The sequence below is a fragment of the Micromonospora sp. NPDC007208 genome (assembly GCF_042869175.1).
Taxonomy (GTDB): Bacteria; Actinomycetota; Actinomycetes; order Mycobacteriales; family Micromonosporaceae; genus Micromonospora; species Micromonospora foliorum.
This window is the reverse complement of sequence record NZ_JBIAFG010000003.1, coordinates 549,740-598,357: the sequence shown is the minus strand read 5'-3', so window position 1 is coordinate 598,357 and position 48,618 is coordinate 549,740. Positions and strand designations below refer to the sequence as shown.

The window sequence follows — 48,618 nt, the reverse complement described above, 5'->3', positions numbered from 1 at the left end:
GGTGTGGTGGGGGACTCCTCCGGGCCCGGCGGCGGGGGGGGGGGGGGTTTTGTGTTTGGGGGGGGGGGGGGGGGGGGGGGCCCCCCCCCCCCCGACCCCACCCGAGAATTAGCAGTACAGACGACGACATAGGGGACATAGTGCTCGACGTCAACTTCTTCGACGAGCTGCGCATTGGTCTCGCCACCGCCGACGACATCCGTCAGTGGTCGCACGGCGAGGTCAAGAAGCCTGAGACGATCAACTACCGCACCCTGAAGCCGGAAAAGGACGGGCTCTTCTGCGAGAAGATCTTCGGTCCGCAGCGGGACTGGGAGTGCTACTGCGGTAAGTACAAGCGCGTTCGGTTCAAGGGCATCATCTGTGAGCGCTGCGGCGTCGAGGTGACTCGCTCCAAGGTCCGTCGTGAGCGGATGGGGCACATCGAGCTCGCCGCTCCGGTGACCCACATCTGGTACTTCAAGGGCGTTCCGAGCCGGCTGGGCTACCTGCTGGACCTCGCCCCCAAGGACCTCGAAAAGATCATTTACTTCGCCTCGTACGTCGTGACGAGCGTGGACGCGGAGTCGCGTCACCGTGACCTCTCGACGATCGAGAACGAGATCCTGGCCGAGAAGCGGCAGTCCGAGAACAGCCGCGACTCGGAGATCGAGAAGCGGGCCGCCAAGCTCGAGGCCGACCTGGCCGAGCTGGAGGCCGAGGGTGCCAAGGCGGACGTCCGGCGCAAGGTCAAGGAGGGCGGAGAGCGCGAGATGCGCCAGATCCGCGACCGGGCCCAGCGCGAGATCGACCGCCTGGACGAGGTGCTGGACACCTTCCGCAAGCTGGAGCCGAAGCAGCTGGTCACCGACGAGCTGCTCTACCGCGAGCTGCGCGACCGGTTCGGTGAGTACTTCACCGGGTCCATGGGCGCCGAGGCGATCAAGGCGCTGGTCCAGAACATGGACCTCGACGCCGAGGCCGAGAGCCTGCGGGAGACCATCCGGTCCGGCAAGGGCCAGCGGAAGATCCGGGCGCTCAAGCGACTCAAGGTCGTCGCGGCGTTCCTGAACACCCGCAACTCGCCGCTCGGCATGGTGCTGGACTGCGTCCCGGTCATCCCGCCGGACCTGCGCCCGATGGTGCAGCTCGACGGTGGCCGCTTCGCGACCTCGGACCTGAACGACCTGTACCGCCGCGTGATCAACCGGAACAACCGCCTCAAGCGGCTGATCGACCTCGGCGCGCCCGAGATCATCGTCAACAACGAGAAGCGGATGCTCCAGGAGGCCGTCGACGCGCTGTTCGACAACGGCCGTCGCGGCCGGCCGGTCACCGGCCCGGGTAACCGCCCGCTCAAGTCGCTGTCCGACATGCTCAAGGGCAAGCAGGGCCGGTTCCGCCAGAACCTGCTGGGCAAGCGCGTCGACTACTCCGGCCGTTCGGTCATCGTGGTCGGCCCGAAGCTCAAGCTGCACCAGTGCGGTCTGCCCAAGCAGATGGCGCTGGAGCTGTTCAAGCCGTTCGTGATGAAGCGGCTTGTCGACCTCAACCACGCACAGAACATCAAGTCCGCCAAGCGGATGGTCGAGCGTCAGCGCCCGGTCGTGTGGGACGTGCTGGAAGAGGTCATCGGCGAGCACCCGGTGCTGCTCAACCGCGCACCGACCCTGCACCGCCTGGGCATCCAGGCCTTCGAGCCGCAGCTGGTCGAGGGCAAGGCGATCCAGATCCACCCGCTGGTCTGCACCGCGTTCAACGCCGACTTCGACGGTGACCAGATGGCGGTGCACGTGCCGCTGTCCGCCGAGGCTCAGGCCGAGGCGCGGATCCTCATGCTGTCGTCGAACAACATCCTCAAGCCGGCCGACGGTAAGCCGGTCACCATGCCCACCCAGGACATGGTCATCGGTCTGTACCACCTCACCCACCTCACCGCCGGTGAGAAGGGCGAGGGCCGGGCGTTCAGCTCGGACGCCGAGGCGCGGATGGCCTTCGACAACGGCGAGCTGCACCTGCAGGCGCCCGTGAAGATCCGCCTGCGTGGCGTGGTCGGTGTCGACAACGGCGCTGGCTCCGAGACGTGGACCGCCCCGGAGGGCTGGGTCGAGGGTGACCCGCTGACCGTGGAGACCACCCTCGGTCGGGTGCTGTTCAACGAGACGCTGCCGCAGGGCTACCGCTTCGTGAACTACGAGATCCGCAAGGGTCAGCTCTCCGCGATCGTCAACGACCTCGCCGAGCGCTTCCCCAAGGTGGCGCTCGCCGCCACCCTGGACGGGCTCAAGGAGGCCGGTTTCCACTGGGCCACCTGGTCCGGCGTGACGATCGGCATGGAGGACGTCATCGCGCCGCCGCGCAAGGCGGAGATCCTGGCGCGGTACGAGAAGGACGCCGACCAGATCGACAAGCAGTACCAGCGTGGTCTGATGACCGCCGAGGAGCGTCGCGGCGAGCTCATCGAGATCTGGACCAAGGCGACCAACGAGGTCGCCAAGGAGATGGACACCGCGCTGCCGCAGGAGAACCCGCTGTGGAAGATGATCCACTCGGGCGCTCGCGGTAACCTGCTCCAGCTCCGGCAGATCGCGGCGATCCGTGGTCTGGTGGCCAACCCCAAGGGCGAGATCATCCCGCGGCCGATCAAGGCCAGCTACCGGGAGGGTCTGTCCGTGCTGGAGTACTTCATCTCCACGCACGGTGCCCGTAAGGGTCTCGCCGACACCGCGCTGCGGACCGCCGACTCGGGTTACCTGACCCGTCGTCTGGTGGACGTCTCGCAGGACGTCATCATCCGCGAAGAGGACTGCGGCACCGACCGGGCGATCCCGATGCAGATCGGCGAGAAGCTGGACGGCAAGCTGGTCGTCCACACCCACGCCGAGACGAGCGTGCACGCCCGTACCCTCGCCGACGACATCAAGGGGCCGGACGGCACCGTGGTCGCCGAGCGCGGCCAGGACATCAACTCCATCGGGGTCGACAAGATCGTCGCCGCTGGTGTGGAGACGGTCCGGGTGCGCAGCGTGCTCACCTGCGAGTCGAAGCTGGGCGTCTGCGCGGCCTGCTACGGCCGCTCGCTGCCGACCGGCAAGTCGGTCGACATCGGCGAGGCGGTCGGCATCATCGCCGCCCAGTCCATCGGTGAGCCCGGTACGCAGCTGACGATGCGTACCTTCCACACCGGTGGTGTCGCGGGTGAGGACATCACCCAGGGTCTGCCGCGTGTTCAGGAAATCTTCGAGGCCCGGGTCCCGAAGGGTAAGGCGCCCATCGCCGACACCCCCGGTCGGATCCGGATCGAGGACGGCGAGCGCTCGCGCAAGATCATCGTGGTGCCGGATGACGGCAGCGAAGAGATCGTCTACGACAAGATCTCGAAGCGGGTCAAGCTCCGTACCCACGACGGCGGTCACGTCGCGGTCGGCGAGAAGCTGACCGAGGGCACCATCGACCCGCACGAGTTGCTGCGGATCATGGGTCCGCGGGCGGTCCAGGTCCACCTGACCAGTGAGGTCCAGGAGGTCTACCGCTCGCAGGGTGTGCTCATCCACGACAAGCACATCGAGATCATCATCCGCCAGATGCTCAAGCGGGTGACGGTCATCGACTCCGGCTCGACCGAGTTCCTGCCGGGTGTGCTCGTCGACCGGGCGCTGTTCGAGTCGGAGAACCGCCGGCTCGTCTCGGAGGGCGGCGAGCCCGCCGCTGGTCGTCCGGTGCTGATGGGTATCACCAAGGCCTCGCTGGCCACCGACTCCTGGCTCTCGGCGGCCTCCTTCCAGGAGACCACCCGGGTGCTGACCGACGCTGCGATCAACTCGCGCAGCGACTCGCTGGTCGGCCTCAAGGAGAACGTGATCATCGGAAAGCTCATCCCGGCCGGTACCGGCATCAGCAAGTACCGCAACGTCCGGGTCGAGCCGACCGAGGAGGCCAAGGCCAAGGTCTACTCGATGACCGGTTACCCGGAGACCGACTACGGCTTCGGGCCGGCCAGCGGGCAGGCCGTGCCGTTGGACGACTTCGACTTCGGGTCGTACCGCTAAGCACCAGTCACACGACGAGGCCCCCGGTGAAAGCCGGGGGCCTCATCGTGTCCGTGCCCACCCACCCCCGGGTCGGGTTCGGCATGATGGGGGGATGACGACCGCACCCGGGCAGGTGTCCGTCGCCCCGCAAGGGCTGCGCCACCCGCTGGACCCGGACCCGGCCCGCGCCACGAAGGCACGGGCGGTCTTCGCGCTGGGCCTGCTCGGCATGCTGACCGGGTTGTTCATCGGTGGCGTGGTGCCGGCGACGGTGGCCCTGCAACTGGCCCGGCAGGCGCGTCGCGAGGCGTACGCCTCGGGGGGTTTCCTGACCGGCAGCGTCTGGCTGCGGCGGGGGGAGTGGATGGCCTGGACCGGCCTGGTGCTGGCCGCGGTCAGCGTGGTGGCCGCGGTGGTCATCGGGGTGGTGCGGTTGGCCGGCGCCCCGTTCGGCCACGACTACCCGGCGAACATGGACTGAGCCGCCGCTGGCCGCCCGGCGCGGGCGGCGGCGCTCGCGGCGGTAGCCTGGCCGGTGTCCGCCGTGTGGCGGTGGCGGCCTTTCGACAGGAGGACCTCGTGACGGAACCGGCGCGGCCCCCCGCGGACGAACCGGCCGGCCCTCCCGACCCGTCGGCTCCTCCATCCGAACCGGCCGGCCCTCCGGACCCGCCGGCGCCTCCGGCCAGCCCTCCGGACCCGTCGGCTCCTCCGGCCGAGCCGAGCGACTGGGCGCGACCGGGCCCGGACGGTGAGCCACAGCCACCGGTGTCCACCCCGGGTGCACCGCCACCCCCGGCTCCGCACTCCGGCTGGACTCCGACCGGCTGGGGCACGACCACGGCACCCGGCTCCGCGCAGCCGTACCCGGTCTCCAGCGCGCCGGCCCCGACGCCGCAGGGTTGGGGCCCGCCCTCGTCCGGTCCCGGTGTGCCGCCCGGCTGGGGCCCGCCGGCACCTGGTCCGGGTGCGCCGTACGGCTGGAGCCCACCCTCGTCGGGGCCCGGTGCGCCGCCCGGTTGGGGTCCGCCGTCGTCCGGGCCGGGTGCGCCGTACGGCTGGGGTCCGCCGGCGCATCCCGGGGCGCCGCCCGGCTGGGGTCCGCCGTCGTCCGGGTCCGGAGCGCCGCCCGGGTGGGGTCCTCCGCCCGGGCACGGCCCCGGGTGGGGTGGCGCGCAGGGGCGTTCGGTGCCGCCGCCCACCGACGACCAGCGCCGGCCGCCGAAGCGGGTGGAGACGGTCTCGGGTACGCCGTTCGGCGTCGTCCACCTGGACGTGGCGCCGGTCACCTCCGGGCTGGCCATCGGGGCGCTGGTGGCGGGGGTCGCCTCGGTCCTGGTCTCGCTGCTGGTGATCTGCTTCGGAGTGGCCTTCAAGAACGACGGCGGGGCGTGGGCCTCCGGAGCGTTCGCCGCGCTGGGTGTGCTGGCCGGCGGCGCGGCGGTCGTCGTCGGGCTGCTCGGCCGGCGGCAGATCCGCCGGCCGGCCGCGCCGTCCGCCGTCCAGTTCACCGGCAGCGGGCTGGCGATGGCCGGGATCAGCTGCGGCGCGGCGGGGGCACTGCTCAGCCTGCTGGGCCTGGCGCTGGCCCTGCTCCTCACCCTGACGTGAGGGTGATCACCGGTGGTTCCGGCACCTGACGGGGCTTTCCCGCGGAAGGCTTCCGGTCCCTCCGGGGGCGATGGGTGCTTCTGCGGGGGAGCCGGTACACTTGTATTCGTAGGTGCCCATCGCGGGCGACGGGGCAAGACGAGATCTGGCCGGCGGGCGTGAGACAGTCGCCGGGCCGTTCCGTTTTGACCTGGGCGGTTGTGGTAGGTACTCTTTCCCCTTGTGCCCGGGCATGCCCGGGCAACTCGTGCGTGCGCTGTTTCCGGCTTACGGACGGCGGCACGACAAGCCAAGGATCCGGGGCGGGGCGACCCGCGCGCCGGTGACAAAACCCGGTACGCACGCGAGAGCGTCGCAACGGGCCGTGACGAGGGCGACACGCCCGACCGCGGGTGCCGGGGTCTCCGCAAGGCGACCCTGGTCGGAATGTAGGAGAGCCGGTCATCAGGCCGGCTAACGAGCAGACGGCGCGGCCGCGAATGCGGCCGAAGGGAGCGGAGAAACCCGGTGCCCACGATCCAGCAGCTGGTCCGAAAGGGCCGCCAGGCGAAGACGACCAAGACCAAGACCCCGGCGCTGAAGGGTTCCCCTCAGCGGCGCGGCGTGTGCACCCGCGTGTACACCACCACCCCTAAGAAGCCGAACTCGGCGCTGCGCAAGGTCGCTCGCGTGAAGCTCAGCAGCCAGATCGAGGTGACCGCCTACATCCCCGGCGTCGGTCACAACCTGCAGGAGCACTCGATCGTGCTCGTCCGCGGCGGCCGGGTGAAGGACCTCCCCGGCGTGCGTTACAAGATCGTTCGCGGCTCGCTGGACACCCAGGGTGTCCGCAACCGCAAGCAGGCGCGCAGCCGTTACGGCGCGAAGAAGGAGAAGAGCTGACATGCCGCGTAAGGGACCCGCTCCGCGGCGGCCACTGGTCGCTGACCCGGTGTACAACTCGCCGCTGGTCACCCAGCTGGTGAACAAGATCCTGCTCCGCGGCAAGCGTCAGCTCGCCGAGTCCATCGTGTACGCGGCCCTCGAGGGCTGCCGCGAGAAGTCCGGCACCGACCCGGTCGTCACCCTCAAGCGGGCGATGGACAACGTCAAGCCGACCCTCGAGGTGCGCAGCCGTCGTGTCGGTGGCGCCACCTACCAGGTTCCGGTCGAGGTCCGCCCGACCCGGGCGACCACCCTGGGCCTGCGCTGGCTGGTCACGTACTCCCGCGCCCGGCGCGAGAAGACCATGGTCGAGCGGCTGATGAACGAGCTGCTGGACGCGAGCAACGGCCTCGGTGCCGCCGTCAAGCGGCGCGAGGACACGCACAAGATGGCCGAGTCCAACAAGGCCTTCGCGCACTACCGCTGGTAACACCCTGGTTCCGGCGCCTTCGGGCGCCGGAACCGCCACCAGTTGAGTCGAGACGACGATAAGTAGGGATTGAAGTGGCCGCCGCAGACGCGCTCGCCAAGGTACGCAACATCGGCATCATGGCGCACATCGATGCCGGTAAGACCACGACCACCGAGCGAATCCTGTTCTACACCGGCATCACGTACAAGATCGGTGAGGTCCACGAGGGCGCTGCCGTCATGGACTGGATGGAGCAGGAGCAGGAGCGTGGTATCACCATCACCTCCGCTGCTACCAAGTGTGAGTGGAAAGACCACACGATCCAGATCATCGACACGCCTGGCCACGTCGACTTCACGGTCGAGGTCGAGCGGTCGCTGCGGGTCCTGGATGGTGCGGTCGCGGTTTACGACGGTGTCGCCGGCGTGGAACCGCAGACGGAGAACGTCTGGCGGCAGGCCGACAAGTACAACGTCCCGCGTATGTGCTTCGTCAACAAGCTCGACCGGACCGGCGCCGACTTCTTCCGCTGCGTGCAGATGATGATCGACCGGTTGAACGCCACCCCGCTGGTGCTCCAGATCCCGATCGGGCTCGAGGGCGACCACATCGGTGTCGTCGACCTGATCGGCATGCGCGCGCTCACCTGGCGCGGGGAGACCCAGAAGGGTGAGGACTACGCGGTTGAGGAGATCCCGGCCGACCTGGCCGACTCCGCGGCCGAGTGGCGCGAGAAGCTGATGGAGACCCTCGCCGACGTCGACGACGCGGTGATGGAGAAGTACCTGGAGGGCGAGGAGATCTCCGTCGAGGAGATCAAGGCCGCCATCCGGCGTGCCACCATCGCCGGCAAGGCCAACCCGGTGCTGTGCGGCTCGGCGTTCAAGAACAAGGGCGTCCAGCCCATGCTCGACGCCGTGGTCGACTTCCTGCCGTCGCCGCTGGACGTTCCGGCGATCGAGGGTACGGCCACCGACGGCGAGACGCCGCTGCTGCGTAAGCCGTCCAACTCGGAGCCCTTCTCCGGCCTGGCCTTCAAGATCCAGACGGACAAGCACCTGGGCAAGCTCACCTACGTGCGGGTCTACTCCGGCACGCTCGATTCCGGTTCCCAGGTGGTCAACTCCACCAAGGACCGCAAGGAGCGCATCGGCAAGATCTACCAGATGCACGCCAACAAGCGGGAAGAGCGTCCGTCGGCGCAGGCCGGCGACATCATCGCCGTGCAGGGTCTCAAGCAGACCACCACCGGCGACACTCTCTCCGACCCGGCGAACCCGGTAATCCTGGAGTCGATGACCTTCCCGGAGCCGGTCATCTCGGTGGCGATCGAGCCGAAGACCAAGTCCGACCAGGAGAAGCTGGGCACGGCCATCCAGCGCCTGGCCGAGGAGGACCCGACCTTCCGCGTCCAACTGGACGAGGAGACCGGTCAGACGGTCATCTCCGGCATGGGTGAGCTGCACCTGGACATCCTGGTCGACCGGATGCGCCGCGAGTTCAACGTCGAGGCCAACGTCGGCAAGCCGCAGGTGGCGTACCGCGAGACCATCCGCCGCAAGGTGGACAAGGTCGAGTACACCCACAAGAAGCAGACCGGTGGTTCCGGCCAGTACGCCCGCGTGATCGTGAGCGTCGAGCCGCTTCCGCTGGACAACGACTCGCCGACCTACGAGTTCGCCAACGCCGTCAGCGGCGGCCGCATCCCCCGGGAGTTCATCCCCTCGGTGGACGCCGGTGCGCAGGACGCGCTGCAGTACGGCATCCTGGCGGGCTTCCCGCTGGTCGGCGTGAAGCTGACCCTGCTGGACGGCCAGTACCACGAGGTCGACTCGTCGGAAATGGCATTCAAGATCGCCGGCTCGATGGTGATGAAGGACGCGGCCCGCAAGGCCGACCCGGCGTTGCTCGAGCCGATGATGGCCGTTGAAGTCACCACTCCTGAGGAGAACATGGGTGACGTCATCGGTGACCTCAACTCCCGCCGCGGCATCATCCAGGCGATGGAGGAGCGCAGTGGCGCCCGCATCGTCCGGGCCCTGGTGCCGTTGTCGGAGATGTTCGGCTACGTCGGCGACCTGCGGTCGAAGACCCAGGGCCGGGCTAGCTACAGCATGCAGTTCGACTCCTACGCCGAGGTTCCGCAGAGCGTCGCGAAGGAGATCATCGCCAAGGCAACGGGCGAGTAACGCTCTGAGCAGGTGATTCGTGGTTGGTCGCGGGAGGGTTCACCCGCCCGCGGCCACCACGATCGGATCGCGTGAGACCGGGCCTGTAGGCTTCATCGCCGCAGAACCCACAAAGGCTCTCCGGCCGTCAGGCCGGAAAGGCTGTCGACAGAGTCCTAAGCGCCGACCGGCGCGCCGGGCGTACGAACCAAGAAGTCCACAGGAGGACACCAGTGGCGAAGGCTAAGTTCGAGCGGACTAAGCCGCACGTCAACATCGGCACCATTGGTCACATCGACCACGGTAAGACGACGCTGACGGCGGCCATCACCAAGGTCCTGCACGACCAGTACCCGGACCTGAACCCCTACACGCCGTTCGACGAGATCGACAAGGCGCCGGAGGAGAAGGCCCGCGGCATCACGATCTCGATCGCGCACGTCGAGTACCAGACCGAGTCGCGGCACTACGCGCACGTCGACTGCCCTGGGCACGCCGACTACATCAAGAACATGATCACCGGTGCCGCGCAGATGGACGGCGCGATCCTGGTGGTCGCGGCGACCGACGGCCCGATGCCGCAGACCCGCGAGCACGTGCTGCTGGCCCGTCAGGTCGGTGTGCCGTACATCGTCGTGGCGCTCAACAAGAGCGACATGGTCGATGACGAGGAGCTCCTGGAGCTCGTCGAGCTCGAGGTCCGTGAGCTGCTCTCCTCGCAGGAGTACCCGGGTGACGACCTGCCGGTCGTTCGGGTTTCGGCGCTGAAGGCCCTCGAGGGTGACCCCGAGTGGACCGGCAAGCTGCTGGACCTGATGACGGCGGTCGACACCTCGATCCCGCAGCCGGAGCGCGAGGTTGACAAGCCGTTCCTGATGCCGGTTGAGGACGTCTTCACGATCACCGGTCGTGGCACCGTCGTCACCGGTCGCGTGGAGCGCGGCGTTCTCCTGCCGAACGAGGATGTTGAGCTCGTCGGTATCAAGGAGAAGAGCTTCAAGACCAAGGTCACCGCGATCGAGATGTTCCGGAAGACCCTGGACGACGCCCGCGCAGGTGAGAACGTCGGCCTGCTGCTGCGTGGTACCAAGCGCGACGAGGTCGAGCGCGGCATGGTCGTCGTGAAGCCGGGCTCGAACACCCCGCACACGGAGTTCGAGGCGACGGTCTACATCCTCTCCAAGGAGGAGGGCGGCCGGCACACCCCGTTCTTCCAGAACTACCGCCCGCAGTTCTACTTCCGGACCACTGACGTCACCGGTGTCGTCACCCTCCCCGAGGGCACCGAGATGGTCATGCCGGGTGACAACACGTCCATGTCGGTGAAGCTGATCCAGCCCATCGCCATGGAGGAGAACCTCAAGTTCGCGATCCGCGAGGGTGGCCGCACCGTCGGCGCCGGGTTCGTCACCAAGATCAACAAGTGAGCTAGGTAACCCCGATTAGACCCGCCGCCGGTCGTGCGGCATACTAGTCAGGTTGCGTAACGACAGTTCGTCGCCTGTGTTCGGCGTTCGCTGAACCTCCGGGTGGCGAGGCAGTCGAGCGTAGGGTGGTTGGCGGCCCAGTCGCCAACCACCCTCGCACGGCGTTCTGGTCGCGGTAATGCGATCGGCGCCTTGACCCACCGCGCGGTCAGCACCACTCCGGAACCAAGGGGCGGAGCTCGGCCCGAGGGCGCGACACGCCCGACCGCGGGGGTCGGCGAAGTGGGCCTGTGCCAGCCGGTACAGGCGCCCGCAACACAGCGGCATCGAGAGAAGGAACAGAAGCCACCATGGCGGGACAGAAGATCCGCATCCGGCTCAAGGCCTATGACCACGAGGTCGTCGACTCCTCGGCTCGGAAGATCGTCGAGACGGTGACGCGCACCGGGGCGCAGGTCGCGGGCCCGGTGCCGCTGCCCACGGAGATCAACCGTTTCTGCGTTATCCGCTCGCCGCACAAGTACAAGGACTCGCGCGAGCACTTCGAGATGCGCACGCACAAGCGGCTGATCGACATCATCGACCCGACCCCGAAGACGGTCGACTCGCTCATGCGCCTCGACCTGCCGGCTGGCGTCGACATCGAGATCAAGCTGTAGGGACCGGACAAATGGACAGGCAAGTCAAGGGGATCCTGGGCGCCAAGCTCGGCATGACCCAGGTCTGGGACAACAACCGTGTTGTTCCCGTGACCGTGGTCGAGGCCGGCCCGTGCGTCATCAGCCAGGTTCGTAGCGCCGAGAAGGACGGTTACTCAGCGGTCCAGCTGGCGTACGGCACCATCGACCCGCGCAAGGTCAAGAAGCCGATCAGCGGGCACTACGCCAAGGCGGACGTGGCGCCGCGCCGGCACATCGTCGAGCTGCGCACCACGGACGCCGGGGAATACTCGCTCGGCCAGGAAGTCACGGTCGAGGAGTTCCCGGCCGGCGTCACCATCGACGTCACCGGCAAGACCAAGGGCAAGGGCTACGCCGGCCCGATGAAGCGGCACGGCTTCCACGGCCTGGGCGCCGGCCACGGTGTCGAGCGTAAGCACCGCTCGCCCGGTTCCATCGGCGCCTGCGCCACTCCGGGTCGTGTCTTCAAGGGCACCCGGATGGCCGGCCGTATGGGTGGCGTGCGGTACACCGTGCAGAACCTCACCGTCCAGGCGGTCGACACCGAGAACAACCTGCTGCTCGTCCGGGGTGCCATTCCTGGCCCCAAGGGCGCGCTGGTTCTGGTCCGGACCGCGGCCAAGAGCAAGGTGAAGAAGGGCGGTGCGGCCAAGTGACCACCGTTGACGTGCGCACCGTCGAAGGCACCACCAGCGGCTCGGTCGAGCTGCCGGAGGACATCTTCGACGTGCAGGCCAACGTCGCGCTGATGCACCAGGTCGTGGTGGCCCAGCTCGCGGCGGCCCGACAGGGCACGCACAAGGCCAAGACCCGCGGCGAGGTCGCCGGTGGCGGCAAGAAGCCGTACAAGCAGAAGGGCACCGGTCGCGCCCGGCAGGGCTCGATCCGCGCGCCGCAGTTCGCCGGCGGTGGCGTCGTGCACGGTCCCGTGCCGCGCGACTACAGCCAGCGGACCCCGAAGAAGATGAAGGCCGCCGCGCTGCGCGGTGCCCTCTCCGACCGGGCTCGCGCCGGGCAGGTGCACGTCGTCGAGGCGTTCGTCTCGGGCGAGAAGCCGTCGACCAAGGCGGCCCTGGCCACGCTGACCAAGCTCACCGAGGCCCGTCGGGTCCTGGTCGTGCTGAGCAGCACCGACGAGCTGAACTGGGTGTCGCTGCGCAACGAGCCGCGCGTGCACCTGATCGAGTCCGGCCAGCTGAACACGTACGACGTGCTGGTGGCCGACGACGTGGTCTTCACCAAGGACGCCCTGGACGAGTTCCTGGGCGTGCCCGCCGAGACCACCGAGGAGGGTGGCAAGTGAGCACGATCGCCGACCCGCGCGACATCATCGTGGCGCCGGTCGTCTCGGAGAAGAGCTACAGCGAGCTGAACCGGAACTGGTACACCTTCCTGGTGCACCCGGACGCGAACAAGACCGAGATCAAGATCGCTATCCAGCAGATCTTCAACGTCCGCGTCCTGACGGTCAACACGCTCAACCGCCAGGGTAAGCGCAAGCGCACCAAGACCGGCTTCGGTCAGCGCAAGGCGACCAAGCGGGCGATCGTGAAGCTGGCTGACGGTGACCGTATCGAGGCCTTCGGCGGCCCGGTCAGCTGAGGGGTGTAGACAATGGCTATCCGTAAGTACAAGCCGACGACGCCGGGCCGACGTGGCTCCAGCGTCGCTGACTTCGCCGAGATCACCCGGTCCACGCCGGAAAAGTCGCTGCTGGCTCCGTTGCCGAAGAAGGGCGGGCGTAACGCCCACGGCCGGATCACCACGCGGCACCACGGTGGCGGTCACAAGCGCCAGTACCGTCTGATCGACTTCAAGCGGGTCGACAAGGACGGCGTGCCGGCGAAGGTCGCTCACATCGAGTACGACCCGAACCGCACGGCGCGCATCGCGCTGCTGCACTACGCCGACGGCGAGAAGCGGTACATCCTCGCGCCGAAGGACATGAAGCAGGGCGACCGCGTCGAGTCCGGCCCGGGCGCCGACATCAAGCCGGGTAACAACCTGCCGCTGCGCAACATCCCGGTCGGTACCACGATCCACAACGTGGAGCTGCGTCCGGGTGGCGGGGCCAAGCTGGCCCGTTCCGCCGGCGTCGGCATCCAGCTGCTCGGCCGCGAGGGCGCGTACGCGACCCTTCGTATGCCGTCCGGTGAGATCCGGCGGGTGGACGTGCGCTGCCGCGCCAGCGTCGGCGAGATCGGCAACGCCGACCAGTCGAACATCAACTGGGGTAAGGCCGGCCGGATGCGGTGGAAGGGCAAGCGCCCGACCGTCCGTGGTGTCGCCATGAACCCGGTCGACCACCCGCACGGTGGTGGTGAGGGTAAGACCTCCGGTGGTCGCCACCCGGTCAACCCGCAGGGTAAGCCCGAGGGCCGCACCCGCCGTAAGGGCCAGCCGAGTGACCGGCTGATCGTCCGCCGTCGCTACGCCACGCGTAAGCGCGGCTGAGGGAGATAAGACATGCCTCGCAGCCTGAAGAAGGGCCCGTTCGTAGACGACCACCTGCTCAAGAAGGTGGAAGTTCAGAACGACAAGGGCTCCAAGAACGTGATCAAGACCTGGTCGCGGCGCTCGACGATCATCCCCGAGATGCTGGGGCACACGATCGCCGTGCATGACGGACGCAAGCACGTCCCGGTGTTCGTGACCGAGGCGATGGTCGGGCACAAGCTCGGCGAGTTCGCGCTGACCCGTACGTTCAAGGGTCACGAGAAGGACGACCGGAAGAGCCGTCGGCGCTGACGCCGCGGGCATACGGATAGAGGGAACAAGGGGTTACAGCGATGCCAGGAAAGGGCGACGCTCCGGTGCTTCCGGGCGCGCGGGCGGTTGCGCGGCACGTGCGCATCTCGCCGATGAAGGCGCGCCGGGTGGTCAACCTCGTCCGCGGCCTGCCCGCGAAGGAGGCGCTCACGGTGCTGCAGTTCGCGCCGCAGGCTGCGAGCGAGCAGGTGTACAAGGTGCTCGCTAGCGCGATCGCCAACGCGGAGAACAACGAGCGGCTGGACCCCGACGCGCTGCTCGTCAGCGAGGCCTTCGTGGACGAGGGCCCGACGATGAAGCGGTTCCAGCCGCGGGCGCAGGGTCGGGCGTACCGAATCCGCAAGCGCACCTGCCACATCACCGTGGCGGTCGAAGCGGTCGCGCCGGCAGCGCCGAGGAAGGCCGCGGCGAAGAAGGCCGCCCCGGCCACGGAGGCCGCACCGGCCGAAGCGCAGAGCAAGACGGAGGACGCCGAGTAATGGGTCAGAAGGTTCACCCCACTGGGTTCCGGCTCGGCATCTCGACCGACTGGAAGTCCCGCTGGTTCGCGGACAAGCTCTACAAGGACTACATCGGCGAGGATGTCAAGATCCGCCGCATGATGTCCAAGGGCCTCGAGCGTGCCGGGATCTCCAAGGTCGACATCGAGCGCACCCGCGACCGGGTCCGCGTCGACATCCACACCGCCCGGCCGGGCATCGTCATCGGCCGTAAGGGTGCGGAGGCCGACCGGATCCGCGGCGAGCTTGAGAAGCTCACCGGCAAGCAGGTTCAGCTGAACATCATCGAGGTGAAGAACCCCGAGTCGGACGCTCAGCTGGTTGCGCAGGGCGTGGCCGAGCAGCTGTCCAGCCGGGTCAGCTTCCGTCGGGCGATGCGCAAGGCCATGCAGTCGGCGATGAAGAACCCGGTCTGCAAGGGCATCCGGGTTCAGGTCTCGGGTCGCCTCGGCGGCGCCGAGATGAGCCGGACCGAGTTCTACCGTGAGGGCCGGGTTCCGCTGCACACGCTGCGGGCCAACATCGAGTACGGCTTCTTCGAGGCCCGTACCACGTTCGGTCGGATCGGTGTGAAGGTCTGGATCTACAAGGGCGACGCCGTCCCGGGCCGGGAGGCTCCGGCCGAGGCCGGTCCGTCCCGCCCGCGTCGTGGTGAGCGCGGCGACCGTCCCGAGCGTCCGCGCCGTGGCCGGTCGGGTTCGTCCGGCACCACGGCTGGTGGCACCGAGGCCGGTCGGGCTGCTGCGACCACCATCGCGCAGCAGGCCGAGACGCCGAGCGGCGAGCCGGTCGACAGCGCAGCTGTCGCCGCCACTGCTGCTCCGGCAGAAACGCAGCAGGAGGGCTGACAGATGCTGATGCCGCGCAAGCCCCCGAAGGGCTTCCGCAAGCCGCACCACCCGGACCGCAGTGGCGCGTCCAAGGGTGGTAACCGGGTGGTGTTCGGCGAGTTCGGGATCCAGGCTCTCGAGCCGGCGTACGTGACGAACCGGCAGATCGAGTCGGCACGTATCGCGATGACTCGCCACATCAAGCGTGGTGGCAAGGTCTGGATCACGATCTTCCCGGACCAGGCCCTCACCAAGAAGCCTGCCGAGACCCGGATGGGTTCCGGTAAGGGTTCGCCCGAGTGGTGGGTCGCCAACGTCAAGCCGGGGCGGGTTCTCTTCGAGATGTCCTTCCCCAACGAGCAGACCGCGCGAGAGGCCATGCGTCGCGCGATCCACAAGCTCCCGATGAAGTGCCGCATTGTTACGCGCGAAGTGGGTGAATCCTGATGGCAGCGGGCGTTAAGGCGACCGAGCTGCGTGAGCTCTCCGAAGAGGAGCTGGTCACGAAGCTGCGGGAGGCCAAGGCGGAGCTGTTCAACCTCCGCGTGCAGGCCGCAACCGGGCAGCTGGACAACAACCGGCGGTTGCAGGTCATCCGTCGGGAGATCGCCCGGATCTACACGATCATGCGTGAGCGCGAGCTGGGGCTCTCGGCCGCGCCGACTGAGGTGACTGCATCATGACCGAAGAGACCGCCACCGCCGCCGCGCGGCCGCGCCGCAAGGTCCGCGAGGGCCTGGTGATCAGCGACAAGATGGACAAGACCGTCGTGGTCGAGGTCGAGGACCGGGTTCGGCACGCGCTGTACGGCAAGATCATGCGCCGTACGGCCAAGCTGAAGGTGCACGACGAGCAGAACGCCGCTGGCACCGGTGACCGGGTTCTCATCATGGAGACCCGGCCGCTGAGCGCCACCAAGCGTTGGCGGATCGTGGAGATCCTGGAAAAGGCCAAGTAGCGAAGGCTCGAGCCCGGCGTTGCGTCGGGCGTAGGTTCCGCCAGGCTCCGGCCGCTACGGCGGCCGGAGAACCGGCAGACATAGGAGATAGACGTGATTCAGCAGGAGTCGCGACTGCGTGTCGCCGACAACACGGGTGCTCGGGAGATCCTGTGCATTCGGGTTCTCGGTGGCTCGGGTCGGCGCTACGCGAGCATCGGCGACGTCATCGTGGCCACGGTCAAGGACGCGATCCCGGGTGCCGGTGTGAAGAAGGGCGACGTCGTCAAGGCGGTCATCGTTCGCACCGCCAAGGAGAGGCGTCGGCCGGACGGCTCGTACATCCGCTTCGACGAGAACGCCGCCGTCATCATCAAGGACGGCGGGGACCCGCGTGGAACCCGCATCTTCGGCCCGGTGGGCCGGGAGCTGCGGGACAAGCGGTTCATGAAGATTATTTCCCTCGCGCCGGAGGTGTTGTGACCGTGAAGGTCAAGAAGGGCGACACGGTCGTCATCATCGCCGGCAAGGACAAGGGTGCCAAGGGCAAGGTCATTCAGGCCTACCCGCGGCAGGACAAGGTCCTGGTCGAGGGCGTGAACCGGGTCAAGAAGCACACCCGAATCAGCACCACCCAGCGTGGCGCCAAGACCGGCGGCATCGTCACTCAGGAGGCCCCGATCCACGTCTCGAACGTGCAGGTCCTGGACTCCGACGGCAAGCCGACCCGCGTCGGTTACCGGATCGACGACAACGGCCAGAAGGTCCGCATCGCGCGTAGCACCGGTAAGGACCTGTGATGACCACGGCTACCGAAAAGACCCTGCCGCGCCTCAAGGAGCGGTACCGCAACGAGATCGTGGCCCAGCTGCGTGAGCAGCACAGCTACGGCAACCCCATGCAGGTGCCGCGGCTGGTCAAGATCGTCGTCAACATGGGTGTCGGCGAGGCTGCTCGCGACGCCAAGCTGATCGACGGTGCGGTCCGCGACCTCGCCACGATCACCGGCCAGAAGCCGCAGGTGCGGCGGGCGACCAAGTCCATCGCGCAGTTCAAGCTCCGCGAGGGCATGCCGATCGGCGCGAAGGTCACCCTTCGCGGCGACCGGATGTGGGAGTTCCTGGACCGGCTGCTCTCCATCTCGCTGCCGCGTATCCGCGACTTCCGCGGTCTGGACGGGCGCAAGCTGGACGGGCACGGCAACTACACGTTCGGTCTGACCGAGCAGTCGGTGTTCCACGAGATCGACCAGGACCGGATCGATCGCCAGCGGGGCATGGACATCACGGTGGTCACGACCGCCACGACCGACGACGAGGGCCGGGCGCTGCTCAAGCTCCTGGGCTTCCCGTTCAAGGAGAACTGAGATGGCCAAGAAGGCGCTGATCATCAAGGCGGCCGCGAAGCCGAAGTTCTCGGTTCGCGCGTACACCCGCTGCCAGCGGTGCGGGCGTCCGAAGGCGGTCTACCGCAAGTTCGGGCTCTGCCGGGTCTGCATCCGGGAGATGGCTCACCGCGGTGAGCTGCCGGGCGTGTCCAAGGCTTCCTGGTAAGGGCGACCGCGTCCCGGCCGTCGGCCGGGAACTCCTGCACCGATTAGGTATTGCTCTTCGCCGTAGGCCCGGGGCTGATGCCCCGGGAACCCCGGCGAGAAAGGCTGACGAAATCCATGACGATGACCGACCCGATCGCAGACATGCTCACGCGTCTGCGTAACGCCAACCAGGCGTACCACGATCAGGTGAAGATGCCCTACTCCAAGATCAAGGCGAACATCGCCGAGGTCCTGAAGGCCGAGGGTTACATCGCCACCTGGTCGGTCGAGGAGCCCGAGGAGGGCGCCGTCGGCAAGCGACTGGTCGTCGAGCTGAAGTACGGCCAGAACCGCGAGCGGAGCCTGGCCGGCATCAAGCGCGTGTCCAAGCCCGGTCTCCGGGTGTACGCCAAGTCGGACGGGCTCCCGCGGGTGCTCGGTGGGCTGGGCGTGGCGATCATTTCGACGTCCCAGGGGCTGCTGACCGACCGGCAGGCCCGCAAGCGGAGTGTTGGCGGGGAAGTCCTCGCCTTCGTCTGGTAACGGGAGACAGGTAGAAATGTCGCGAATTGGACGTAAGTCGATCCCGGTACCAGCCGGCGTCGACATCACGATCGACGGGCAGACCGTCAAGGTCAAGGGCCCCAAGGGCCAGCTTGAGCACACCCTCGCCGAGCCGATCACGATCGATCGGGCCGAGGATGGGCAGCTGAGCGTCAACCGGCCGAACGACGAGCGCAAGGCCAAGGAACTCCACGGCCTGAGCCGTACGCTGGTTGCGAACATGATCGTCGGGGTCACCGAGGGCTACCGCAAGAGCCTGGAGATCGCCGGCACCGGTTACCGGGTCACCGCCAAGGGTTCGGACCTCGAGTTCGCGCTCGGGTTCTCGCACCCGGTGGTCGTCTCCGCCCCGGCGGGCATCACCTTCACGGTGGAGCGGCCGACCCTGTTCCACGTGGCTGGCATCGACAAGCAGCAGGTCGGTGAGGTCGCCGCCAACATCCGGAAGATCCGCCCGCCGGAGCCCTACAAGGGCAAGGGCGTCAAGTACCAGGGCGAGGTCATCCGCCGCAAGGCCGGAAAGGCAGGTAAGAAGTGAGCGCCACGCTGCTCAAGCGCCGCCGCGGTGTCGCCGCCAAGCGCGCCGTTGGGCGTGCGCGTCGACACTTCCGCGTCCGCAAGAACGTCACCGGTACGGCCGAGCGTCCGCGCCTGGTCGTCACCCGTTCGCTGCGGCACATGGTCGCCCAGGTCGTCGACGACACCAAGGGTCACACCCTGGCGTCAGCCTCGACCCTGGACGCCTCGCTGCGCGGTGCGGAGGGCGACAAGAGCGCCCTCGCTGGCAAGGTGGGCGCTCTGCTCGCCGAGCGGGCCAAGGCCGCTGGCGTCTCCAAGGTCGTCTTCGACCGCGGTGGCAACCGGTACGCGGGGCGAGTCGCCGCGCTTGCCGACGCCGCCCGCGAAGCCGGGCTCGAGTTCTAACAACCCCGTCACGAGAGATAAGGAAGGCTGCTGATGCCAGGTCAACAGCGCCGTGGCGGCGGGTCCGGTGGCAACGAGGGTGGTCGCCGCGACAACCGCCGTGAGGGCGGCCGCGGAAACGCGCCCGTCGAGAAGACCCCGCACCTTGAGCGGGTCGTCGCGATCAACCGCGTCGCCAAGGTCGTGAAGGGTGGTCGTCGCTTCAGCTTCACCGCCCTGGTGATCGTGGGCGACGGCGACGGCACGGTCGGCGTGGGCTACGGAAAGGCCAAGGAGGTGCCCGCGGCCATCGCCAAGGGTGTCGAGGAGGCCAAGAAGCACTTCTTCAAGGTCCCGCGGATCGGTCAGTCGATCCCGCACCCGGTGACGGGTGAGGACGCCGCTGGCGTGGTGCTGCTCAAGCCGGCCTCGGCCGGTACGGGTGTCATCGCCGGCGGACCGGTACGTGCCGTGCTGGAGTGCGCTGGGATCCACGACGTGCTCTCCAAGAGCCTCGGCTCGTCGAACCCGATCAACATCGTGCACGCCACCGTGGCGGCCCTGAAGGGGCTTGAGTCCCCCGAGCAGGTCGCGGCGCGTCGTGGTCTGCCGGTGGAGGACGTCGCGCCGGCCGCCATGCTGGCGTCGCGTGCGGGGGTGGCGCACTGATGGCACGCCTGAAGGTCACCCAGCTCCGGTCCGGTATCGGGACCAAGCACAACCAGCGTGAGTCGCTGCGTTCGCTCGGTCTCAAGCGGATCAACGACGTGGTGGTCAAGGAGGACCGGCCCGAGATCCGCGGCATGATCTTCACTGTGAGCCACCTCGTGAAGGTCGAGGAGGTCGAGTAATGACGATCAAGGTGCATCACCTGCGCCCGGCGCCCGGTTCCAAGACCGCGAAGACCCGTGTGGGTCGCGGTGAGGGTTCCAAGGGCAAGACCGCTGGTCGCGGTACCAAGGGTTCCAAGGCCCGCAAGAACATCTCGGCGGCGTTCGAGGGTGGGCAGATGCCCATCCACATGCGCCTGCCGAAGATGAAGGGCTTCAAGAACAAGTTCAAGGTGGTCTTCCAGGTTGTCAACCTGGACCGACTCGCTGAGCTGTTCCCGAACGGTGGTCAGGTCGGCCCGCTGGAGCTCGTCGAGTCCGGCGCGGTCCGCAAGGGTCACCCGGTCAAGGTCCTCGGCACCGGGGACCTCGGCGGTGTGGCGCTCCAGGTGTCGGCGCACGCGTTCAGTGCGTCGGCCAAGGAGAAGATCGCTGCCGCCGGTGGCTCCGTCACCGAGCTGTAAGGCGTACGACCATGGCGCCCGTCCAGTTGAGAGCAACTGGCGGGCGCCATGGTCTGCCTGGGGCCTGAGCGCCCGGTAACATCGGAAGCGATTTATGTAGTCGGGCGCATCTGCCCGGACCGGGGTGAGGCTGTTAGAGTCCCATCCCAGCCATGGATTGCGGGCACTCGCCCGTGATCCACCCCGACCCGCCAGGGATCACCGGCGGCCCGCCTCGCGCAGGAGGAAGAAGTTGCTGTCCGCCTTTCTCAGTGCGTTCCGTACGCCTGACCTGCGCAAGAAGCTGCTGTTCACAGTAGGCATCATCGCGGTCTACCGGCTGGGTGCAACGCTCCCCAGCCCGGGCGTCTCGTACGGCAACGTGCAGAAGTGCCTCGACACCATCCAGGGTGACACCACCGGGGTGGTGAACCTGCTCAACCTCTTCTCCGGCGGAGCGCTGCTACAGCTCTCGGTCTTCGCGCTGGGCATCATGCCCTACATCACCGCGTCGATCATCCTGCAGCTGCTGACCGTCGTGATCCCACGCCTGGAGCAGCTCCGCAAGGAGGGCCAGGCCGGTCAGGCGAAGATCACGCAGTACACGCGCTACCTGACCCTCGGTCTCGGCGTGCTGCAGGCCTCGGCGTTCGTGGCCCTGGCCCGCTCGGGCCAGCTGTTCCAGAACCGCTGCGACCAGTTCCCGATCATCCCCACCGGCACCGGCATCCCGGACTGGCTGACCCTGGCCATCCTGGTGATGACGATGACCGCCGGTACCGGCATGGTCATGTGGCTCGGCGAGCTGATCACCGACCGCGGCGTCGGCAACGGCATGTCGGTCCTGATCTTCACCTCGATCGCGGCGCGGCTGCCCAGCGAGGGCTGGCAGATCAAGACCAGCAAGGGCTGGGACATGTTCGCCCTGGTCATCGCGCTGGTCCTGGTGGTCATCACCGCAGTCACCTTCATCGAGCAGGCGCAGCGCCGGATCCCGGTGCAGTACGCCAAGCGGATGATCGGCCGGCGGATGTACGGCGGCACCTCGACCTACATCCCGCTGAAGGTCAACCAGGCGGGTGTGATCCCGGTCATCTTCGGGTCGTCGCTGCTCTACCTGCCGCAGTTGGCGCTGCAGTTCTTCGACCAGACCGACCCGGGCAAGACCCAGTCGTGGATCCAGAACAACCTGGTCAACCCGAGCAGCCCGATCTACATCTCGGTCTACTTCCTGCTGATCATCTTCTTCACGTACTTCTACGTCTCGATCACGTTCAACCCGACCGAGGTCGCGGACAACATGAAGAAGTACGGCGGGTTCGTGCCGGGTATCCGCCCGGGCAAGCCGACCGCCGACTACCTCGACTTCATTCTCAGCCGGATCACCCTGCCGGGCGCGCTCTACCTCGGCGTCATCTCGATCCTGCCGAACTTCTTCTTCATCTGGCTGGACAACCAGCAGTACCAGAACTTCCCGTTCGGCGGCACCGCTGTGCTCATCATGGTCGGCGTCGGTCTGGAGACCGTGAAGCAGATCGAGAGCCAACTCATGCAGCGGAACTACGAAGGGTTCCTGCGGTAGATGAGACTCGTTCTGGTTGGCCCGCCGGGCGCGGGCAAGGGCACACAGGCCGAGTTCATCGCCGCGCACCTCTCAGTGCCGAAGATCTCGACCGGAGACATCTTCCGGTCGAACGTCACCCAGGGCACACCCCTCGGTGTCGAGGCGAAGCGGTACATGGACGCAGGCGAGCTGGTCCCGGACGAGGTAACCATCAACATGGTCCGGGACCGGCTGGCCGAGCCCGACGCCAGCGAGGGTTTCCTGCTCGACGGCTTCCCGCGGACGACTCCGCAGGCGGCCGCTCTGGACAAGCTCCTCGCCGATCTGGGCACCGCCCTGGATCTGGTCCTGGAGCTGGTCGTCGACGACGACGAGGTGATCCGGCGGCTCTCCGGTCGGCGTACCTGCCGGGGCTGCGGCAAGATCTGGCACGTCGAGTTCGACGCCACCACCCGGCCCGGCATCTGTGACCGGTGCGGCGCCGAGCTGTTCCAGCGCGACGACGACAAGCCGGAGACGATCGCCACGCGCCTCCGTGAATACAGCGAGAAGACCGCACCCCTGGTCGACTACTACGGCGCTCAGGGCAAGCTGGTCGGGATCGACGCCACCGGGCCGGTGGAGGACGTCACCACCCGGGCCATCGACGCGTTGCGGTCGTACGGCGGCTGAGGTCCGGCCGGGCCACGGCGGATAGAGTGCGAACAGCGGGGTACGCGTTATGTGCCCCGCTGTTCGGCAACGAAAGGTAACCGCTCCATGCGTCGTCCCCAGCTGGACATCCAGCTGAAGACCCCTGACCAGATCGAGAAGATGCGGGCCGCCGGGCTGGTGGTCGCCGAGGCGCTCCGCCGGATGCGGGAGGCTGTTGCCCCCGGCGTGAGCACCGCCGATCTGGACGCCATCGCTGAGGCGACCATCCGCGAGGCGGGCGGCGTTCCGTCGTTCAAGGGCTATCACGGCTTTCCGGCGTCGATCTGCTCCTCTGTCAACGAGCAGATCGTGCACGCCATCCCGTCGCCGAAGCAGGTGCTCCAGGCCGGTGACCTGATCTCCATCGACTGCGGCGCGGTGCTGGACGGGTGGCACGGCGACTCCGCGATCACGGTCGGGGTCGGCGACGTCGACCCGGCGCTGCTGAAGATGGCCGAGGTCGCCGAGGACGCGATGTGGGCCGGCATCGCCGCCGCCGCGCGTGGCGCGGCCAGCGGCAAGGGCCGCCTCACCGACATCTCGCACGCGGTGGAGACCGCTGTCCGCAAGGGCGGCCGGTACGGCATCGTCGACGGCTACGGCGGGCACGGCATCGGCACCGAGATGCACCAGGACCCGCACGTGCTCAACCACGGTCGGCCGGGCAAGGGTCCGCGACTGGTCCCCGGAATGGCGCTGGCCATCGAACCGATGATCACCATGGCGTCCCCGCGTACGGCCGAGTTGGCCGACGGGTGGACGGTCGTCACCCGGGACGGCTCGGTGGCCGCGCACGTCGAGCACTCGATGGCGCTGCTGCCGGACGGCGTCTGGGTGCTCACCGCGTTCGATGGAGGCCGCGCCCGCCTGGGCGACCTGGTCACCGCCCGCCAGCCAGCAGCCACCAAAACCCCCTAACCCCACCCCGCGCCCCGCCCCGCGCCCCCGCCCCACCCCGTTGATCATGAAGTTATTGCGCTGACACGCCGGTGAGGCTGGCAATAACTTCATGATCAACCGATGTCAGGGGTCGGGCGGTGTGGCGCGACGGTGGCATGCTTGCCGGCATGGACGGGCGCGACGGGATGCGAGCCGCGGACTCGGACCGTGCGGCGGTGGCTGACCGGTTGCGGGTCGCCCTCGACGAGGGCCGACTGGATCTGCACGAGTACGACGAGCGGTTGCAGCGGGCCTACGCGGCACGCACGTACGCCGACCTTGAGGTCCTGCTCACCGATCTGCCTCCGGTGACGCCGGCGCAGCGGTCGGGCCTGGCGCCGGCCGCCGGGCCGACGGTGAGTCTGCTGGGTGACCAGCTCGGTCCGGCCCCCAGCAGGGGCGTCACGGCCCGTTGGTTGGCCGAGGTGTGGTTCCCGTACCTGCGGGTGATCGCCATCGTGGTGACCATCTGGGCGGTGACGTCGCTGCTCAGCCAGGACCTGCTCTACTTCTGGCCGGCCTGGGTGGCGGGGCCGTGGGGCGCGGTGCTGGTGGTGCGCACGGTCACCGGCGTGGCCGGGGGAGAGCCCCAGCGCCAGGCCACCAAGCGCCAACGCCGCCGAGAGCGCATGCAGGCAAAGCGCGCCATCGAATCAAACGACCCCCCACCAACCCCCTGAACCCCACCCCCAGAACCCCACCCCCCACCCGGCCCCGCCCGGTGATCATGAAGTTATTGCCGCCGGATCCGGCGTGTCGTGACAACAACTTCATGATCGACAGGGCTGGGGGGTGGGGTTGGTTGGGGTGTTGCGCGGGTTGGTGGGTGGTCGGTTTGGCGGGGGACTGCAGGCCGGCGTACACTTTCAGATCGGCGCACAGCGTCCACTCCGGCATGCCCACCCTGCGCTTCGGTGGGAGCTGGAGCCGCGGCTGGCGCGGGCTTCTGATTCTGGTCAGATTTCCGTGTAAGACGTTGTGGGCCGCCCGGAGCAATCGACGTCAGGACAGCGGAGGACATGCCGAAAAAAGACGGAGCCATTGAGATCGAGGGTCGGGTCATCGAGCCCCTGCCGAACGCCATGTTCCGGGTGGAGCTCGCGAACGGCCACAAGGTGTTGGCTCACATCAGCGGCAAGATGCGGCAGCACTACATCCGCATCCTTCCGGAGGACCGGGTCGTCGTCGAACTTTCGCCGTACGACCTGACCCGCGGGCGCATCGTCTACCGCTACAAGTAGTCCTGACGACGGCCGGGAAGTCCCGTGTCCGTCTTCGACGTCCGGTGTCGCGCAGAGCGCGTCCCCGGGCCAGATGGGAAGTAAGGCAACCGTGAAGGTCAAGCCGAGCGTCAAGAGGATCTGCAACAAGTGCCGGGTTATCCGCCGGCACGGCCGGGTCATGGTCATCTGCAGCGACCCGCGCCACAAGCAGCGCCAGGGCTGACTCAGCCCGTCCGGCCGGAGCACGGCCGGGTGGCGTTGGTCCAGGCAGATCCCCAGCGACACACACATCACACATGCTCGTCCCAGCCGCGAGCGGTACGCCAGACGTACCTCTGCGTGGCTGACCCCCGGTCGGAGGCCGGGGCCCGCTTGGGCAGCGACCGATCCCGGTCGCCGGCGCGAACCGCGTCGGAAAGACGGGACGGCCGGTAGCGGGGTGGGACGGGTCCACACCTCCGCCACACATCACGAGGAGTACGCCCGCACATGGCACGTCTAGTCGGCGTGGATCTCCCCCGCGAGAAGCGGTTGGAGATCGCGCTCACCTACATCTTCGGGGTCGGTCGCACCCGCGCCCTGGAGACACTCGCCGCCACCGGCATCTCGCCGGACAAGCGCGCTCGGGACCTCACGGACGAGGAGCTCGTGCAGCTCCGCGACCACATCGAGGGCAACTACAAGGTTGAAGGCGACCTGCGCCGCGAGGTCGCCGCTGACATCCGCCGCAAGGTTGAGATCGGCTGCTACGCCGGCATCCGGCACCGCCGGGGCCTGCCCGTGCGTGGCCAGCGGACCAAGACCAACGCCCGGACCCGCAAGGGCCCGAAGCGGACCGTCGCCGGCAAGAAGAAGCCCGGCAAGAAGTAGTTCTTAACCGGATGACGGGGCCGGCCGCCGCCGAGGTGGGTCAGGCCGCAACCCAATCCGGAAAGTCAACTAGGAGCGCACAGACTTATGCCACCGAAGGCTCGTGCCGGAGCCGCTGTAAAGAAGGTCCGGCGCAAGGAACGCAAGAACGTCGCCCACGGGCAGGCGCACATCAAGAGCACGTTCAACAACACCATCGTGTCCATCACGGACCCGACCGGTGCGGTCATCTCCTGGGCCTCCGCTGGCCAGGTCGGCTTCAAGGGCTCCCGCAAGTCGACTCCGTTCGCCGCGCAGCTGGCCGCCGAGGCTGCCGCGCGTCGCGCCATGGAGCACGGCATGCGCAAGGTCGACGTGTTCGTCAAGGGTCCCGGCTCCGGCCGGGAGACCGCCATCCGTTCGCTGCAGGCAGTGGGCCTCGAGGTCGGGCAGATCGCCGACGTCACCCCGCAGCCGCACAACGGGTGCCGTCCGCCGAAGCGTCGCCGGGTCTGAGAGGTAGAGAGAGATGGCTCGTTACACCGGTGCAGACTGCCGCCGTTGCCGGCGGGAGAAGATGAAGCTGTTCCTCAAGGGCAGCAAGTGCGATGGTCCGAAGTGCCCGTTCGAGTCCCGGCCGTTCCCGCCCGGGCAGCACGGCCGCGGCCGCACCAAGGAGACGGAGTACCTGCTCCAGCTCCGCGAGAAGCAGAAGGCCCGCCGGGTTTACGGCGTGCTGGAGAAGCAGTTCCGCGGTTACTACGAGGAAGCCGTTGGCAAGCAGGCCAAGACCGGTGAGGTCCTCCTGCAGATCCTCGAGTCGCGGCTGGACAACGTCGTTTACCGGGCCGGCTACGCCCACTCGCGGGACATGGCCCGCCAGCTGGTCAAGCACGGTCACTTCACGGTGAACGGCAAGAAGGTCGACATCCCGTCGTACCGCGTCAAGGAGCACGACATCATCGAGGTTCGGGGCAAGAGCAAGGAGCTCACCCCGTTCATCGTCGCGCAGGCTCAGGCCGGTTCGCGGACGGTTCCGGCGTGGCTTGAGGCCATCCCGAGCCAGATGAAGGTGCTCGTGCACTCCCTCCCGGCCCGGCAGGTCATCGACACGCAGGTCCAGGAGCAGTTGATCGTCGAGCTCTACTCCAAGTAGTCCGAGCTCGTTCGGTGGCCCGCCCTTCGGGGCGGGCCACCGGAACAGTTTGTGTCGTGGGCGTCAAATAGCGGGCGCCCCGGAAGAGAAGAGAAAAGATGCTCATCAGCCAGCGACCCTCCCTCTCCGAGGAGTCGATCAACGAGACCCGGTCCCGGTTCGCCATCGAGCCGCTGGAGCCGGGCTTCGGCTACACCCTGGGTAACTCGCTGCGGCGTACGCTGCTGTCGTCGATCCCGGGTGCGGCCGTCACCTCGATCAAGATCGACGGTGTGCTGCACGAGTTCACCACGATCCCCGGTGTCAAGGAGGACGTGGTCGAGCTCGTCATGAACATCAAGGAGCTGTGCGTCAGCTCCGAGCACGACGAGCCGGTCAGCATGTACCTGCGTAAGCAGGGCCCGGGCGACGTGACCGCGGGCGACATCCAGCCGCCGGCCGGCGTCTCGGTGCACAACCCGGATCTCAAGCTCGCCACCCTGAACGGCAAGGGCCGGCTCGACATGGAGCTGACCGTCGAGCGGGGCCGGGGCTACGTGACGGCGGCGCAGAACAAGCAGTCCGGCGCGGAGATCGGCCGGATCCCGGTCGACTCGATCTACTCGCCGGTGCTGAAGGTGACCTACCGCGTCGAGGCGACCCGTGTCGAGCAGCGGACCGACTTCGACCGGCTGATCATCGACGTCGAGACCAAGCCGTCGATGGGTCCGCGTACCGCGTTGGCCTCCGCCGGTTCGACGCTGGTGGAGCTGTTCGGGCTGGCCCGGGAGCTGGACGAGACCGCCGAGGGCATCGACATCGGGCCGTCCCCGCAGGACGCCCAGCTGGCGGCGGACCTTGCCCTGCCGATCGAGGAGCTGGACCTCACCGTCCGCTCCTACAACTGCCTCAAGCGCGAGGGCATCAACTCCGTTGGTGAGCTCATCGGGCGTACCGAGGCCGACCTCCTCGACATTCGCAACTTCGGCCAGAAGTCGATCGACGAGGTCAAGATGAAGCTCGCCGGGATGGGTCTCGGGCTGAAGGACTCGGCTCCGAACTTCGACCCGGCGCACGTCGTGGACACCTTCGGCGAGGCCGACTACGACACCGACGACTACCGCGAGACCGAGCAGCTCTAGTCCGCGCTGCCGCCACAACTGAGGAGCACCAAAAATGCCCACGCCCACCAAGGGCCCCCGCCTCGGCGGCAGCCCCTCGCACGAGCGGCTGATGCTCGCCAACCTGGCGACCGCGCTGTTCCAGCACGGCAAGATCCAGACCACCGAGACGAAGGCCCGGCGGCTGCGCCCGCTGGCCGAGCAGCTCATCACCAAGGCCAAGCGCGGTGACCTCGCCTCGCGGCGGCGTGTGCTGGGTGTCGTCAAGGACAAGGACGTGGTCTACGCCCTGTTCGACCAGATCGCGCCCCGGTACTCCAACCGCCCCGGCGGTTACACCCGGATCGTGAAGACCGGTCCGCGCAAGGGTGACAACGCGCCGATGGCCATCATCGAGCTGGTGGAGGAGCTTCAGGTCGCCGAGCCGAAGGTGAACAAGAAGACCGCCGCCCGCAAGGCCGCGCAGCAGGACAAGGTCGAGGCGCTCGCCCCGGCCGAGGAGGCCCCGCGGTCGGAGAACGCCGACCAGGACGCCGAGGCGCCGGTCTCGGCGTCCGGCGACACCGCTGCGGCGCGCGAGGACAGCGACCTCGCCACCGAGGAGAACAAGGCCTGATCCAGGCATCGTTCGGGCCCGGCACCCCATCGGGGTGTCGGGCCCGACCCGTAACGGGAGGTACAAGGTGGACGAGCGGATCCGGCTACGGCTGGACGTCTCGTACGACGGCACCGACTTCTCCGGCTGGGCCGCCCAGCCGACCCGGCGCACCGTCGCGGGGGTGCTCGTCGAGACCCTGGACCTGGTCCTCGGCGTCGGTACGGCCACCGGGCTGACGGTGGCCGGACGGACCGACGCGGGGGTGCACGCCACGGGGCAGGTGTGCCACCTGGACCTACCGGTGGAGGTGTGGCGACAGCACGAGGGACGACTGCTGCGTCGCCTGGCCCGGCTGCTCCCCACCGACGTGCGGGTACGCGCGATGACCGAGGTGCCGGCCGACTTCGACGCCCGGTTCTCGGCCACCTTCCGGCGCTACGAGTACCGGGTGACCGACGCGCCGTTCGGTGCGGAGCCGCTGCGCCGGCACGAGGTGCTGGCCTGGCCGAAGCCGTTGGACCTGACCGCGCTGAATGCCGCCGCGGCCGGTCTGGTGGGGGAGCACGACTTCGCCGCGTACTGCCGGCGCAAGGAGCACGCGACGACGCTGCGCGAGGTGACCCGGCTGGACTGGCGTCGCGACCCGGACGGGCTCCTGGTCGCCACCGTGCAGGCCGACGCGTTCTGCCAGGCGATGGTGCGCAGCCTGGTGGGGGCCATGCTGGTGGCCGGGGACGGCCGCCGCCCGGTGGAGTGGCCGGGCACCCTGCTCACTCAGCGGGAGCGGTCCAGTGAGGTGACCGTGGCCCCCGCGCGCGGGCTGACCCTGGTCGCCGTCGGCTACCCGGCCGATCCGGCCGAGTACGCCCACCGCGCCACCCTCACCCGCCGGCTGCGGGTCCCGATCGAGGGTTGACGGCCCGCAGGGTCAGTCGCCCGGCAGGTCGCCCTGGTTCGCGTTGCTGCCGGTCGGGGCCGCCGTCGGTTGTGCGGCGGTGCCACCGTCGGCGCGGCTCTGCAGCACGCCCCGGCTGAGGTGCAGCTCGATCATGTCGAACAGGATCTCGCGGACCTTGGCGTCACCCGCCTTCACCGGTGCCCCGTCCTTGCGGACCACCAGGGCGTACGCCAGGTAGTGGCCACGGACCTGCCAGCCGACGCGGGCCGGGGCGCTGGCCAGGACGTCGGTGCCGTCGCCCTCGTCGCCGGTGAGGCCACGGAATCGGCCCTGCCGCTCGTCGAGCAGTTGCCGGAGCCGGTCGCGGACTCGTTCCGCGCTGACCTTGTCGGTGAGGTTGAACAGGCCGGCGGTGACCAGGTGGCCGCCGTCGGGCGTACTCAGCGTGGCCCGGACGACCTGGTTGCAGCCGAGCCGGACCAACAGGTCGGCGACCTCGTCGGTGGCGGCGACGGCGCAACTGCCGCTGGACTGGGTCTTGAGCACCTGGTAGCTCGGCTGGCCGTCGGTGAGCTTCAGCTCCTTGCCGGGGAAGAGTTCCTTGGCGGTGAGCGGGGCCTGGTCGGTGTCGCGGGAGTCGAGGGCCAGCCGTTCCGCCGCAGCCGACGTCGGGGCGGCGTTCGGCTGGTACGTCGGGTTGGTCTGCGGCTGCTGCTCGTTGCGGTCCATGAGCAGCGCGGCGGCACCCAGGCCGCAGAGGGCGAGCAGCACCAGGACGGCTGCGCCGCCGATCAGTACCTGCCAGAGTCGGCCGCCGCCGCGCCGGCCGGACGGTTCCACCGGAGTCGCCGAGGTGTAGATCTGGCTGCGAGGCGGTGCGGGCGGGATGTCGGCACGAGTCGGCAGTGGCTGCGGCACGTCGCCGCGAGCCGGCACGGGTTGCGGCACCTCGGCACGAGCCGGCACCGGCTGGGGCACATCGGCGCGAGCCGGCACGGGCTGCGACGAGGGCAGCGAGAGCTGGTTCGGCCGGGGCAGCGACGGCGTGGGGAAGCGCGACGGAGAGGGCCCGGCCGGCGGGGGCGGACCGGCGCCGAGCACCGACAGGTCGGACCCGGGCTCCGGGTACTCCTCGAAAGCGTCCTCATCGGACTGGTACCGATACACCATGTCGCCCAGACTAAGAGCCATTGTCCCTTTAGGGGGTAATTTCGGGGAAATGTGCGTGCGGGCCGTGTCGGGTCCGCCCGAGACCGGTGCGAGAATTGCCGGGTGACCGGCGACCACTACTTCACCGCTCAGCCCACCAGCGACGCCCCGGCGCGCGAGGTCGAGTTCTCCGTCGCCGACCGCGACTACCGGCTCACCTCGGCCGGCGGAGTCTTCTCCGCCAGTCGGCTCGACCCGGGCACCGCGGTGCTTCTGCGTAAGGCCGAGCTGCCCGCCGCCGACACCTGTGGCGACCTGCTCGACCTCGGCTGCGGTTTCGGGCCGATCAGCTGTGTGCTGGCCGACCTCGCGCCCACGAGCACCATCTGGGCCGTCGACGTCAACGCCCGGGCCCGCGAGTTGACCTCCGCCAACGCGGCCCGGATCGGCGCTGCCGACCGGGTCCGGGTCAGCGCGCCGGACGACGTTCCGGACGGTGTCCGCTTCGCCCAGCTCTGGTCGAACCCACCCATCCGGATCGGCAAGGACGGGCTGCACGACCTGCTGCTGCGCTGGCTGCCCCGACTCGCCCCGGACGGCGTCGGCTGGTTGGTCGTCGCCCGGCACCTCGGCGGTGACTCACTGCAACGCTGGCTCACCGAGCAGAGCTGGCAGGTCGAGCGGTACGCCAGCCAGAAGGGCTTCCGGGTGCTGCGCGTCACCCGGTAATTGGATGTACCCCCCGACCCTCACTGGGGCAGGATCCCGGCGTGGGATACGTGGACGTGGCAGCGGTCGGGCACATCCTGCCCGACGGTCGGGAACTCTTCGCCGACGTGTCGTTCCGGGTCGGGGAGGGCAGCAAGGTTGCCCTGGTCGGGCCGAACGGCGCGGGAAAGACGACGCTGCTGAGGATGGTCGCCGGCGACCTGCCGGTGCGCAGCGGCGTCGTCGCGCGGGCCGGCGGACTGGGCGTGATGCGCCAGTTCATCGGCATGATCGGCGATGAGTCGACACTCGCCGACCTGGCGTTGTCGCTGGCCCCACCGTCGCTGCGCGACGCCGGTCGGCGGCTCGGCGAGACCGAGGCGGCCATGCGGGCGGCCGAGGCCCACGGCAAGTTCAGCAACGCCGCGGGCAAGGCCCAGCTGGCGTACGCCGACGCGCTCGGCGCCTGGGGCGAGGCCGGCGGGTACGACGCCGAGGTGCTCTTCGACACCGTCACGACCATCGTGCTCGGCCAGCCCTGGGACGCCGTACGGGACCGGCCGGTGCGTACCCTCTCCGGCGGCCAGCAGAAGCGCTTCGCCCTGGAGTTGCTGCTGCGCGGCCCGGACGAGGTGCTGCTGCTCGACGAACCGGACAACTTCCTCGACGTGCCCGGCAAGCGCTGGCTGGAGGCGCGACTGCGCGAGTCGACGAAGTCGGTGCTCTACGTCTCGCACGACCGCGAGCTGCTGGCCCAGAGCGCCGACCGGGTGGTTGCCGTCGAGGGTGGCAGCGCCTGGGTGCACCCGGGCGGCTTCGCCAGCTGGCACGAGGCTCGGGTGGCTCGGCACGCCCGCCTCGACGAGCTGCGCCGGCGCTGGGACGAGGAGCACCAGAAGCTGCGTGAGCTGATGCTGATGTACAAGCAGAAGGCCGCGTACAACGACGGGTTGGCCTCGCGCTACCAGGCCGCGCAGACCCGGTTGCGCAAGTTCGAGGAGGCCGGGCCGCCGCCCGTACCGCCGAAGGACCAGGACATTCGGATGCGGCTCAGCGGCGGGCGGACCGGCAAGCGCGCGGTCGTCTGCGAGCAGCTGGAGCTCGACGGCCTGACCTTCCCCTTCGACCTGGAGATCTGGTACGGCGACCGGGTGGCGGTGCTCGGCGCCAACGGCACCGGCAAGTCGCACTTCCTGCGGCTGCTGGCCCGGGGCGGCACCGACCCGGACCCGGCGAACGGGCCGGTCGACGGGGCGGGGGCGCTCGCTCCGGTGGCGCACGACGGCACGGCCCGCCTCGGTGCCCGGGTCCGACCCGGGCACTTCTCCCAGACCCACGACCGGCCAGAGCTGATGTCGAAGACGCTCGTCGAGATCCTCTGGCGGGGCGACGAGCACCGCACCGGGATGGACCGGCACGCGGCGATGGGGGTGCTCAGCCGCTACGAGCTGGCCGCGCAGGGCGACCAGCGCTTCGGCACGCTCTCCGGAGGACAGCAGGCCCGGTTCCTGGTGCTGCTGCTGGAGCTGTCCGGGGCGACCCTGCTGCTGCTCGACGAGCCCACCGACAACCTCGACCTGGCCAGCGCGGAAGCGCTCGAAGCGGGCCTGAACGCCTTCGAGGGCACGGTGATCGCGGTCACCCACGACCGTTGGTTCACCCGCTCCTTCGACCGGTTCGTGCTGTTCCGAGGCGACAGTGAGGTGGTGGAGACCCCGGAACCGGTCTGGGACGTCGGGTGAGCGGTCCCCGGCGACGGTGCGTCCGGCCGGCATAGGGTGGATCTCGTGACTGATATGACCTATCGCCGGCTGGGCGACTCCGGGCTCGTGGTGTCCGTGGTCGGCATCGGCTGCAACAACTTCGGCCGCAAGCTCGACCTCGACGGCACCCGGGCGGTGGTGGACGCCGCCCTGGACGAGGGGATCACCCTCTTCGACACCGCCGACATCTACGGCGAGCCGCAGGGCAGCTCCGAGGAGCTGCTCGGGCAGGCGCTCAAGGGGCGTCGGGACGACGTGGTGGTGGCCACCAAGTTCGGCATGGACATGAACGGCCTCAACGGGCCGGACTTCGGCGCCCGGGGCGCGCGGCGCTACATCGCCCGCGCCGTGGAAGCGTCGCTGCGCAGGCTCGGCACCGACCACATCGACCTGTACCAGATGCACGAGCCCGACCCGGGCACCCCGATCGACGAGACCCTCGCCGCCCTGGACGACCTGGTCCGCGACGGCAAGGTGCGCTACCTGGGCAACTCCAACTTCGCCGGCTGGCAGATCGCCGACGCGGACTGGGTCGCCTCGTCCAACGGCCGGTCCCGCTTCATCAGCGCGCAGAACCACTACAGCCTGGTGGAGCGCTCGGTGGAGACCGAGGTGATCCCGGCGTGTGAACGGTTCGGCCTCGGCATGCTGCCGTTCTTCCCGCTCGCCAACGGTCTGCTCACCGGCAAGTACAAGCGCCAGGCTCAGCCGCCGGCCGGCAGCCGGCTCTCCGGTGGTGGCCGGTACGCGGAGCGGCTCGCCGCTGCCGACTGGGACACCATCGAGGCGATCGAGGCGTACGCCTCCGAGCGGGGTCTGACGATGCTCCAGGTGGCGATCGGTGGGCTGGCCGCCCAGCCGGCGGTGACCTCGGTGATCGCCGGTGCCACCACGCCCGAGCAGGTGCGTGCCAACGCCGCCGCCGGCACCTGGGAGCCCAGCGACGAGGACCTGGCGGCCCTGCGCGCCGTCCTCTGAGCCGAACGACAGCGGGCCGGGCCGCTCGTCGCGGCCCGGCCCGGTCGTTGTCGCTGCGCTGGAGCGCTGCTCGGTCAGTCGGTGCGGCGGCGGCCGAACAGCATGGCCACCCCCATCGCGGCGGCGACGAGCACGAGACCGGCCGCCGCGAACGGCCACCAGTCCGCTCCGCCGCCGTCCGCCGGCTCGGTCACCGCGACCGGCTTGGGCGCTGGCGGTGACTGCGCCGCCCGGGCCTGCACCGTGGCGGTGGCCTTGCTCTGCAGCGGAGCGGGGGAGTTCACCGTCACCTTCCAGGTGCCGGTGGAAAGCACCGGGCCGCTGCTGTAGAAACCCTGCCCCTCGGGCTGCGGCTCCAGTTGCACCGGCCCGACCCGCTGCCCGTCCGGGCCGGTGGCGGTGAGGACCAGCCGCACCACCTGCTCCAGCCGACGACCATCGGCGTAGCTGGCCTGGATGGTGACGCCCTGAGCCCCGTCGCCGGCCACCGTGAGTTTGAGCTTGTCGGCCTGCGCCGCCCGGGCGGCCTGAGCGGCCTGAGCCGCCGCCGGGGCGGCGGCGGACAGGGTCAGGGCCAGTCCGGCGAACACGGCGGCCAACACCTTGCGGATACCCGTCACGGACATCCCCTCCCTACCGATGAGGGAGGCCCCTCCCCGACGCCGTAGCGCCGGGGAGGGGCCTCGTCGGATCAGAGCTGGCGACCGGGTGCCAGCCGGGTGGCATCGCCACCGAGCCGCCCGGTGCCCTTGACCGGGTCACCGTCGTTCGCCTTGACCCCGGCCTTGCTGGCTGCGCCGCCGAGTCGAACGATCATGGCGTCGGCGTCCCGGATCAGGACGTTCCGAACCTCCGCCTCAGGCACCAACGTGGCGTCGGAGGCGAGCGTCCGGAACGCGGTCAGCTGCCGGACGGCCGCCTTGTCGTCGCCGGCCGCCTCGGACGCGCGAACAGCGTCGAGCTTGTTCGACAGCTGCTTGTGCGCCTTGGTCGAGAGCCGCCCCGTCGCCTTGAACCGGTCCAGCAGACTCTGCATGTCCCGGAACGAGGTGGTGACGAAGAACCGGACCGTCGAGGTGGTCTTGTTGCCCGCCTTGTCGGTCGCGGTCACGGTCAGCTCGTGCAGGCCGAGCGACAGGTCGTACATGGCCTGCAGGGTGCCGCTCGTGTACGCCTGGCCGTCGAGTTGGCCGACCACGCTCGCGATGCCCGAGGTCGGGTCGACGGCCTGCCAGGACACCCGAACGTCCTGGCTGTCACCGTAGAGCTGGCCGTCGGCCAGCCCGGACACCAGCAGCGTCGGCTTGGTGCCGTCGATGCGCAGCACCGCCGACTTCAGCGTCTCGACGTTGCCCGCCTTGTCCGTCGAGCGGAACAGCAACTCGTGCTGCCCGTCACCGGTCACCTCGACCGGAGTCGAGTACGGCGTCCACGCGCCACCGTCCAGCGACCACTCGACCGTCTTGACGCCGGATCCGGCGTCGGTCGCGGCCAGCACGACCGGGATGGTCCCGTTGTGCCAACCGGCGTCGTTCGCCGGAGCGAACGTCGCCGAGGTCACCGGCGCGGTGGCGTCGATCTTGACCGAGACGGTCTTGGTCGCCTCCACGTTGCCGGCCTTGTCCGTCGAGCGGAACCGAAGCTCGTGCTCGCCGTCCCCGCTGACCGCCACCGGAGCGGTGTACGCCGTCCAGGTGGTGGCACCGTCCAGCTGGTACTCCGTACCGGCGAGCCCGCTACCGCCGGCCTCGTCGGCACCGGTGAGCGTGATCGTCAGCGGCCCGGTGTGCCACCCCTCGATCGGGGTGCCGGAAACCGCCGCGGTGGTGACCGGCGCGGTCTCGTCGGCCACCTTCGTGCTGAGCCGGAAGTAGTCGAACGAGGCGGTCTTCGACGCCGTCTGTGCGGCGCCGAGGGTGAAGAGCCCGACCTTCGGGGTGGCCCCGACCGCGCTGTTGGTCAGCGCCGTCAACGCGGTCCAGGTCGTCCCGTCGGCCGAGTACGACGCGGTGAACGTGTCGCCCGTGCGGGCCAGCCGCAGGTGCCACACCGCCGAGGTCAGGTTGCCCGCCTCGGGCTGCGGGTTCTGGACCACCCCGGCGATCTCGCTGCGGAACTCGATCCGCCGCGTCACCGCCTGGCCGGCCTGGTTGTCCGCGATGAAGTCGAACTTGACGTAGTTGTCGTCGTCGGCCTGCACGAGCAGACCGGCCTGCTGGTACTGCTCGTTCAGCAGACTGCCGTCGACCTTCGTCTCCAGGGTCCAGTCGCCGGACGGCGCGGTCTGGAGGATGAAGTTCTTCGGCCCGGTGTTGTCGGTGCCGTAGATGTCACCGTTGGGCACGTCGATCCGCAGCGCGCCACCGGTGACCCGGTAACCGCTCGGGTCCTCCCGCGTGATGGCGTCCCACCGGCACTTGTCCAGCGTGCTGCCGGTGAACTCGTCCGACGGGTCGACCGGGCCGGCCGGAGCGTCCGGCGTGACCTGGAACGAGTCGAACGCGGCGTCGACAACCGGCGCCTCGGTGCCTCCGTTGAGCGCGAAGACCCCGATCCGCGGGTTGGTGATGCCGGCGAGCGCGGCCGAACGGCCGACCGGGGTGAAGGTCTGCCCGTCGCCCGAGGCGGACGCGGTCAGGTTCGTCCCGTCGCTGGTGATCCGCAGGTACACGGTGTCACCCGCCGGTGCGTTGGTGGCGTCGGCTGCCTCGTTGCGAGGCGTGGCCGCCGTCTCCCGGATGAACTCCACCCGCCGGCTGCCGTTGTACAGCAGGTCCAGCTTGGCGTAGTTGTCGTCGTCGCCGTACACCAGAACGCCGGCCTGCTGGTAGTTGGCCGTCACCGGCAGGGTGACCTTGGTGGTCATCTCCCACGCGCCGGTCGGGGCCGCCTGGAGCACCAGGTTGGTGGCGTCGTTGCGAGCGCCGTAGAGGTCACCCACGCCGGTGGGCAGCCGCAGCGCGCCGCCACTGAGCGAGTAGAGCTGGTTCTCCCGGACCACGCTGGTCCAGCGCTCCTTGTCGAGGCTGTTGCCGTTGAAGTCGTCCGAACGCGCCCCGAAGCAGGACGTGTCGGGAGCGTCGACCCGCACCGGCACGGTGGCGTACGACTTGGCGCCCTTGCTGTCGGTCACCGTGAGGGTGGCCGTGAAGGTGCCCGGGCTGGTGTAGGTGTGGCTGGCGTCCAGAGTGGTCGCCGTGCCTCCGTCACCGAAGTCCCAGGCGTACGTCAGCGGGGTGTCGCCCTCGGCGTCGGTGGCCGTGCCGTCGAAGGCGACGGTGACCGGTGCGGTGCCGGTGGCCGGGGTGGCCGTGGCGCTGACCACCGGCGGCCCGTTCTCGGTGACACCGCGGCCGACGAAGTCCATCCAGTTGACGTTGAACAGCGAACCAGTTCCGCCGTTCGGGTCGCGGGCCAGGAAGTACAGCGAGCCGCTCGCGGCGCCGGTGACCGGTGCGCTCACGTCCGTGTACGTCTGCCACGCGCCGGTGGACGGTACGACGGCCGTGGCGACCACCGGTCCGTCAACCGCACCCGCGCGAACCTCGATCCGACCGCCAGCGGCGGCGGAGGCGGCCCGGAACCGGATCTCGGTGATGTTGGTCAGGTCCGCCGGGGCGAGCGACCACCAGTCGCCGTCCTCGATGAACGCGACGCTCTGGCCGCCACCGGCGGTGTCGGCGCCGGCCTCCCGCTGCACGCCGGCGTCTCCGCCGCCGGTGCTCACCGGTGCGCGCCCGGTGGCGGTGAAGAACTCGGCCTGCTTGCGCTTGGGCTGGAGCACCTCGATCGCGCGGCCGGTGAGCGGGCTGGCCCCGCCGGTCCCGCCACCGTCGGTGTAGGTGGCCTCGAAGACCGCGAAGACGTTCGCCTCGGCGCCGTGCCCGGAGGCGAGCGACGTCTGCACCGTGCCGGTGCAGCCGGTGTGCTGCTCCAGCGGGTGGGCGTGCTCGTCGTGGCCGAGCAGCACCTGGAGGTTCACCTTGGCGCAGTCGATCTGCCCGTCCTCCGGGTCGGTCACCTTGATCGAGTAGCGGACCTGGTCGCCCCACTCGAAGAACCCACCGTCCGGCGGGAACTCGATGGTCACCGTCGGCGCGGTGTTGCCCACCGTGACCGGTACGTTGGCCACCGCGGTACGACCCTTGGGGTTGGTGACGGTGAGCTGGGCGGTGTAGTTGCCCGCCGTGGCGTACGTGTGGGTCGGGTTGGCCTCGGTGGAGGTCTGCCCGTCGCCGAAGGCCCAGGCGTAGGTGAGCGTGCCACCGTCCGGGTCCCGGGAGCCGGCGCTGGAGAACTCGACAGTCAACGGCGCGGCGCCCGACGTCGGGGTCGCGGACGCCGCCGCGATCGGTGCCCGGTCACCGGCGGTGTAGTCGATCCGGTAAACGCCGGAGTTGTCGTTGTTGCCGCCGAAGCCGCTGCCCCACTCGATCAGGTACAGCGCGCCGTCCGGGCCGAACTCGAAGTCCATCGGCCGGACCATGCTCATGCCGGTGAGCAGCTGGTTGATGTCCACCAACGACTTGCCGTCGGGGGTCACCTGCATGGTGTACATCTTGTTCTGGTTCCACTCGCCGAGCAGAGCCTTGCCGTCGTAGTACGCCGGCCACTTGCGGTTGGAGTTGAGGTCGGCGTCGTACCGGTAGACCGGGCCGCCCATCGGGGCGCCGCCGCCACCGATCTCCGGGTAACGCGCGTCACCGGCGTACCCGTAGTCGACCGTCGCCGGGACCACCGGCGGGAGGTTGGTCAGGCCGGTGTTGTTGGGCGAGTTGTTCACCGGCGCGGCGCAGTCGAACTTCGCGCCGCTCGGGCCGGACGGGAACGTGTAGTCGTTGTACGCCTCGTTCGTGCCCGTGCAGTACGGCCACCCGTAGTTACCGGGGGTCACGATGTTCCACTCGACCAGACCGCGCGGGCCGCGGGTCGGGTTGTCCGCGTTGGCGTCCGGCCCGTAGTCCGCGACGTACAGCGTGTTGGTCTTCGGGTCGGTGCCGATCCGGAACGGGTTGCGGAAGCCCATCGCGTAGATCTCGGGACGGGTCTTCTCGGTGCCCGGCGCGAAGAGGTTGCCGGCCGGAACGGTGTACGTCCCGTCGTCCTCCGGGTGGATCCGGATCACCTTGCCGCGCAGGTCGTTCGTGTTGGCCGAGGTGCGCTGCGCGTCGTAGTCCTGGCGTCCCGCCCGCTCGTCGATCGGCGTGTACGAGTTGGACTCGAACGGGTTGGTGTTGTCACCGGTGGCCAGGTAAAGGTTGCCGTCGCCGTCGAAGGTCATGCTGCCGCCGGCGTGGCAGCAGGTGTTGCGCTGGGTGTCGACCCGCAGCACCTGCTTCTCGCTGGCCGGGTCGATGGTGTCACCGGTCACGGTGAACCGGGACAGCAGGTTGCGCGTGACACCGTCGTTCGGGGCGTAGTACAGGTACACCCACTTGTTGGTGGCGAAGTCCGGGTCGAGCCGGATGCCGATGAGACCGTCCTCGTTACCGGTGAAGACGTCCAGGTCGACGGCGGTGACGGTGTTGCCGGTGTCCGGCTTCACGATCTGCACGCGACCGTCGCGCTCGATGTAGAAGACCCGCCCGTCCGGGGCGATGTCCAACTCCATCGGGTTGCTGGTGTTGCTGTCCAGCGCGACCTTCTCGAAGTTCGAGGTCTTCGAGGCGCCGCAGTCGGCGTTCTCGACACCGGCCGCGGTGCGGATGCCGCCGAGCAGGTGGGAGAGGAACTCGGGCTCCGCGTACGACTCCCGGGTGTGCCCGAGCCCCGTGTACCAGGAGCGGCCACCGTCGTAGTCCTGACACCAGGCGACCGGGTGGTCCGCACCCATCGCGCCGGCACCGGCGGTGTAGCTCTTCTCGTCCAGGCTGGCCAGCACGTGCACGTCCGGCCGGGGGTTGGTCTGGTAGTTGTACCACTCGTCGAACCGGGACCACCGGTCCGGCAACCCGGCCGTGGACGGGTGGGCGTGGTCCTCCACCTTGACCGTGGCCTGCTGGTTCTGCGGGTGGTTGGCGAAGTACGCGCCGACCAGGTCGCCGTACCAGGCCCAGCTGTACTCGGTGTCCGACGCGGCGTGGATGCCGACGTAACCGCCGCCGGCCTTCACGTAGCGCTCGAACGCCGCCTGCTGGTCGGCGTTGAGCACGTCACCGGTGGTGGAGAGCCAGATCACCGCCTTGTACTTCGCCAGGTTGGCGTCGTTGAATGCGGCGCCGTCCTCGGAGTTGTCCACGGTGAATCCGTTGGCAGCGCCGAGCTGTTGGATGGCGGCGATGCCGGTGGGGATGGAGTCGTGCCGGAAGCCGGCGGTCTTGGAGAAGATCAGGACGGAGAAGGGATCGGCCGCGGCCTTCGGCGCCTTCGGCACCACCTGGCTGACCGGGGCTGCGGCTTGCGCATCCCGTGGGGGGACCTGGGCGGCCGCCTGGGCGGGCGCGCCGAACAGGGTGGTCGAGGCCATGGCCAGGGAGATAAGGGTTGCGGTGATGGGTACGCGGGCACGACGAGAACGGGACACGCCGCCTCCTGTGTCGTAGTTGACAGGGCTCGCGGGAGTCGGCTCGCCGAAGGCCGTCCCTGATGGAGCCGGTGGTCACACCGTGCGAGGGTGCCTCCACCGACATTTTGTCGAATCGCTGAACAAATTAATTCGGCTGGCTCGATGTCGGGCAAGATGCGGACGGGTAACGGTTCTGCAACGAGGGGCGACATTCCGAACAGGACCGCATGAAGTGCCCCATGGATCTTGGTCGTTCTGGTGCGGCCCGGCCCACCGGCCGCCGTCGACCCCGCGCCTTGGCAGGCCGGCGGATCTGTCGTACGGTGACACGCAAGTAACCCACGGGAGCCCGGTGTACCGGGCTGAGAGGGGGGCTGACAGCCCCCGACCGTCGAACCTGATCCGGGTAATGCCGGCGCAGGGAGGAGCGTTGCCGTGCCGTCCCTGGGGCGATTGCATCTCATCACCGACACCCGACCCGGTCGCGACCCACTCGCCGTGGTTCGCGCCGCCCTCAGCGTGGCCCACGCCGACCTGGTGGTGCAGGTTCGGGTCGAGGACTCCGCCACCGACCGCGAGGCGTACGACCTGACCCGGCGGGTGCTGGCGCTCTGCGCGCCGTACCGGGCGACCTGCCTGGTCAACGACCGGTTGCACGTGGCGCTGGCGGCGGGCGTCGCCGGTGGGCACGTCGGCGCCGACGACCTGCCGGTCGACGCCGCCCGCCGGGTGCTCGGCCCCACCGGTGTGCTGGGCGCCACCGCCCGCGCGCCGGGCCCGGCGCGCGAGGCCGTCGCGGCGGGGGCCAGCTACCTCGGCGTCGGGCCGTGCCACACCACCAGCACCAAGACCGGCCTGCCGGACCCCATCGGGCCCGCCGGGGTACGCGCCGTCGTCGACGCCGTCGGCGTCCCGGTCATCGCGATCGGCGGAGTGACCGCCGCCCGGGTGCCCGCGCTGCGGGCCGCCGGGGCGTACGGGGTGGCGGTGGTCGGTGCCGTCTCCGCCGCCGCCGACCCGGCACTGGCGACCGCCGAGCTGATCGAGGCCCTGACGTGCTGACCGGCCGGTCCCCGTCACCGCCGTCGCGCGACCGGGTCCGGCCGGACGTGGCAGTGGTGGGGGCGGGGCCGATCGGGCTGGCGATCGCCTGGCGTTGCGCCGCGCGCGGGCTGCGTGTGGTGGTGCACGATCCGGCGCCCGGCTCGGGGGCGTCGGCGGTGGCCGCCGGCATGCTCTCCCCGGTCGCCGAGGCGTACTTCGGTGAGCGGGAGCTGAGCGGGTTGCTGCTGGCGTCCGCAGCCCGCTGGCCGGCGTTCGCCGCCGAGTTGACCGAGACGACCGGAGTCGAGATCGGCTACCGGACCGAGGGCACCCTGATGGTCGGGCTCACCGGCGACGACCTGGCCGAGGCGCGCCGACTGTGGGCGTACCAGCAGGGGTTGGGCCTGCCCGTGACGCCGCTGCGCCCCAGTGAGCTGCGCGACCGCGAACCGGCGCTCGCCCCACGGGTGCGTGGCGGCGCGCTCGCGCCCACCGACCACCAGGTCGACCCCCGGCTGCTGGTGCCGGCGCTGCGCGCGGCCGCGCAGTCGGCCGGCGCGGTGCTCGTGCCGCATCCGGTCCGATCTCTGTCCGATGTGGACGCCCAGGTCACCGTGGTCGCCGCCGGCTGCGGGGCCGCCGCGCTCACCGGCCTGCCCGTGCGGCCGGTGAAGGGCCAGATCCTCCGGCTCCGCGCGCCCGACGGCGTCGCGCCGGGCTTCCGGCACGTGATCCGGGGGTACGCCGACGGCGAGCACGTCTACCTGGTGCCCCGCGCCGACGGCGAGGTCGTGCTCGGCGCGACGGTCGAGGAGCGCTCGGACACCACGGTCACCGCCGGCGCCGTGCAACGGCTGCTGCGCGCCGGGGTCGACCTGCTGCCCGAACTGGCCGAGTACGACCTGGTGGAGGCGGTCGCCGGGCTGCGCCCGGGCACCCCGGACAACGCGCCGATCCTCGGGCCGCTGCCCGACCTACCGGACGTCCTGGCCGCCACCGGGCACCACCGGCACGGCATCGTGCTCACCCCGATCACCGCCGACCTGATCGCCGATCTGGTGCTCGGCGGCGTACCCGACCCGCTGCTCGCGCCCTTCCGGGCCGACCGCTTCGGCGTGGCCGCGTCGGGCGGACCTGAACCGACGAAGGAGGGGGACCGGTGGAGTTGACGGTGAACGGGTCCGGGCGCAGCGTCGCCGCTGGTGCGTCCGTGGCGGACCTGGTCCGCGACCTCGTGCCGCACCCACGCGGGGTGGCGGTCGCGGTCAACGGCGAGGTGGTGCCCCGGACCGGCTGGCCGGCCCGGGCGCTGCGCGACGGTGACCGGGTCGAGGTGCTCACCGCGGCGCAGGGCGGGTGAGCGCCGTGCCGTTCGAGCTGGGTGGGGAGACCTTCACCTCACGGCTGATCCTCGGCACCGGCGGCGCCGCGAACCTGCACGTCCTGGAGCAGGCGATCCGAGCGTCCGGAACCGAGCTGGTCACCCTGGCGCTGCGCCGGGTGGGCACCGCGCCGGGCTCCACCGGCGGGCTGCTGGAGCTGCTGGACCGGTGTGGCGTACGCCTGTTGCCGAACACCGCCGGGTGCCACACCGCGACCGAGGCGGTGAAGGTGGCCCGGCTGGCCCGGGACGCGTTCGACACCGACTGGGTCAAGCTGGAGGTGATCGGCGACGAGCGGACACTCCTGCCCGACGGGGTGGAGCTGCTCGGCGCCGCCGAGGAGTTGGTCTCCGACGGCTTCACCGTGCTGCCGTACACCAGCGACGACCCGGTGCTCGCCCGTCGCCTCGCCGACGTGGGCTGCGCCGCGGTGATGCCGGCCGGCTCGCCGATCGGTTCGGGGCTCGGCATCGGCAACCCGCACCACATTCGACTCATCCGGCAGGGTGTGGACGTGCCGGTGATCCTCGACGCTGGCATCGGCACCGCGTCCGACGCGGCGCTGGCCATGGAGTTGGGCTGTGACGGGGTGCTGCTGGCGAGCGCGGTCACCCGGGCGGCCGACCCGGTGGCGATGGCCACCGCGATGCGGTACGCGGTCGAGGCCGGCCGTCTGGCCGCCGGCGCGGGTCGGATCGAGCGCCGCTTCCACGCGCTCGCCTCCACCCCGGACGAGGGAAGACCCGACCTGTGACCCCGCCGTCCGGGATTGTCGTGTTGACCGACCGGCTCGTCGCGCGGGGCGGGCTCGACCGGGTCGTGGCCGGCGCCGTGGCCGGGGGAGTGCGCTGGGTGGTGCTGCGGGAGAAGGACCTGCCCGGCGCCGAACGCGCCGCCCTCGCCGCCGAGCTGCGCGCGATCCTCGCCGACGTTGGCGGAACCCTCATCGTGGCCGGCCCCGACCCGCTCGGCGGCGACGCCGTGCACCTGCCCGCCGCCGGCCCGTACCCGCCGCCGACGCACGGCCTGGTCGGCCGCTCCTGCCACAACGAGGCCGAGCTGCACCGCCTGACCACCGAGCACTACGCCACCATCTCCCCGGTCTGGCCCACCAAGACAAAACCGGGCTACGGCCCACCCCTGGAACCAGACGGGCTGCGAAAGCTGGTCGAGGCCACCCCCGTGCCACTGCTGGCGCTCGGCGGAGTCGAGACACCAGGACAGGTGACCGCCTGCGTCCAAGCAGGAGCCACCGGGGTGGCAGTGCTGGGCGCACTAATGCGAGCAGAAGACCCCACCGAAACAGCGGCGAGTCTGACCAGAGCCTTCAAAGAGGCGGTCACCCCTGGGCTGACCCAAACCCGGCGCGGGGTCACCCAGGTCTCCACGTCAGGGCTGCGGCCGACCGTGCCCACGCAGGGATCAAGCCTGACCGCCCGGAGTGGGCACGGTCGGCCGCAGCCCCAAACCGCAACCAGGGAAAAACAATGACGCCGAGCACCATCCTCACCATCGCCGGCTCAGACTCCGGCGGCGGAGCGGGTATCCAGGCCGACCTCAAGGTCTTCGCCGCGCTGGGCGCGTACGGCACCAGCGTCCTCACGGCGGTCACCGCGCAGAACACCCGGGGTGTCGACGCGGTGCTGCCGCTGCCCCCGCGCACGGTCACCGAGCAGTTGGACAGCGTGCTCACCGATTTCACCGTCAGCGCGGTGAAGACGGGGATGCTGGGCACGCCGGCGATCGCGGACGTGGTGGCCGAGGCGGCCCGGCACGGCCGGCTGCCTCAGCTCGTCGTCGACCCGGTGCTGGTCGCCACGAGTGGTCACCGGCTCGGCGTGGTGGGCGCGGTGGAGCGGCTGCTGCCGTATGCCAGGGTGGCGACCCCGAACTGCGCGGAGGCCGCGGCGATCACCGGACGCCCGGTGGACGACGTGGCCGCGATGGTCGTGGCCGCCGAGGCCCTGGTGGCCGGCGGCCCGGAGTACGTGGTGGTCACGGGCGGCGACCTGGACGGGGGTGAGGCGGTCGACGTGCTGCACGGCGACGGCGTCACCACCCTGTTGCGCGCACCCCGGGTGACCACCCGGCACACCCACGGCACCGGGTGCTCGTTCTCGGCGGCGATCGCGGTGCGGCTCGGTCTGGGCGATCCGGTGCCGGCCGCCGTGGGGGCCGCCAAGGAGTACGTGCTCCGTGCGCTGACTGGCGCACGGGGCTGGGAGCTGGGCGCGGGGCGCGGGCCGCTGAACCACTTCGGCTGGTCCGCTTGATCACCAGGGAGGCTGTCATGCACGCACGAGGCAAGGTGTACGTCGAGGGTTCGCGGCCGGATGTCCGGGTGCCGTTCGCGGAGGTGGGGCTGACCGGAGACCTGCCACCGGTGCGGCTCTACGACACGTCCGGCCCGGGGTCGGACCCGGAGGTGGGGCTGCCCGCGTTGCGCGGACCGTGGATCGCCGAGCGGGGTGATGTGGCGCCGGTGCGGGGTGCGGGCACGCCGCTGGCCGGTGTGGACGGTCGCCGGCCCACCCAGCTCGCGTACGCGCGGGCCGGTGTGGTGACGCCGGAGATGGAGTTCGTGGCGATCCGGGAGAACGTGGACCCGGAACTCGTGCGGGCCGAGATCGCCGCCGGTCGGGCGGTGCTCCCGCTCAACGTCAACCACCCGGAGTGCGAGCCGGCGATCATCGGTAAGGCGTTCCTGGTCAAGGTGAACGCCAACATCGGCACCTCGGCGGTCAGCTCGTCGGTCGCCGAGGAGGTGGAGAAGCTGACCTGGGCCACCCGCTGGGGCGCGGACACCGTGATGGACCTGTCCACGGGCAAGCGGATCCACGAGACCCGTGAGGCGATCGTGCGGAACTCGCCGGTGCCGATCGGGACGGTGCCGATCTACCAGGCGCTGGAGAAGGTCGGCGGCGACCCGGTGAAGTTGAGCTGGGAGGTGTTCCGGGAGACCGTGATCGAGCAGGCCGAACAGGGCGTGGACTACATGACGGTGCACGCCGGGGTGCTCCTGCCGTACGTGCCGCTGGCCGTGGACCGGGTGACCGGGATCGTGTCCCGAGGCGGTTCGATCATGGCGGCGTGGTGTCTGGCGCACCACGAGGAGAACTTCCTCTACACCAACTTCGAGGAGCTGTGCGCGCTGCTCGCGCGCTACGACGTGACGTTCTCCCTCGGTGACGGGCTGCGCCCCGGCTCGATCGCCGACGCCAACGACGAGGCGCAGTTCGCCGAGCTGCGCACCCTCGGCGAGCTGACGAAGGTCGCCTGGGCGTACGACGTCCAGGTGATGATCGAGGGCCCCGGCCACGTACCCATGCACAAGATCAAGGAGAACGTGGACCTTCAGCAGGAGTGGTGCCACGAGGCGCCCTTCTACACGCTCGGTCCACTGACCACCGACATCGCGCCCGCGTACGACCACATCACCTCGGCGATCGGCGCCGCGATGATCGGCATGTTCGGCACCGCGATGCTCTGCTACGTCACCCCGAAGGAGCACCTCGGCCTGCCGGACCGGGACGACGTGAAGGCGGGCGTGATCGCGTACAAGATCGCGGCACACGCGGCGGACCTGGCCAAGGGGCACCCCGGCGCGCAGGCCTGGGACGACGCCCTGTCGAAGGCGCGGTTCGAGTTCCGCTGGGAGGACCAGTTCAACCTCTCACTGGACCCGGAGACGGCGCGCTCGTACCACGACGCGACCCTGCCCGCCGAGCCCGCCAAGACCGCGCACTTCTGCTCGATGTGTGGCCCGAAGTTCTGCTCCATGAAGATCACCCAAGAGCTCAAGGAGTACGCGGCGCGCGGCATGAAGGACAAGTCGGAGGAGTTCGTCTCCGGCGGCAGCCGGGTCTACCTACCGCTCGCCTGACCCAGGTGAGTCGTCCCCGGGGCGTCCGTCTGGCGTCCCGGGGTGATCGACTCGGTGCGGCCCGCTGCCTGATGAGGTCAGTCGGGGTGGGTCATTCGCGGTGGTGTCGACCGGTGGAGCGCAACGACCGGCGGCCGTTGTCCTGCTCGGGCTCGTTGTCCGACACCGGCTTGCTCAGACCGGCGACCCAGTCGACGAATTCCTCGTCCTGGGTCGCCAGCGGCTCCGCTTCGTCCGACGCCTTCGGAGTCTCCTCGTCGGCGCGGAACCGGTTGCGGCAGAACAGCCCGCCGAGCCACCCTCGCCGGGAGATCTGCTCGGCCACCTTCGGAGGCATCGACGCTGCCGAAGTGGCGTCGGTGGGTGCCACATCGTCGACGCCGGTGGCGCTATCGGTAGCGCCGGTAGTGGTGGCACCGGAGGGCGCCCCCGCCGTGCCCGGGAAGTCCGGCGAGCCCTGGCGTTCGGCCGGGGCGGTCGTATCGTTGGCTTCGGTTGGCGCTGTCCGTGCCGTCGAGCTGTCCTGCGATCCCGCCGACCCGCCGCGCCGAGAAGTGTCGAATGCGTTCCAGGTGCCGGCCCGGCTCAGGTCCGGCAACGGTGCCCGATGCCGGGGCCTGGGCGTCGGCCCGGTCGGCTCGTCGGGCCGGCTCGGCCCCTCCGATGCCGTTGCCCCCGTTGCCTCCGGTCCGGAGGCCTGCGGTGGCACCGTCCACGCCGAGGTGACCGGCCAGGCCGACGGCGCGGGCGTCCACCGAGCCGCGTCCGAGTCACCGGCGGCGGTGTCCTCGAACAACCCTGCGGTGGGAACGTCCTTGGCGGCGGGCCGTGCGCTGTCGGTGCCATGACCTCCGGCGATAGCAGAATCGCTGGTCGGGGAGGTCTCGTCGGCCGGTGCCGCCTTGCTGCCCGTGCTGGCCTTCGGAGCGCGCGGGGATGCGGTGGCTTCCGCACCGGAGTGGCCGGTCGCGGTGTTCGGTACCGCCGGTGCTCGCGTCGCGCCGGTTGTGGTGGTCGGTGCTTCTGTCGCCCCGGTGCCGGTGGCGGTGGCGGTGGTCGGCGTCGGTGGGGCGTCGCTTCCCGTGGTCGGGGACTGCGGGGTGGCCGGCACCTGCGTCGCGTCGGCGGACGCCGAGGTGGCCTGCGCTCGCTTCGAGCCGGTGACGGGGGTGGTCGGCGCTCGCTTCGCGCCGGTTGCCGTGGTGCGGGCCGCTGCCGTGCCGGCGGCGGCAGCCGAGGCGACGTCGGAGGTCGTGCTCACCCGCCCGCCCAGGCTTCCCCGGCTGGACACCGGAGTGTCGGTGGCCGCGTCGGATCCGGTGCTGTCGGCTGACCTGCCCGGCCGGGTGCCATTCGTGGCGCTGCCGGTGGTGCCCTCGCGGGTGGTTGCCTCGCGGGTGGTCGTGTCGTCGGTGGTCGTCCCGTCAGTGGTCGTCTCGTTGGTGGCTGCCGAACCGGCAGGAGACGTGTCGCCAGGCGCGTCGGAGGCGGTGGCGTCGGTGCTGGCTTTCGACTTGCGGGATCGTCGCGGTTTGATCGTCAGCGGCGCCTCGCGCGTGCCGTCGTCGGCCGTGCCCGCGCTGCTCGTGCCCGTCGCGCCCGCGCTGGTCGCCTCCGTGCCCGTGCTCGACCCCGTGCCCGCGC

Annotated in this window: 54 protein-coding genes, 1 pseudogene and 1 riboswitch; of the genes and pseudogenes, 51 read left to right on the top strand and 4 right to left on the bottom strand. The window is 69.7% G+C overall.

What is annotated here, in order from left to right:
* The first annotated feature begins 140 nt into the window (after nucleotides 1-140).
* The 40 genes from ACFYL6_RS09190 (at nucleotide 141) to truA (ending at nucleotide 29,580) form a co-directional block, all read left to right on the top strand.
* Nucleotides 141-4,028, top strand: a complete 3,888-nt coding sequence (locus tag ACFYL6_RS09190; protein WP_387169489.1) for a DNA-directed RNA polymerase subunit beta' — start codon at nucleotides 141-143, stop codon at nucleotides 4,026-4,028.
* 94 nt (nucleotides 4,029-4,122) lie between these two features.
* Complete coding sequence (locus tag ACFYL6_RS09185) at nucleotides 4,123-4,491, top strand: hypothetical protein (protein ID WP_387169487.1); 369 nt, start codon at nucleotides 4,123-4,125, stop codon at nucleotides 4,489-4,491.
* A 749-nt stretch (nucleotides 4,492-5,240) separates the two neighbouring features.
* Nucleotides 5,241-5,621 (top strand): hypothetical protein, encoded by a 381-nt coding sequence (locus ACFYL6_RS09180; RefSeq protein ID WP_387169536.1) that lies wholly within the window; start codon nucleotides 5,241-5,243, stop codon nucleotides 5,619-5,621.
* A gap of 507 nt (nucleotides 5,622-6,128) precedes the next feature.
* A complete protein-coding gene (rpsL, locus tag ACFYL6_RS09175) occupies nucleotides 6,129-6,503 on the top strand; it encodes a 30S ribosomal protein S12 (protein WP_007465318.1) in 375 nt (124 codons plus the stop codon).
* A gap of 1 nt (nucleotide 6,504) precedes the next feature.
* Nucleotides 6,505-6,975: a 30S ribosomal protein S7 gene (rpsG, locus tag ACFYL6_RS09170; protein ID WP_007465317.1), complete on the top strand. Its 471-nt coding sequence runs from the start codon at nucleotides 6,505-6,507 to the stop codon at nucleotides 6,973-6,975.
* A gap of 74 nt (nucleotides 6,976-7,049) precedes the next feature.
* Nucleotides 7,050-9,146 carry an elongation factor G gene (gene fusA / locus ACFYL6_RS09165; RefSeq protein WP_355580501.1) on the top strand — a complete coding sequence of 699 codons (2,097 nt, stop codon included), beginning with the start codon at nucleotides 7,050-7,052 and terminating at the stop codon, nucleotides 9,144-9,146.
* 212 nt (nucleotides 9,147-9,358) lie between these two features.
* Entirely contained in the window at nucleotides 9,359-10,552 is a 1,194-nt protein-coding gene (gene tuf / locus ACFYL6_RS09160; protein ID WP_030489585.1) for an elongation factor Tu, read from the top strand.
* A 350-nt stretch (nucleotides 10,553-10,902) separates the two neighbouring features.
* Complete coding sequence (gene rpsJ, locus ACFYL6_RS09155) at nucleotides 10,903-11,211, top strand: 30S ribosomal protein S10 (RefSeq protein WP_007073037.1); 309 nt, start codon at nucleotides 10,903-10,905, stop codon at nucleotides 11,209-11,211.
* Between the two features lie 11 nt (nucleotides 11,212-11,222).
* Nucleotides 11,223-11,888 carry a 50S ribosomal protein L3 gene (gene rplC, locus ACFYL6_RS09150; RefSeq protein ID WP_088987574.1) on the top strand — a complete coding sequence of 222 codons (666 nt, stop codon included), beginning with the start codon at nucleotides 11,223-11,225 and terminating at the stop codon, nucleotides 11,886-11,888.
* On the top strand, nucleotides 11,885-12,535 hold the full coding sequence (gene rplD / locus ACFYL6_RS09145; RefSeq protein WP_030489587.1) for a 50S ribosomal protein L4: 651 nt from the start codon (nucleotides 11,885-11,887) through the stop codon (nucleotides 12,533-12,535). The genes rplC and rplD overlap by 4 nt, the downstream gene beginning before the upstream one ends.
* Nucleotides 12,532-12,834, top strand: a complete 303-nt coding sequence (gene rplW / locus ACFYL6_RS09140; protein ID WP_007465304.1) for a 50S ribosomal protein L23 — start codon at nucleotides 12,532-12,534, stop codon at nucleotides 12,832-12,834. Before rplD ends, rplW begins: the two co-directional genes overlap by 4 nt.
* Nucleotides 12,835-12,846: 12 nt before the next feature.
* Entirely contained in the window at nucleotides 12,847-13,686 is an 840-nt protein-coding gene (gene rplB, locus ACFYL6_RS09135; protein WP_053653944.1) for a 50S ribosomal protein L2, read from the top strand.
* A gap of 12 nt (nucleotides 13,687-13,698) precedes the next feature.
* Nucleotides 13,699-13,980, top strand: coding sequence for a 30S ribosomal protein S19 (rpsS, locus tag ACFYL6_RS09130; RefSeq protein WP_007465299.1), 282 nt, complete (start codon nucleotides 13,699-13,701; stop codon nucleotides 13,978-13,980).
* 41 nt (nucleotides 13,981-14,021) lie between these two features.
* Complete coding sequence (gene rplV / locus ACFYL6_RS09125) at nucleotides 14,022-14,480, top strand: 50S ribosomal protein L22 (RefSeq protein WP_007465297.1); 459 nt, start codon at nucleotides 14,022-14,024, stop codon at nucleotides 14,478-14,480.
* Nucleotides 14,480-15,349: a 30S ribosomal protein S3 gene (rpsC, locus tag ACFYL6_RS09120; RefSeq protein ID WP_091402401.1), complete on the top strand. Its 870-nt coding sequence runs from the start codon at nucleotides 14,480-14,482 to the stop codon at nucleotides 15,347-15,349. The genes rplV and rpsC overlap by 1 nt, the downstream gene beginning before the upstream one ends.
* Nucleotides 15,350-15,352: 3 nt before the next feature.
* A complete protein-coding gene (gene rplP, locus ACFYL6_RS09115; RefSeq protein WP_053653940.1) occupies nucleotides 15,353-15,778 on the top strand; it encodes a 50S ribosomal protein L16 in 426 nt (141 codons plus the stop codon).
* Nucleotides 15,778-16,014 carry a 50S ribosomal protein L29 gene (gene rpmC / locus ACFYL6_RS09110; protein WP_007465283.1) on the top strand — a complete coding sequence of 79 codons (237 nt, stop codon included), beginning with the start codon at nucleotides 15,778-15,780 and terminating at the stop codon, nucleotides 16,012-16,014. Before rplP ends, rpmC begins: the two co-directional genes overlap by 1 nt.
* Nucleotides 16,011-16,289 carry a 30S ribosomal protein S17 gene (rpsQ, locus tag ACFYL6_RS09105; RefSeq protein ID WP_387169482.1) on the top strand — a complete coding sequence of 93 codons (279 nt, stop codon included), beginning with the start codon at nucleotides 16,011-16,013 and terminating at the stop codon, nucleotides 16,287-16,289. Before rpmC ends, rpsQ begins: the two co-directional genes overlap by 4 nt.
* Nucleotides 16,290-16,382: 93 nt before the next feature.
* Nucleotides 16,383-16,751 (top strand): 50S ribosomal protein L14, encoded by a 369-nt coding sequence (gene rplN, locus ACFYL6_RS09100; RefSeq protein WP_023358185.1) that lies wholly within the window; start codon nucleotides 16,383-16,385, stop codon nucleotides 16,749-16,751.
* Complete coding sequence (gene rplX / locus ACFYL6_RS09095) at nucleotides 16,748-17,068, top strand: 50S ribosomal protein L24 (RefSeq protein ID WP_203120238.1); 321 nt, start codon at nucleotides 16,748-16,750, stop codon at nucleotides 17,066-17,068. Before rplN ends, rplX begins: the two co-directional genes overlap by 4 nt.
* A complete protein-coding gene (gene rplE / locus ACFYL6_RS09090; RefSeq protein ID WP_354944330.1) occupies nucleotides 17,068-17,634 on the top strand; it encodes a 50S ribosomal protein L5 in 567 nt (188 codons plus the stop codon). Before rplX ends, rplE begins: the two co-directional genes overlap by 1 nt.
* Before the next feature lies 1 nt (nucleotide 17,635).
* Nucleotides 17,636-17,821 carry a type Z 30S ribosomal protein S14 gene (locus ACFYL6_RS09085; RefSeq protein WP_007465272.1) on the top strand — a complete coding sequence of 62 codons (186 nt, stop codon included), beginning with the start codon at nucleotides 17,636-17,638 and terminating at the stop codon, nucleotides 17,819-17,821.
* 116 nt (nucleotides 17,822-17,937) lie between these two features.
* Entirely contained in the window at nucleotides 17,938-18,345 is a 408-nt protein-coding gene (rpsH, locus tag ACFYL6_RS09080; RefSeq protein ID WP_007465270.1) for a 30S ribosomal protein S8, read from the top strand.
* A gap of 16 nt (nucleotides 18,346-18,361) precedes the next feature.
* Nucleotides 18,362-18,904 carry a 50S ribosomal protein L6 gene (gene rplF / locus ACFYL6_RS09075; protein ID WP_387169479.1) on the top strand — a complete coding sequence of 181 codons (543 nt, stop codon included), beginning with the start codon at nucleotides 18,362-18,364 and terminating at the stop codon, nucleotides 18,902-18,904.
* Nucleotides 18,901-19,290: a 50S ribosomal protein L18 gene (gene rplR / locus ACFYL6_RS09070; protein WP_203148342.1), complete on the top strand. Its 390-nt coding sequence runs from the start codon at nucleotides 18,901-18,903 to the stop codon at nucleotides 19,288-19,290. The genes rplF and rplR overlap by 4 nt, the downstream gene beginning before the upstream one ends.
* A 33-nt stretch (nucleotides 19,291-19,323) precedes the next feature.
* Nucleotides 19,324-19,938 (top strand): 30S ribosomal protein S5, encoded by a 615-nt coding sequence (gene rpsE, locus ACFYL6_RS09065; RefSeq protein ID WP_074314587.1) that lies wholly within the window; start codon nucleotides 19,324-19,326, stop codon nucleotides 19,936-19,938.
* Nucleotides 19,938-20,120, top strand: coding sequence for a 50S ribosomal protein L30 (rpmD, locus tag ACFYL6_RS09060; protein ID WP_007465262.1), 183 nt, complete (start codon nucleotides 19,938-19,940; stop codon nucleotides 20,118-20,120). The genes rpsE and rpmD overlap by 1 nt, the downstream gene beginning before the upstream one ends.
* The gene (gene rplO, locus ACFYL6_RS09055) at nucleotides 20,120-20,563 is read left to right on the top strand and encodes a 50S ribosomal protein L15 (protein WP_030329906.1); all 444 of its coding nucleotides are present in this window, start codon (nucleotides 20,120-20,122) and stop codon (nucleotides 20,561-20,563) included. Before rpmD ends, rplO begins: the two co-directional genes overlap by 1 nt.
* Before the next feature lie 232 nt (nucleotides 20,564-20,795).
* Nucleotides 20,796-22,124 (top strand): preprotein translocase subunit SecY, encoded by a 1,329-nt coding sequence (gene secY, locus ACFYL6_RS09050; protein WP_112584818.1) that lies wholly within the window; start codon nucleotides 20,796-20,798, stop codon nucleotides 22,122-22,124.
* On the top strand, nucleotides 22,125-22,778 hold the full coding sequence (locus ACFYL6_RS09045) for an adenylate kinase (protein WP_088950228.1): 654 nt from the start codon (nucleotides 22,125-22,127) through the stop codon (nucleotides 22,776-22,778).
* 87 nt (nucleotides 22,779-22,865) lie between these two features.
* Nucleotides 22,866-23,717, top strand: coding sequence for a type I methionyl aminopeptidase (gene map / locus ACFYL6_RS09040; protein ID WP_091402377.1), 852 nt, complete (start codon nucleotides 22,866-22,868; stop codon nucleotides 23,715-23,717).
* A gap of 167 nt (nucleotides 23,718-23,884) precedes the next feature.
* The gene (locus ACFYL6_RS09035) at nucleotides 23,885-24,418 is read left to right on the top strand and encodes a DUF1707 domain-containing protein (protein ID WP_387169534.1); all 534 of its coding nucleotides are present in this window, start codon (nucleotides 23,885-23,887) and stop codon (nucleotides 24,416-24,418) included.
* A gap of 339 nt (nucleotides 24,419-24,757) precedes the next feature.
* Nucleotides 24,758-24,979, top strand: a complete 222-nt coding sequence (infA, locus tag ACFYL6_RS09030; protein ID WP_007073013.1) for a translation initiation factor IF-1 — start codon at nucleotides 24,758-24,760, stop codon at nucleotides 24,977-24,979.
* A 91-nt stretch (nucleotides 24,980-25,070) separates the two neighbouring features.
* A complete protein-coding gene (rpmJ, locus tag ACFYL6_RS09025; protein ID WP_043965539.1) occupies nucleotides 25,071-25,184 on the top strand; it encodes a 50S ribosomal protein L36 in 114 nt (37 codons plus the stop codon).
* Nucleotides 25,185-25,450: 266 nt separating this feature from the next.
* Nucleotides 25,451-25,831, top strand: coding sequence for a 30S ribosomal protein S13 (gene rpsM / locus ACFYL6_RS09020; protein ID WP_030329917.1), 381 nt, complete (start codon nucleotides 25,451-25,453; stop codon nucleotides 25,829-25,831).
* A gap of 87 nt (nucleotides 25,832-25,918) precedes the next feature.
* Entirely contained in the window at nucleotides 25,919-26,326 is a 408-nt protein-coding gene (gene rpsK, locus ACFYL6_RS09015; protein ID WP_030329919.1) for a 30S ribosomal protein S11, read from the top strand.
* 13 nt (nucleotides 26,327-26,339) lie between these two features.
* Complete coding sequence (rpsD, locus tag ACFYL6_RS09010) at nucleotides 26,340-26,966, top strand: 30S ribosomal protein S4 (protein WP_238679500.1); 627 nt, start codon at nucleotides 26,340-26,342, stop codon at nucleotides 26,964-26,966.
* A gap of 98 nt (nucleotides 26,967-27,064) precedes the next feature.
* On the top strand, nucleotides 27,065-28,087 hold the full coding sequence (locus ACFYL6_RS09005) for a DNA-directed RNA polymerase subunit alpha (protein ID WP_007465227.1): 1,023 nt from the start codon (nucleotides 27,065-27,067) through the stop codon (nucleotides 28,085-28,087).
* 34 nt (nucleotides 28,088-28,121) lie between these two features.
* The gene (gene rplQ, locus ACFYL6_RS09000) at nucleotides 28,122-28,682 is read left to right on the top strand and encodes a 50S ribosomal protein L17 (protein ID WP_387169473.1); all 561 of its coding nucleotides are present in this window, start codon (nucleotides 28,122-28,124) and stop codon (nucleotides 28,680-28,682) included.
* A gap of 67 nt (nucleotides 28,683-28,749) precedes the next feature.
* The gene (truA, locus tag ACFYL6_RS08995; protein WP_387169471.1) at nucleotides 28,750-29,580 is read left to right on the top strand and encodes a tRNA pseudouridine(38-40) synthase TruA; all 831 of its coding nucleotides are present in this window, start codon (nucleotides 28,750-28,752) and stop codon (nucleotides 29,578-29,580) included.
* A 12-nt stretch (nucleotides 29,581-29,592) separates the two neighbouring features.
* On the opposite strand, the gene ACFYL6_RS08990 is transcribed toward truA, so the two are convergent.
* Nucleotides 29,593-30,732 (bottom strand): hypothetical protein, encoded by a 1,140-nt coding sequence (locus tag ACFYL6_RS08990; protein WP_387169469.1) that lies wholly within the window; start codon nucleotides 30,730-30,732, stop codon nucleotides 29,593-29,595.
* A gap of 102 nt (nucleotides 30,733-30,834) precedes the next feature.
* Here ACFYL6_RS08990 and ACFYL6_RS08985 point away from each other — a divergent pair, with 102 nt between their 5' ends.
* Genes ACFYL6_RS08985 through ACFYL6_RS08975 form a run of 3 tightly spaced genes read left to right on the top strand, consistent with a single transcriptional unit; the run spans nucleotide 30,835 to nucleotide 34,160 of the window.
* Nucleotides 30,835-31,440: a class I SAM-dependent methyltransferase gene (locus ACFYL6_RS08985; protein WP_387169467.1), complete on the top strand. Its 606-nt coding sequence runs from the start codon at nucleotides 30,835-30,837 to the stop codon at nucleotides 31,438-31,440.
* Between the two features lie 41 nt (nucleotides 31,441-31,481).
* Nucleotides 31,482-33,161: an ABC-F family ATP-binding cassette domain-containing protein gene (locus tag ACFYL6_RS08980; protein WP_387169465.1), complete on the top strand. Its 1,680-nt coding sequence runs from the start codon at nucleotides 31,482-31,484 to the stop codon at nucleotides 33,159-33,161.
* Nucleotides 33,162-33,197: 36 nt separating this feature from the next.
* Entirely contained in the window at nucleotides 33,198-34,160 is a 963-nt protein-coding gene (locus ACFYL6_RS08975) for an aldo/keto reductase (RefSeq protein ID WP_387169463.1), read from the top strand.
* Between the two features lie 74 nt (nucleotides 34,161-34,234).
* Here ACFYL6_RS08975 and ACFYL6_RS08970 read toward each other — a convergent pair whose 3' ends face one another.
* Together ACFYL6_RS08970 and ACFYL6_RS08965 are read right to left on the bottom strand one after the other, a co-directional pair.
* Nucleotides 34,235-34,780 (bottom strand): hypothetical protein, encoded by a 546-nt coding sequence (locus ACFYL6_RS08970; RefSeq protein WP_387169461.1) that lies wholly within the window; start codon nucleotides 34,778-34,780, stop codon nucleotides 34,235-34,237.
* A 71-nt stretch (nucleotides 34,781-34,851) separates the two neighbouring features.
* Entirely contained in the window at nucleotides 34,852-40,683 is a 5,832-nt protein-coding gene (locus tag ACFYL6_RS08965; RefSeq protein ID WP_387169459.1) for a ThuA domain-containing protein, read from the bottom strand.
* 313 nt (nucleotides 40,684-40,996) lie between these two features.
* Nucleotides 40,997-41,106: riboswitch (TPP riboswitch) on the top strand.
* On the opposite strand from ACFYL6_RS08965, the gene ACFYL6_RS08960 reads away from it, so the two are divergent.
* The 7 genes and pseudogenes from ACFYL6_RS08960 to thiC all read left to right on the top strand — a co-directional run bounded on the left by ACFYL6_RS08960 (nucleotide 41,101) and on the right by thiC (nucleotide 46,974).
* A complete protein-coding gene (locus ACFYL6_RS08960; protein WP_387169456.1) occupies nucleotides 41,101-41,727 on the top strand; it encodes a thiamine phosphate synthase in 627 nt (208 codons plus the stop codon). It overlaps the preceding riboswitch by 6 nt.
* Complete coding sequence (thiO, locus tag ACFYL6_RS08955; RefSeq protein ID WP_387169532.1) at nucleotides 41,724-42,878, top strand: glycine oxidase ThiO; 1,155 nt, start codon at nucleotides 41,724-41,726, stop codon at nucleotides 42,876-42,878. Before ACFYL6_RS08960 ends, thiO begins: the two co-directional genes overlap by 4 nt.
* Complete coding sequence (gene thiS, locus ACFYL6_RS08950; RefSeq protein WP_387169454.1) at nucleotides 42,869-43,069, top strand: sulfur carrier protein ThiS; 201 nt, start codon at nucleotides 42,869-42,871, stop codon at nucleotides 43,067-43,069. Before thiO ends, thiS begins: the two co-directional genes overlap by 10 nt.
* Nucleotides 43,066-43,845 carry a thiazole synthase gene (locus ACFYL6_RS08945; RefSeq protein WP_387169451.1) on the top strand — a complete coding sequence of 260 codons (780 nt, stop codon included), beginning with the start codon at nucleotides 43,066-43,068 and terminating at the stop codon, nucleotides 43,843-43,845. Before thiS ends, ACFYL6_RS08945 begins: the two co-directional genes overlap by 4 nt.
* Nucleotides 43,842-44,441: pseudogene (locus ACFYL6_RS08940) on the top strand (thiamine phosphate synthase); the annotation flags it as partial. The gene ACFYL6_RS08945 and the pseudogene ACFYL6_RS08940, both read left to right, overlap by 4 nt.
* A gap of 137 nt (nucleotides 44,442-44,578) precedes the next feature.
* Complete coding sequence (gene thiD, locus ACFYL6_RS08935) at nucleotides 44,579-45,364, top strand: bifunctional hydroxymethylpyrimidine kinase/phosphomethylpyrimidine kinase (RefSeq protein ID WP_387169448.1); 786 nt, start codon at nucleotides 44,579-44,581, stop codon at nucleotides 45,362-45,364.
* Nucleotides 45,365-45,381: 17 nt separating this feature from the next.
* Nucleotides 45,382-46,974 carry a phosphomethylpyrimidine synthase ThiC gene (gene thiC / locus ACFYL6_RS08930; protein WP_387169446.1) on the top strand — a complete coding sequence of 531 codons (1,593 nt, stop codon included), beginning with the start codon at nucleotides 45,382-45,384 and terminating at the stop codon, nucleotides 46,972-46,974.
* Between the two features lie 91 nt (nucleotides 46,975-47,065).
* Here the strand turns inward: thiC and ACFYL6_RS08925 are convergent, their stop codons facing one another.
* Nucleotides 47,066-47,311: a hypothetical protein gene (locus ACFYL6_RS08925; protein WP_387169443.1), complete on the bottom strand. Its 246-nt coding sequence runs from the start codon at nucleotides 47,309-47,311 to the stop codon at nucleotides 47,066-47,068.
* A gap of 604 nt (nucleotides 47,312-47,915) precedes the next feature.
* Between ACFYL6_RS08925 and ACFYL6_RS08920 the strand changes: the two genes are divergently transcribed.
* Nucleotides 47,916-48,618: hypothetical protein (locus ACFYL6_RS08920; RefSeq protein WP_387169439.1), on the top strand; the 703-nt coding region annotated here is incomplete at its 3' end.

Coding starts and splice junctions, on each gene's coding strand:
- rpsH (WP_007465270.1), top strand. CDS start 17,938: ATGACGATGACCGACCCGATCGCAGACATGCTCACGCGTCTGCGTAAC.
- ACFYL6_RS09005 (WP_007465227.1), top strand. CDS start 27,065: ATGCTCATCAGCCAGCGACCCTCCCTCTCCGAGGAGTCGATCAACGAG.
- rplF (WP_387169479.1), top strand. CDS start 18,362: ATGTCGCGAATTGGACGTAAGTCGATCCCGGTACCAGCCGGCGTCGAC.
- rpsE (WP_074314587.1), top strand. CDS start 19,324: ATGCCAGGTCAACAGCGCCGTGGCGGCGGGTCCGGTGGCAACGAGGGT.
- ACFYL6_RS09185 (WP_387169487.1), top strand. CDS start 4,123: ATGACGACCGCACCCGGGCAGGTGTCCGTCGCCCCGCAAGGGCTGCGC.
- rpmD (WP_007465262.1), top strand. CDS start 19,938: ATGGCACGCCTGAAGGTCACCCAGCTCCGGTCCGGTATCGGGACCAAG.
- rpsM (WP_030329917.1), top strand. CDS start 25,451: ATGGCACGTCTAGTCGGCGTGGATCTCCCCCGCGAGAAGCGGTTGGAG.
- map (WP_091402377.1), top strand. CDS start 22,866: ATGCGTCGTCCCCAGCTGGACATCCAGCTGAAGACCCCTGACCAGATC.
- ACFYL6_RS09085 (WP_007465272.1), top strand. CDS start 17,636: ATGGCCAAGAAGGCGCTGATCATCAAGGCGGCCGCGAAGCCGAAGTTC.
- rplQ (WP_387169473.1), top strand. CDS start 28,122: ATGCCCACGCCCACCAAGGGCCCCCGCCTCGGCGGCAGCCCCTCGCAC.
- rpsD (WP_238679500.1), top strand. CDS start 26,340: ATGGCTCGTTACACCGGTGCAGACTGCCGCCGTTGCCGGCGGGAGAAG.
- ACFYL6_RS08990 (WP_387169469.1), bottom strand. CDS start 30,732: ATGGTGTATCGGTACCAGTCCGATGAGGACGCTTTCGAGGAGTACCCG.
- rpmC (WP_007465283.1), top strand. CDS start 15,778: ATGGCAGCGGGCGTTAAGGCGACCGAGCTGCGTGAGCTCTCCGAAGAG.
- rplB (WP_053653944.1), top strand. CDS start 12,847: ATGGCTATCCGTAAGTACAAGCCGACGACGCCGGGCCGACGTGGCTCC.
- rpsS (WP_007465299.1), top strand. CDS start 13,699: ATGCCTCGCAGCCTGAAGAAGGGCCCGTTCGTAGACGACCACCTGCTC.
- rplV (WP_007465297.1), top strand. CDS start 14,022: ATGCCAGGAAAGGGCGACGCTCCGGTGCTTCCGGGCGCGCGGGCGGTT.
- rpsJ (WP_007073037.1), top strand. CDS start 10,903: ATGGCGGGACAGAAGATCCGCATCCGGCTCAAGGCCTATGACCACGAG.
- rpsQ (WP_387169482.1), top strand. CDS start 16,011: ATGACCGAAGAGACCGCCACCGCCGCCGCGCGGCCGCGCCGCAAGGTC.
- rplC (WP_088987574.1), top strand. CDS start 11,223: ATGGACAGGCAAGTCAAGGGGATCCTGGGCGCCAAGCTCGGCATGACC.
- rpsG (WP_007465317.1), top strand. CDS start 6,505: ATGCCGCGTAAGGGACCCGCTCCGCGGCGGCCACTGGTCGCTGACCCG.
- rpsK (WP_030329919.1), top strand. CDS start 25,919: ATGCCACCGAAGGCTCGTGCCGGAGCCGCTGTAAAGAAGGTCCGGCGC.
- rplO (WP_030329906.1), top strand. CDS start 20,120: ATGACGATCAAGGTGCATCACCTGCGCCCGGCGCCCGGTTCCAAGACC.
- rpsC (WP_091402401.1), top strand. CDS start 14,480: ATGGGTCAGAAGGTTCACCCCACTGGGTTCCGGCTCGGCATCTCGACC.
- rplP (WP_053653940.1), top strand. CDS start 15,353: ATGCTGATGCCGCGCAAGCCCCCGAAGGGCTTCCGCAAGCCGCACCAC.
- thiD (WP_387169448.1), top strand. CDS start 44,579: ATGACGCCGAGCACCATCCTCACCATCGCCGGCTCAGACTCCGGCGGC.
- thiC (WP_387169446.1), top strand. CDS start 45,382: ATGCACGCACGAGGCAAGGTGTACGTCGAGGGTTCGCGGCCGGATGTC.
- ACFYL6_RS09045 (WP_088950228.1), top strand. CDS start 22,125: ATGAGACTCGTTCTGGTTGGCCCGCCGGGCGCGGGCAAGGGCACACAG.
- ACFYL6_RS08925 (WP_387169443.1), bottom strand. CDS start 47,311: ATGCCTCCGAAGGTGGCCGAGCAGATCTCCCGGCGAGGGTGGCTCGGC.
- infA (WP_007073013.1), top strand. CDS start 24,758: ATGCCGAAAAAAGACGGAGCCATTGAGATCGAGGGTCGGGTCATCGAG.
- rplE (WP_354944330.1), top strand. CDS start 17,068: ATGACCACGGCTACCGAAAAGACCCTGCCGCGCCTCAAGGAGCGGTAC.
- ACFYL6_RS09035 (WP_387169534.1), top strand. CDS start 23,885: ATGCGAGCCGCGGACTCGGACCGTGCGGCGGTGGCTGACCGGTTGCGG.